This window comes from Actinocorallia longicatena (assembly GCF_039534125.1).
GTDB lineage: Bacteria > Actinomycetota > Actinomycetes > Streptosporangiales > Streptosporangiaceae > Actinocorallia > Actinocorallia longicatena.
The window spans coordinates 113,607-155,402 of record NZ_BAAAUV010000018.1; the positions used below are offsets into that span (position 1 = coordinate 113,607).

The following is a 41,796-nucleotide window of genomic DNA, read 5'->3' on the forward strand; positions in this document are numbered from 1 at the left end:
GATGAGCGACCTCACCGGGCTGAGCACCGCCACCGTGAGCACCCTGATCGCCGGTCTGCTGGCGGAGGGCGTCGTGGTCGAGGCGGGCGCCCTGGAGTCCGACGGCGGACGGCCGCGGATCCTCATCGAGATCAATCCCGGGCACGGCCATCTGATCGGCGTCGACGTCGGCGAGACCAGGATCCGCCTGGAGCTGTTCGACCTGCGCCTCACCGGGATCGCGAAGGCCGAGTACGCCGTCGTGCGCGGGGAGCACGACCCCGAGCGGGTCGCGGAGGACATCCTGCGGGGCGTGCGGACCCTCATCACCGATGCGGGGATCGACTCCTCCCGCGTCCTGGGCGTCGGGATCGGCGTCCCGGGAGTGGTGGCGGAGGGCGGCGTGGTCGACGCCCCGACCTACGGCTGGGCCAGGGCCCCGCTCGGCGAGCTGCTGCGCGCGAGGACCCCGCTTCCCCTGCACATCGACAACGGTGCCAAGACCCTGGGCCTGGCCGAGCTCCAGTTCGGCGCGGGCCAGGGCTCCGACCATGTGATCGTCGCCCTGCTGGGCACCGGGGTCGGGGTCGCGATCATCAACGACGGCACCCTCTACCGGGGCATCTCCAACAGCGCGGGGGAGTGGGGGCACACGATCGTCGAGCGGGACGGCCGCCGCTGCCGCTGCGGCCGTCGCGGCTGTCTCGAGGCCTATGTCGGGGCGGGGGCGATCCTGGAACGCTACGCCTCGCTGGCCCCCGGCGCCCTCCACCAGGGCGTCGACGAGGAGACGGCGCTGGCGGCCCTGATCGCGGACGCCGACGCGGGCTCGGCGCCCGCCGTCCAGGTGCTGGCCGAGACCGCCGACTGGCTGGCCATCGGCCTGGCCAACCTGATCAACCTGTTCAATCCCGAGCGGGTCCTGCTGGCCTGCTGGGCGGGACGCCTGCTGGGCACCGCGCTGCTCACGGAGATCCGGGCCGCGACTCGCCGCCGCACGATGGCCTCCCTGTACGACGACGCCACGATCTCGCTCGGCGCCCTCGGCCCCGACGCCGTCGCGCTCGGAGCCGCCACCCTGGTACTGGAGTCCTTCCTCGCCACGGCCTCGACCGCTCCGCGCGCCTGAAAAGCCGAAGGGCGGCCGGTGGTCCCGGCCGCCCCCAGGGTCTGTTTCAGACCCTGAACGTGATCAGGTCAGGCGGAGGTCGCCGTCAGGGTGATCTTGGTTCCGGCCAGCGCCTTGCTGACGGGGCAGTTGGCCTTGGCGGTCTCGGCCGCCTCGACGAAGCCCTCCGCGGACAGGCCGGGGACGTCGCCATGGACGGTGACGTGGATCCCGGTGATGCCCTCGCCGGGCTGGAAGGTGGCGTCGGCCTTGGTCTCCAGGCGCGCCGGCGGGGTGCCCGCGCCCGCGAGGGCATGGGCCAGGGCCATGGAGAAGCAGCTGGACAGGGCGGCGGCGATCAGCTCCTCGGGGCTGGTCTTGCCGTTGGCCTCCTCGGCCCGGGAGGCCCAGGAGACCGGGTACTCGCCGATGCCGGACGAATCGAGGGTGACGACGCCGCTACCCTTGATCAGCTCGCCTTCCCATACGGTGTGCGCGGTGCGTGTGGTGGCCATGCGGAACCCCCGTTGTCAGAGAGCGATGTGGTGATCTTCCGATCCCAATCTATCGCCCGTGCGGCGTGTGACGTACCTCACTGCTTGACGCGGAAGACTTTGACACGTCAGAGATGTTGTGCCTTTCGGAAATGCTGAGACCCCCCTATCTCTGGAAAGCCGAGGCAAGCCATGTCCCTCGTCATCGACGCCGCCACGCAGGACCTGCTCTTCCGCGAGGCGCGCACCGCGAACACCTTCACCGACGAGCCGGTGACCGACGAGCAGGTTCAGGCGATCTACGATCTCGTCAAGTACGCCCCCACCGCCATGAACTCCCAGCCGCTGCGCATCGTCCTCGTCCGCTCCGACGAGGCCCGCGAGCGCCTGGTGAACCAGATGGGCGACGGCAACAAGGCCAAGACGGGCTCCGCTCCGCTCGTGGCGATCGTCGCGGTGGACACCGACTTCCACGAGCACCTGCCGACCCAGTTCCCGCACTACCCCGGCGCCAAGGACGCGTTCGCCGAGGAGGACGCCCGCATCCCGACCGGCTCCTTCAACGCCTCCCTCCAGATCGGCTACCTCATCATCGGCATCCGGGCGGCGGGCCTCGCCGCGGGCCCGATGGCCGGTTACGACGCCGAGGGCATCAACAAGGAGTTCTTCGGCGACGGCAAGCACCGGGTCCTGGCCGTGATCAACATCGGCCGTCCGGGTGAGGGCGCCTGGTTCCCGCGCAACCCGCGCCTGGAGTACGACCAGGTCGTCACGACCGTCTGATTCCGCTCCAGCAGAAGGCCCCGCTCGACGGCGGGGCCTTCGCGTTCACTCGGCGAGCCTGATGAGGCGGCGCTCGGCGGCGACCGTCACGGCGGCGGTGCGGGTGTCGACGCCGAGCTTGCCGTAGATGTGGACGAGGTGGGTCTTCACGGTCGCCTCGCTGATGAACAGCCGCTTGGCCAGCTCGCGGTTCGACAGGCCGCTCGCCAGCAGCTGCAGGATCTCGATCTCACGGGGGCTCAGTGACGGCCCCGGGTCCCGGACGCGCCGCATCAGTTTCGTCGCGACCGCCGGGGACAGGGCGGTCTCCCCCCGGGCCGCCGAGCGGATCCCCTGGAACAGCTCGTCCGGCGGGCCCGCCTTGAGCAGGTAGCCGGTCGCCCCCGCCTCGACGGCGCGGGCGATGTCGGCGTCGCTGTCGTAGGTGGTGAGGACCAGCACGCGCGCCGGTTCCGGCAGCGCCAGGACCCTCCGCGTCGCCTCGACGCCGTCGATGCCGGGCCCGAATCTCAGATCCATCAGCACGACGTCGGGGCGCAGCAGTCCCGCCTGCCGGACGGCCTCCTCCCCGCCGGACGCCTCCGCGACCACCTCGAGATCGCCCTCGCCGGACAGCAGGGCCCGCAGCCCCGCCCGGACGACGAGATGGTCGTCGGCGATCAGTACGCGTATGTTCATCCGGTCCTCCCGACCGTCGCGGCGACCACGGTGCCCTGCCCCGGAGCGCTCTCCACCACCAGCGTCCCGCCGACGGCCTCGAGCCGGTCGCGCATGGACCGCAGCCCGTAGCCCCGCCCGGCGTCCGGCGCGACCTCGGCGAAGCCGCGGCCGTCGTCGGCGATGTCGAGGGTGACGGCGTCGTCGAGGAAGGACAGGGTGACCATGATCCGGCTCGCTCCGGCGTGCTCGCGAGCGTTGGACAGGGCCCCCTGGGCGACCCTGAGCAGGGCGCCCTGGGTCTCGGGATCCAGCGGGAACTCCGTGCCCTCGGTGCGCAGGCCGATCCCGGCCGGGTCACGGGCCACCAGGCTCCGCAGCCCCTCGGCCAGCGATCCGGAGTCCAGATCGAGGGGGGCGAGGCCGCGCACGAACCGCCGGGCCTCCTCCAGGCCGGCCGTCCCGACCCCCTCGGCCTGCTCGACATAGGCGCGGGCGGCGGCGGGATCGGCGTCCCAGGCGCGTCCGGCGGCCTGGAGCAGCATGCCCATGCTGGTGAAGCCCTGGGCGAGCGTGTCGTGGATCTCCCTGGCCAGCCGCTCGCGCTCCTCCAGCACCCCGGCGGCCCGCTGGGCGGTGGCCAGCTCGTCGCGGGTGCGGGTCAGCTCGTCGATCAGCCGCTGGAGCGCGAAGAAGATCATCGTGGTCATCCCGGCGACGGTCAGCGGCCCCAGGATCATGCTGGGATCGAACCCGTCCCGGCTCTCCAGCCGGTACCGCGCGGCGATCACCGTGGCGGTCAGCAGCACCACGACCGCGATCGTCCGCCGCGGCGAAAGCACGCGCATGCTCACGAAGCCGAGCGGGATCGCGCACCAGGCGAAGCTCGGGGCCAGCACCACCAGCACCAGCCAGCACGCCAGGACGGCCATCAGCCACGCGTCGCGGCGGCGGCCCAGCCGCTCCCAGAACACCACCCCCGCCGCGTAGATCACGGCCATCAGCCCGGCGAGGGCGAGCTGGCCCTCCTTGCCGGTCAGGCCGTGCCGCGCGCTCAGCCGCAGGCAGGAGGAGAGCACGAGGGCGAAGAAGCCCGCGTGCATGGCCCAGAGCAGCTGCCGCTCGGTCCGCGACGTGATCACGAGAACACCCCCCGTGATCACGGTAGCCGAAAGGGCCAGGCCGGGGGTCGACCGATCGGTTGATGCCGGGGTCCACCGGACGCCCGCCGGCGATCGACCTTCTCCACGATGGCCGCGCCGCCGCGGCGGACCAGAGTGGTGAGTGCGAGGTCAACGGGCCTCGCGACGGACCGAGAAAGATCGGGAGACCCACCATGAAGAAGATCATCGCCACCGCCGCCGCCGGTCTCGCCCTCACCGCGGGCGGTGCGGCCATGATGTCGACCTCCGCCTCCGCCGCGGTCGACCCCAAGATCGTCCAGCAGGGGAGCGCGCTGACGGCCGATGCCGCGATCAAGGTCGCGGACGCCGTGCAGAAGGCGGCCGTCAAGGAGAAGCAGCGGGTGAGCGTCGCGATCGTCGACCGGTCCGGCGCCGTGAAGATCATCGTCCGGGGCGACGGCTCGGGGCCGCAGACCGAGGAGTCGGCCAAGCGCAAGGCCTTCACCGCCGTCAGCTTCGGCAAGACGACCAAGGAGCTCGCCGGCGGCGTCGGCGGCCAGGGCGCGACCCTGCGCGACATCCCCGGCACCCTGTTCCTCGGCGGCGGCGTCCCGGTGGCTTCCGGGAACACCCCGATCGCGGGCATCGGCGTCGCGGGAGCACCCTCCGGCGACATCGATGACAAGCTCGCCCAGGAGGGCCTCAAGGCCATCGAGAAGGGCCTGAACTGAGCGATGGAACGATGAGGGTGACGCGCCGCGGGGCGCTGGCGATGATGCTGGCCCTCGCGGGATGCGCCGGGAAGAAGAAGGAGAAGACCATGGATCTGCTGGGCGCGGCCGCCGAGGGCGACGCCGCCGAGGTCCGGGCCGCCCTCCGGGACGGCGCCGACATCGAGCAGCGCGACGAGAAGCGCCGGACGGCCCTCCTGCTGGCCGTCACCGGTGACCATGTCGAGGCGGCCGGAGAGCTGGTCAGGGCGGGCGCCGACCCCGACGCCCTCGACGACCGGCACGACACCCCCTTCCTGGTGACCGGGGTCACGGGCAGCGTGGCGATGCTCCGCGTCCTGATGCCCGCCAAGCCGGACCTGACGATCCGCAACCGCTTCGGCGGGACGGCCCTGATCCCGGCCTGCGAGCGCGGCCACGTGGACTACGTCCGCGAGGTCATCGGGACGGGCATCGCGGTGGACCATGTCAACGATCTCGGCTGGACGGGCCTGCTGGAGGCCGTCATCCTCGGGGACGGCTCCGAGCCCTACATCAGGGTCGTGAAGATCCTGATCGAGGGCGGAGCCGACGTCGGCCTGGCCGACAAGGACGGCGTCACCCCCCTCGCCCACGCCGAGAGCAGGGGCTTCGGGGAGATCGCCGCCCTGCTGCGCGCGGTGCGATGATCCCGGCTGCGAGAATGGGCCCATGAGCGAACCGATTTCGGTGGGTCTGGTGGGGGCGGGGCACTGGGCGGACATCGTCCACGCCCCCTCCCTCGCGCAGGGCCCGGAGACCCGTCTGGCCGGAGTCTGGGCCCGCCGCGAGGAGGCGGCGAGGGAGATCACCGGAAGCCACGGGGGAGTGGCCTACTCCCGAATCGAAGACCTGTTCGACAACTGTGACGCGGTCGCGTTCAGCGTCCCCCCGGACGTCCAGGCGGAGCTCGCTCTGAAGGCGGTGCGAGCGGGCAAGCCCGTCCTGCTGGAGAAGCCCCTCGCGATGGACCTCGACGGCGCCCGCCGCCTGGCCGAGGCGATCGAGGAGGCCGGCGTCGTCTCCCAGATGGTCTTCACCCTGCGTTACTCCCAGGCGGCCAGGACCTTCCTGAAGTCCCTCCCCGCCCTGGACCCTTTCGGCGGTTACGCCCAGTTCGTCTCCCCGGTCCTGAACGGCGGCCCCTTCGCCACCCCCTGGCGCCTGGAGCGCGGCGCCCTCCTCGACCTGGGCCCCCACGTCATCGACATGCTCGACGCCTCCCTCGGCCGCATCACCGGCGTCCGAGCCCACGGCGACCCCCTGAAGTGGGTGGGCCTCCTCCTCGAACACGAGACCGGCGCCGTCAGCGAGGCCTCCCTGTCGATGGCCGGCCACGGCGACCTTCCACCGGCCCACATCGAGGTCCACGGCCATCAGGGTTCCACCCGCCTGACCTGGGACGACCTCACCGACGACACCTTCACCACCATCGTCACCGAGTTCGCCGCCAACGTCAGGGCCGGCACCCCCCACACCCTCGACGCCGCCCACGGTCTCCACATCCAGCGGATCCTCACCGACGCGGAACACCAGCTCACATGACCCGCCTCCTGATCGTCCACCACACGACCTCACCCGCGTTGCAGGAGCTCCTGGAGGCGGCCCGCTCCGGCGGATCGACCGAGGACGTCACGGGAGTGGAGACGATCACCCGCCCGGCCCTCTCGGCATCGGCCCCGGACGTCCTGGAAGCCGACGCCATCCTCCTGGGAACCCCGGCGAACATCGGCTACATGTCAGGCGCTCTGAAACACTTCTTCGACACGATCTACTACCCGTGCCTGGAAGCCAAGCCGCAGTTGCCCTACGGCCTGTACGTGCACGGCAACAACGACGTGGCCGGCGCCGTCCGAGCCGTCGAGTCCATCGCCAAGGGCCTGTCCTGGCGTCCCATCCGTCCACCGGTCACCGTGACAGGACCGATCACGAAATCGGCCCTGGAAGCCTGCTGGGAACTGGGCGCCCTGCTCGCGGCCGAGATCGGTGAGCTGGTGTGACCTTCTAGGCCGCGAGCGCGTCGATCATCTCGCGAGGGTGGTCAGCAGAGGTGGTTGCCGCCGACGTTGGCGTCGTAGAGGTTCTTGAGGGCGTCCCAGTTGGCCTTGTAGTCGGTGTAGATGGCGCCTGCGGTCTTGTCGCCTACCTTGATGAGGCGGAGGACGGTCTCGTCGGAGCCCATGCGGGAGCCGACGGTGAAGTTGGCGCTGCCGGTGAAGATGTACTTGCCGCTGGCGTAGCCGATGCCGTCGATCGTGTCGTTGATCGCGCCATCGATGATCATGTACTTGGAGTGGACACAGCGGCTGGCTCCGCGCTTGAAGTCGCGGACCGAGACGGGGCTCTGGGTGGAGGTGCCGGCCGCGCGCAGGGCGTCGACGCCGCCCTGCTCGTCGGCGTTGTAGCCGTTGGTGATGACCTCGACGGTGCAGCCCTCCTTCTGGGCCTTGCGGAGCTGGGTGATGACGTCGGCGTCGTCGATGCGCTGCACCGTGATCCGGATGCTCTTGCCCGCCACACAGTCGACCTTGTCGATCACGCTCGTGCGGTGGTCGCCCGAGGCGCGCGGATGGAAGTGGGCGTGGCCCGCGACATCTTTGATGATTTTGTAGTAGTCGGTGTCGTTGGCGTTGCTCGCGAGCTGGGCGAAGTAGCTCCAGTAGCCCGCCCACAGGCCCGCGCTGTCGGCGCCGGTGAGCACGACGGCGTCGTTGGCCGAGTCGTAGCCGCCCGCGTTCCAGGTGATGTTGGCGCTGGTCTGGACGAGCACGTCCTGTGTGCCGCGGGTGTACCCGAACAGGTAGAACTTGTTGTGCATGTCGGTCCAGCTCGCGGTGTGGTTGCACGCGTAGTTCTCGCAGGTGCGGGCCCAGGTGTCGGCATGGGCGTCGTTGTCGACCTTCGTCTTCAAATCGGTGTACGCCGTGGTCGACGACTGCGAGGCGTCGCCGAGGTACTGGATCTTCACCCCCCGGTCGACGGCCGTCTGCAGGGCGTCGGAGATGCGGTTCGAGATCGACCACTCGCGGAGGTCGTAGTTGGCGATCTTGATCCAGGAGTTGTTCACGGCGCCGTCGATCAGGTAGACGAGCTTGTCCTCGATCTTCTTCTCGCCGGGGAGGGTCAGGATGATCTCGGAGCCCTCTGCTGCGGCGGCCGGGCCGGCCACACCGAGGATCATCATCGGGACGCAGGCGAGCGCGGTCAGCAGCGCGCCGAACCGCCTGGCGAGACGCCGGGAGAGGGTGAACGACATGGATCTCCTTCAGAGGTTCGAGGGGAGGCCGTCGTGGAGCCGCACGAAGGCCCTCCGGGTGCGACCAGCAGACCATGATGATCGCCGTTCATCTTTCGTTCGCGTGCCGGGCCCTTGCGTTTCCGTGCCGGGATCGAACGCCGCCGCCTCCCGGACGTCGCTGGGGGAGACGCCGTACGCGTCGCGGAACACCGTGCTGAAGTGCGACGGGCTGCCGAAGCCCCAGCGCGCCGCGATGGCCTGGATGGAGCGGGCGCCGAGGGAGGGGTCGGCGAGGTCGAACCGGCACCGCTCCAGCCGTCGGGACCGGATGTGGGCCGCGACGCTCTGACCGGAACTGCCGAAGACCCGGTGGAGCTGGCGGACGGAGAGCTGATGGCGCTCCGCGACCGTCCGGGGGGACAGGCCGGGGTCGCCGAGGTGCTCCTCGATGAAGTCGTGGATCCGCAGGAGGAGGACCTGGTCCCTGCTCCGCTCCGGCTCGCGTTCGCCCAGCCACTGGGCGAGCGCCGCGCTCACCAGGCTGGTCGTCGCGGCCGCCAGGTGCGTTCGGTCGGCGGCGGAGTACTCCGCGGACTCCCGCACCAGCTCGGTGAGGTAGCGGCCGAGCACCCCCGGGACCCCTCCGGCCGCGGGGAACACCCGCACGCCCGGCCCCCGGGCGGACCGAACGTGCGGCGCGACCGCGGACCGGGGGAGGTGGACCGACAGCACCGTGGACCGCCCGTTCCTGCTCCGGAACGGCTGCGAGCTGTCGATGAGGAAGAACGCGCCAGGCCGGATCGGAGCGCTCTCGCGCGCGAGGTCGATCGTGCCGTCGCCGTCGAGGAACAGCCCGAGCATGTACTGCTCAGGGTCGTCGCTCCTGACCAGCTTCGGTGTCCTGCGGCAGTCGACCGGGGGCATCGTCATCACCTGGACCCGGACGTCACCGAGATCCAGCCCGCTGACCGACGCCAGGAAGTCGTCCGCGTCGGGGCTGCTCGCCCAGGACGCGAAGTAGCTCTGCGCGGTGAGCTCGTGCCAGAAGGGGAAGCGGTCCTCGGGCGGGAGGCCGGCGGTGTCGAAGTGCTTGGCTATCAAGAACGTCCCTTCACTCGTCTCTCCCTTCGGTTGCTACCACAACGAGGGGGGCGCGGGTGAAAGGTGCGGCGGGCCTACGATGGGGCGGTGGGCGAGGAGCTGACGGGGCTGAGCGAGGTCGAGATGGCGGTGATCGACGCGGCCATCGCCGAGGAACTCGTGGAGCTGCTCGATCTGAGCCCGGAGCTGCTCGAGCGGTACCGGGCGCAGATCGTCAGCCGGTGAAGGCCAGATCGGTCTCCAGCTCGCCCGCGTAGGACGTGTCGCAGTGACCCGGCGCGCAGAAGTAGACCAGCAGCGCCGCGGGGGACGAGCCGCGCTGGATCACCAGCGCCGTAAGGTCCAGCCGCGAGCTCTGCTGCGGGTCGGCGACCGAGCCCTGGAAGCGGGTCGCCTGATGGCCGCCCGCCGTGGTCGGGACGCCCGCGCCCAGGGTGACCGTGCCCGGCAGCAGGTACTGCAGGTTCTTGTCCGGCGCGGTGTTCAGGGTGTCGCTGACCCGGGCGAAGACGCCGACCGACGAGCCGCCGCCGAGCTTCGCCACCCCCGACCAGTCGGCCGAGACGGGCGTCTGGAACAGCGCCTCGAACTTCGGCGCCTCCGGTGAGGCCACCGCGAACACGTCCGAGTGGGTGCTGGCCTTCCACGCCTGCGGGTAGGGGAAGCTGAACGGCGCCGCCGCGCTGCCCGGATAACGGGCCGTGCCGCCGCCCTGGAAGAACAGCGCAGCCCCCGCGAGCAGCGCGACCGCCGCCGCGACGGCCGCACCGATCAGCCGCCACGGTTTGCGGCCCGCCGTGGTCCGCTGGATGATCGTCGAGCCTCGTGAGATCGGCGGGACGGTGTCGGCCGTCGGCCGGTACTGCTGCGGGACGTGCATCGGCGGGAACGAGCGCAGCCTCGGATCGGACACCGGCTCCCCGAGGGCCGCGCGCAGTTCCAGCACGAACTCCCGGCACGTGCCGTACCGGGCGGCCGGATGCTTGGCCAGGGCCCGCCCGAACACCCCGTCGACGGCCGGAGGCAGGTCGGGACGGTGCGAGGTCAGCGTCGGCGGCTCGTCCTGGACGTGCGCGTAGATGAGCGCGAGCTGGCTCTCCCGGTGGAAGGGCGCGGTCCCGGCCAGCATCTCGTAGGCGACGTTGGCCAGCGCGTACTGGTCGCAGCGGCCGTCGACCTGCTCGCCCCTGATCTGCTCGGGCGAGATGTAGCGGGGCGTCCCGACGAACTGCCCCTGGCTGGTCAGCCCGGACAGCGACGAGGCGCTCTTGGTGAGCCCGAAGTCCGTCAGATAGACGTGCTCGGGATGCTCGCCCGAATCCGATCCACCGCCCGAGATGAGGACGTTCGCCGGTTTCACGTCCCGGTGGACGAGGCCCGTCTCGTGGGCGGAGTCCAGCGCGGAGGCGATCTGGCCGAGCAGCGCGCAGGCGCGGTCCGGCGGCAGGATCCCCGACCGGGTCATGAGCTCACGCAGATCCAGCCCCGAGACGTACCGCATGGCGATGAACAGCAGCCCGTCGGCCTCGCCCGCTTCGAAGATCGGGATGATGTAGGGGTGGTCCATCCCCGCGACGGTCCGCGACTCCCGGACGAACCGCAGCCGGAACCGCTCGTCGTAGGCCAGGTGCGGTGCCAGGATCTTCAGCGCCACGACCCGGCCGAGCCGCTGGTCGCGCGCCATGTAGACCTCGGCCATGCCGCCGCGGCCGATGAGGTCGAGCACCTGGTAGGGCCCGATCATCCGGCCGGTGAGGGCGGCGGAGCGGTCCTCGGGGGGATTCATATGTCCGCCGGATGGCCGCAGTAGCCGCAGAAGCGATGGGCGGGGCCGCGCCGCATGCCGCACTGGGTGCAGTACTCGGGCCGGTCGCCCGCGCTCGGCTCGCGGGGGGCCGCCGCGAACTGCGGACGGCCCGCCGCCGAGGCGACCGGAGTCCAGATCGGCTCGGACCCGCTCGGCCCGCCGGGCGGGGTGCGGACCTGGCGTGGCCCGCTGTCCATGACGGTCAGGTTCGGCGGCACGCCGCCGCCGGGAGCGGGCTTGGGCCGCCGCAGGAACAGGAAGCCGGCACCGAGCGCGGCCACCAGCAGGACGGCGGGCCCGATCGTCCAGGCGGTGAAGTAGGAGGTGCCGTCCGAGGAACTCTCCGAGGGCCGCTTGGCCTCCTTGGACGTCCCCTTCCAGGCCTGGGCGTTGCGCAGGTGCTCGATCGCGACCGCGTGGTCGGGCCGCAGCTTCAGCACCTGCTGGAGCACCGGGATCGACAGGCCGTAGAACCGGTCGTGGTACTGGGCGAGCGCGGTCTCGAACACGACGTCGACGGGGCCGCGCCGGGCGGTGACGCCCGCGGCGGTCAGCGCCTTCTGGATGTCCTGCGCGGTCGTGATCTTGAGGTCGCCGGGGGCGCCGGAGATCAGGGCGACGACCTCGCTCCTGGTGTCGTCGACGATCGCTCCGCCCACGGCGCCGCTGCTCAGCAGCTTGCCGATCTTGTCGCGGTCCTCGCCGAGGACGGTCTGCGACCCCGCGGGGTCGAAGTGCATCGTGTCGGTCGTCGGCGGGTTGGTCGTCGCGGGGCGTCCGTTCTTGAACGCCATCAGGTCGCTGGCCTTGGTCTGCCCGAACGCCCCCGCCAGCGGGACGGTCGGCAGGTTGCCGTCGGTCTTGTTCAGCTTGACGATCGTCGGGGCGGACGGGCCGTCCCCGGCCCTGAGGACGCTCGCGGGCAGCCCGTCCGTGCTCGGCGGATCGGTGTTGGGAAAGACCCGGACGGTCGGCGTCACCGTGCTGATGCAGGTCGACTCGCTGCGCCGCGGCGGGTAGCAGGCCTGGAGACGGAAGTCGAGGTCGCCCGTGCCCGCGGTGTGCTTGGAGAAGTCCGCGGGGATGTCCTTCTTGAAGTACTCGGCGAAGATCTTGTTGGCCGCGTAGACGCCCGGGTCCTGGCCGCTCGTCACCGCCTGGGTGGCCGTCACGATGATCCCGTCGGGCGACACGGTGAACCCGCTGCCGCTGCCCAGGGGGACGTCGTAGGTGCGGGTGAGCTGCTTGAGCTGGGACCGGTCGTCGAACAGGGTGATCTCCACATGCGCGGACGTCTCGACCCGGACGGCCCCGGGGGTGACCCTGTCGATGGACCCGTTGGGATGCTCGTGGGCGCCGGCGGGGCTGCTGAGAGGCGGTGCCATGACGGCCACCAGCACCAGAACGGTGAGCACGGAACGGCGCATCTGCGACCCCCAGGAATCTCTCGTCTCCCCGAGCATCCGTCCGGAAAGTCACGAACGGATGAGTACGGTCTACCTAAAAGCACGGGGGTTACTGCAATGTCACCTGAATGGCGGTACCCCGGTCGACCGAGGTCCCCGGCTCGGGATCCTGGCCGGTCACACGGCCCCCACCGGTGAACTCCAGCCGCAGCCCGAGCTGCCGGGCGACGGTCTGCGCGGCCGGCGCCTGGACGCCGATCAGATAGGGGACGGTGACCTTGCCGGAGCCCCCGGCGCCGCCCGTCCCGGCGGAGACGTAGAGCAGGATCGGCGTCCCCTCACCGACCTGCGACCCGATCTTCGGAGACGTCCGGACGACCTGCCCGGCGGGCAGCGACGACGGCACCTGGATGACCCCGCCGACCGCGAGCTTGCGCGACGCGAGCTCGGACGTGGCCTTGTTGCTGGTGAACCCGGTGATCTGCGGGACGGTCCCCGCCGCCCCGGCCTCCAGCTTGCCGGCGCTCGACCCCCCGCCGACCAGCAGCGTCAGCCCGAGGACCAGTCCGACCCCGACCGTCATCACGGACCCGAGCAGCACCATCGCCCTGGTCGACATCTCCGGCGCGCGTGGCACCGGTTCGGTCTCGACGGGCATACGCGCCCTCCCCGCCCTGGCCCGCCCCACCGGCGGCCCCTCTGTTGCGTTTAGACGCCCTTTACCTTCCCTCTGTTCGCCGTCTTAGTACAGAGGGAGATGGTGCCAGGTGGTGACGGCCGTGGTGATGAGGGCGATGGTGGTGAGCGTGGTGAGCCCGGCGAGGAGGGACCAGCGGCCCGCCTGGTGGCCGATGGGGACGAGGCCCGGTTTGCGGCCCTTCGCCTCCCAGGGGGCGCGGAGGGGGAGGGCCGGGGGGACCTCGCGGAGGTCGGGCGGGAGGTCGGGGGCCATGACGGGGCCCCTGCCGGTGATGGCCAGGCCCGTGACCCAGCCGACCAGGGCGGCGACGTCGCGGATGGGGGTGTCGAAGCCGGAGGGGAAGACGCGGACCTCGGCGGCGAGTTGGTCGAGGGTGCGGAGGGTGTTGCCGAGGCCCAGGGCGTCCAGCCAGACGCGGGGGTCGGCCCTCAGGTCGCGGCCGATGGAGGTGCGGGCCAGAAGGTCGGCCTTGGTCACGACCACGGCGATGCGCTTCTGGCGGCCTCGGTCGGGGCGTGAGCGGAGCTCGTTCAGGACGCGCTGGAGGGTGTCGGAGGGGTCCTCGTCGGAGGTCGCCACCGGGACCGAGCGCTCGGCCTCGGTGAGGGTGCGGCGGACCTCGGGGAGGGCGAACGGGTCCAGGACGAAGATCAGGGCCTCGCTGTGGTCGAGGTAGCGCAGCGACTCGACCTGGGCGGCGCCCGTGAAGTGCTCGCCGGCCGGGTCGTACAGGTAGAGGATGCGGTGGCGGGCACCGGGGAGTTCCAGGTCGACCATGGTCGCCAGCGGCAGCTCCGGGCCCGTCTTCGCGAGCTGGCCGCCGCGGGCGAACTCCTCGACGGCGTTGGCGTAGGCCTGCTGGTGGCGCTGCTCCACGAAGGCGACGCGGCCCTCGATCTCGCGGGCCCTGGCGTGCATCGCGCGGATCGCCAGGAACATGAAGGTCGTCTTGCCCGCCGCGGGGCCGCCGATGAACGGGACCGGCTCCACCCGCACCCGGCCGATGCGGTCGGGAAGCCGTCCGCCGCAGTGCGGGCAGGACGCCGCCAGCCGGTACCGGCCCAGCGGGACGGTCGTCGGCAGCCGGGCCCCGCACTCGCAGACGTGCCGGAACGCCCCCGCCGTCGAAGGCCGCAGCCGGTCGTGCCTGCGGCCGCAGCGCGGACAGGAGTACACGGGCAGCCCGATCCGCTTGTAGCAGGTCGGATGCGGGCAGGTCTGCAGGATCCGCCCGTAGGCCATGAACGCCTGCTCGACCGCCGCCAGCAGCAGCACGCACGCCAGCCAGCCCGCGAGCCCGATCGTCGCGACCACCCCGTACAGCAGGGTCAGCCCGACCCCGAGCAGCGCGACGGGCAGCGCCGCCAGCACGATCCCGCCGCACAGCGCCACCCACACGGGGAACAGGAAGAACCCCCACACCCCCGACAGCAGCCGCTGGGTGATCTGCCGGACGGCCTGGTCGGCGAGCCCGTAGATGCGGGGGACGACGGTCCCGGCCAGTGCCTGCCAGTCCAGCCAGACCTGCCGCACCAGGTAGTTGCGGTAGACCCCGTCGGACGGGAGCACCGGCGACAGGCCGTCGGCGCGTGACGGCACGAGCGCCTTGGCCGCCGTCACCAGGTAGTACCCGAACGCCCCGATGGTGACGGCGGTCAGGGTGAGGGCGAACAGCGGCGGGAACACGAACACGAATCCGGCCCACATGACGAACGCCCATGCCACGGCGGCGAGGAACCACAGCACCTGGGTCATGGGTTCATCCCCGCAGTTCTCTGAGCGCGGCGCGAAGGCTCTGATCGTCCCTGAAGTAGGCCTCCAACTGCAACAGCGTCAGCTTCTTGGCGGTCTGGGTGCGCACCCACGCGTCCAGCGGCGTGCCGGGCGCGCGCAATGCCACCCCGACGAGCTCGAACCGGTCGCCCCGGCTGTCGGCCGTCTCGATCCAGCGGTGGATCAGCCGGTCGCGCAGGCCGCGGTCGAGGAGCTTCAGCAGGGAGGCGCGGAACACCGGCGACCGGCGCTTCAGCCGGTCGGCGACGCTCCGCACCGTGTGGGTGGCCAGCGCCCCCGACACCTGCCCGAGGGCCCGCGCCGCCTCCTTCGGATCCCGTTCGTCCGGGACGCCCTCGGCCGCGAGCAGCCCCGCCGCGGCCGTGTTCCCCGGGAGCCGCCGGGCCAGCGCGACGGTCGGCTCCCCGTGGACGCCGTGCCGGTCGGTCAGGGACCGCAGCAGATGCAGCGCGACCTCCGGGCACCGGTCCATCGGCGCGTCCTCGACGACGTCGGCGAGGACGTCGCAGGTGGCCGAATCGAGGAGGTCGCGGCGCAGGGCCGCCCCGCCGCGCTCCAGGCCGTCGCAGATCCCGGCCAGCAGCGGCGGGCGCCAGCCGTCGGCGACACCCCTCACCGCTTCCACCAGGTCACCGGGCTCCAGCGGGTCACGCTCCTCACCGGGACGCGGGTTGACCAGGTAGAAGGCCGTCCGCTGCGCCTGCGGCCCGAGCACCTGGACGCCGAGCTCCCGGGCGACCGAGGTCAGCCCGGCCAGTGCCCCGAGGGTCTCCGCCGAGGCGAGCTTGCGTTCCAGGGCGGGCGCCAGGTCGTCCGGCGCGGACACCGTGATCTCGCCCAGCCGCGGCCGCAGGTCGGGGATGTTGATGGCGAGCCGGGCGCAGTGGTAGGCGGCGAGCGCGACCTGGTCCTTGACGGGCGAGTGCCGGTGGACGGCCGCGGCGACGTCGAAGTCGAGGTCGCGGGGGTCGAGCCGGGACCACACCCAGCCGGGGACGTGGGGTTCGCCCAGCAGCCGCACCGCCGCGGCCCTTCTGGCGGGCGGCACCTCACCGCCCCGGCAGATCGCGAGGAGCACCGCGGCCGCCTCGTAGCCTCCCGCGTTCAGCTCCGCGAGCTCGGCGAGGGCGTCCAGGCCCTCGAGATCGCGTTCCCGCCAGCAGGCGGCGACGGCCCGCGCGAACGGCCCGCCCTCCCCGGTCCCGGGACGGGTCTCCCCGGACCTCCCCGGCGGCAGCACATGGCGGGGATGGTCGGTCCGCAGCGAGGCCCAGGTGTCGGGGGTGGTCCCGACCAGGCGGTGCGGCGAGGCGACCGGGTCGGCGCTGTAGGTCGTGAACGACAGCGCGGCGGCGGCCGTGACCGGCAGCGAGTAGGACAGGACGGCGATCCAGCGGGCGATCTCGCCTGCGTCGGGGGAGACCAGGATGATTCGCTCCTGGCCGGTGGTGAGCGCGTCGAGCAGGGTGGTCAGCAGTGGATAGGGGTCGGGTAGCGCGGCCAGCCAGTGGCCGAGCGAGTCGGGGTCGAAGGCGTCGCCGGGCAGGGGATCGTGCAGCGCCGGCAGGGACGCGGCGGGCGCCTCGTGCCAGAACGGCGCCTGCCAGAACTCGATCGGGCGGTACCCCTCCAGCTCGGCCGGATCGGCGAGGACCGCGTGGGCGAGGAAGTTGCCGAACCGGCCCGAGTAGTCCTTGCCCAGGTAGCGCGAGCGGACCAGCAGCGCGCGGCCGTTCACCACGTCGTAGCCGAGCGCGACGGGCAGGTCCGCGAGCTCGGCGTCGCTGGGGGAGGGCGGGGCGTCCGGCGGGGGCCGGTAGCCCAGATAGGGCGAGATGTCGGCCTCCGCGCCCGGCGGCGGATCCGGGCTGACGGCCGTGAACTGGAAACCGGACCGGGTCGCCGAGCGCGCGGAGGTGTAGTGGAACTGCCAGGCCATCAGGCGTCCAGCATGCCGAAGCGGTGCAGCAGCCACAGCAGCGGGTCCTCGACCCGGTACGGGCGGACGCCGCCGGGACCCACCTTGTCCTCGCGCGGCATCGCGCCGAGGGCCGAAAGGCCGAACAAGCCGTACTCCTCGTAGTGCTGGTCGAGATAGCGGTCGAGATCGCCCGCGCCCCAGTCGTGCAGCAGGGCCCTGACCTGGGCGTCGACCGACTCGCGGTCGTCGGCGTCGAGGGCTCCGGAACGGGTGCGGGAGCGGTGGAGGGCGGACTGGCGCGGCAGCGGAAGAGCGTCGATCTTGGTGAGGGCGACGGCGACCGGCACCCTGATCCGGCCGCCCTGACGCTGGGCGAGCGGCTCGGTGACCCGCGCCAGGACGTCCAGCGGCTCGCTCTCCTGGGCGCCGTCGGTGAGTTCGAGCGGGTCGGCCAGGAAGATGATCGCGTCGGCGGCCTCGAGGTACTTCAGGTGCAGATCGCGGACGTCGCGGCTGCGCAGATCCTCGCCCGCGGTGTCGAACAGGACGAGCGTGAGGGCCTCGGTGCGCGACCCGAACCGGCCCTTCACCCGTCGCGACAGCAGGTAGACCAGGGGTTCGCGCGGCGCGGTCGCGGCGCTCGGGGTGGTCGGCAGCAGCCGCTCCTGCTCGAACAGCGGCCGGGCGAAGTCCCGTTTGTACCGTTCGATGGTCCGGTCGTCGCAGGCCACGAGCGAGGTCTCCAGCTCGTTGCCGACCCGGTTGCGCAGCTCGTGCAGGAGCACCGCGATGTAGGTGCTCTTGCCCGCGTTCTTCGCCCCGACCAGCGCCACGATCCGGCCGGGGGTGTCGCAGTAGGCGGGTGCCAGCTCGTGGTGGCATTCGGGGCAGACCCGCCGTCCGCTCTCCCGCGAGCAGGCGGGGCACTGCGACCTCGCCCCGCGGCCGGTGAAGACCGGCGGCAGCACCGCGCCCGCCTGGGTGCCCAGGTAGCCGGCGAGCTCCTTGTCGAGCACGGGATCGCAGCCGACGCCCCGCCCGGCCCGGCCGAGGCAGCGGTAGGCGATCTGCTGGCGGGCGATGACCGCGAAGCAGTACGGGCAGGTGACGGCGTCTTTCTTGGCCCGAGCTCTCATCGCTCCTGCTTCAGTCTGCGGACGGGGGGATCGGCGAGCTCGGCCTCCGGCGAGGAGAAGCACCTCAGCCAGAAGGGGCCCTCCCGCTTGGGCATCGGGACCCGCAGCGTGGTCGGCGCGCTCAGGTCGAAATCCTGCCAGGACACCAGGATCTCACCGTCACCGGGACGCTGCGGCATCACCTTGCCGTCCCGGACGACGAGGTCGAGCCGGGTCAGCCTGACCGGCTTCTCCGGCGTGAGCGTGATCACCAGCGCGCGCTTCCACAGCGGTCCCGCCGTCTCGACGTCGTAGCGGACCACGGGACGGGCGGCGACCGTCGCGGTGACCGCGGGCCCGGTCAGGATCGCCCCGTCGTGGTCGGAGGTGCCGCACACGCCGACCCTGACCGGGTCGGACTCCGGCACCGGAAGATGCACCCCGCCCTCGGCGGCGTAGGAGGCGCGCGAGACGCTGATGCGCTTCGCGGCCCCGTCGGCGATCTCGTAGGTGACCGCGACGGCGGCGGCGTCACCGGGCCAGACGAAGCCGAGATGCACCTCGGCCCCGCGCCGCTGGGCGACCAGGCCGCTCGGCGCGGGCAGGTCCACGTGCCGCCGCGACGCCCCGATCGCCACCGACTCGCCCGCGACGGTCACCAGGAGCAGCACCCCGCTCGCGCCCGGCCGCACGACCAGGCCCTGGGCGTGCGGGGTCGCGTCGATCCGCTGCCCGGCGAGATCGGCCAGCGGGAGGACGGCCCCCTGCGGCCAGGGCGGGTCGCGGTCGAGCAGGAACGCCTCGACGACGCCGTGGTCGGGGGTGGGGAAGCGCAGCAGGATCCGGTCCCGGGCGTAGGGCTCGACCGTGAAGTCCGTGACGGGCTCGGGCAGCGCGTGCGGGGTGACCGTCACCCGGACACCCGGGGTCTCCACCTCACCGGCCCCGTCGGGGTAGACGGCGCAGACCCGGTAGTGGTGGGCGGTCCCGTTGTCCACGCCGCGGTCGGTGAAGCCCTCGCGGCCGGCCTCGACGGGAGCACCGTCCCGGTACACGACGATCCGGGCGGCCTCGGCCGGGCACTCCCACAGCCCGGTCACCGTGCCGTCGCCGGCCGCCAGCCCGACCCGGCCGGGTTCGGGACGCAGCACGACCGGCCCGGCGGCGACGGGGGAGGAGGTCGCCTCGCCGCGCCGGGCGTAGACCGCGTAGTACAGCGGGACGTTCACCGGCGGCGCGGGGTCGGCTCCGGCCGGGACGAGCGAGCCGTCGGCCGAGTCGAACGGAGCCCGGCCCGCCCGGCGCACGACCTCGTGGACGATGTCCCCGGCCCGCGAGGGCGACGCGGTGTGCACGACGCGGACACCGGTGCCGTCCACGGAGACCCGGACGTCCGAGGGCGGCAGCGGCGGAAGCCTCCGCTGGTGCTCGGCGGCCCCCGGCAGGTCGGACGCCAGCCGCAGGGCGTCCTCGAGACGGAGCCAGGCCTCGTCGAGGTCGCCCCGGCCGGTCAGGTCGAGGGCCTCGTCGAGCAGCCGCGACGCCGACGCCACGCGCTGCCGCGCCTCCTCGATCTGGGCGGCCGCGTCGGGATCGGTGATGGAGTCGCCGAGCAGGGCGGCGGCGTGCGCCTGGCCGGAGTCCAGGAGCTCCCGCAGCCGGGCGGAGGGCCCCGAGCCGCCGGTGCCCTCGCGGCCGATCGCGAACACCAGCCGCCGGGCGTCGTGCGGATCGAGGCCGAGGCCGCGCACGGCCAGGTCCATCAGCGCGCTGTCGGAGGCGCGCTGGGCCCGACGGTCGCGCAGCCGGGAGACGAGGTCGTAGCCGAGCAGGTCGTGCAGGAATCCCTCGCGCAGCGCGGTCCGCAGCGCGACCAGGACGGTCTCGGCGTGCGTGGCGCTGGTGTCGCGGGGCCGGCGCGCCCACTCCCCGGCGACGCGCTGCAAGGCCTGGAAGGCCCCCATGTCGTCGATCCGGTGACCGCCCGCCGAGACCCCGCCGAAGATCCGGATGCCGCCGGCCCGCTCGCCGATGAGGAAGGCCAGCAGATGCCGCGACCCGAGCACCTGGAGCGACTCCTGGGCCTTGGCGTAGCCGGGGTAGGGCGGCCCGGACGGCAGGACGTCGGGCTCGTGCACCTCGACGCCGTCGATCCGCAGGAGCTGTCCGAGCTCGGAGCGGGAGATCCCGCCGTCACGGGCGATCGCCTCGCACTCGGCGGGGGCGAGCAGCCGCAGCGGCCCGGCGGCGTCGAGCAGGCGCTTGCGGACCTCGGCGCGGCGGGCGGCGTTGCGTTCGTCGCCGCCCCGCAGCCGCTGCCGCAGCGGCCCGAGGTCGCCGTGCTCGGCCGCGGTGAAGATCGGCGTGAGCGTGCGGTGCTCGGCCTCGAGCCGGTCGATCAGCTTGCGGTACTTCAGCTGGCCGCGCGACCGCCGCCAGCTCTGCCGCACCTGCTTGACCTGCGCGGTGACGCTCTCGGCCGACATCGGCTCGGCCAGCCGGTACCGCACGCGCAGGTCTTCGGGCGGCTGGTCACCGGCCGCCCTGGCCGGTTCCAGCACCTCCCGTTTGTAGTCGTCATCGAACGACACGCGCCTAGCTCACCTGCACGCGCGACAGGTTGCGGCGCGAGGTCTCGACGTCGTCCTCGGACATCCCGCCGACGTCCACCTGGAGGTCGAGCCGCTCGCCCGTCTCCTTCTCCACGGCCGTGACGTGCAGCAGCCCGGACGAGTCGAGCGTGAAGGTGACGGAGATCGGCCAGCCGGCGCGCTTGCCCGAGGGGACCCGCACCGACCCCGTCGCGATCTCGTTGTTGTCGGACGGCTCCGCCGACGGCACCGCCCCCGCCTGCTCCATGACCCGCACGTCGGCGCTGGTCTGCTCGTCGTGGACGGTGAAGAAGTCCTCCGACCGTGACGCCGGAAGCTCGTCGTTGGCCAGCACCAGGTGCACGACCTCCTCGGCCTGGCTGTCCCGGTTGAGCACCACGATCCCGAAGGCCCGCGACGCCACCGTCTTGATCTTCCGGGCGGCGATCTGCTTCTGCTGCTCGGCCGAGAGCCCCGCCCGGTTGGCCATCTCCTCGGCCTGGTCCTGGGCGCCCTCCATGAGCAGCCGCCGGAACGTCTCCTCGAAGGCGTACAGGGCGGCGCCCTTGGCGACGGCCAGGTCGGGGTCCTGGAGTCTGGGGGTGAGGCCGAGCTCGGTCTGGAGCCGGGCCGCCACCGCGGGCATCTTGGTGGAGCCGCCGACGAGCACCAGGTCGTCGTAGTCCTCGACGCCCTTCTCGCGGGCGATCGCCAGGGTCCGCCCGGTGATCTCTATCGTCCGGTCGAGGAGGTCCTTGGTGATCTCCTCCAGGGTGTCGCGGGTGATCTCGACGCTGGCCACGCGGCCGCCGTGCATGACCCGGACCACGTGCTGCGTGCGCGAGGTGAGGGCCTTCTTGGCCTCCTCGGCGTCGCGGCGGAGCTGCTGCTCGGTCTGCTTGTCGTCGAGCGGGTCGCCGGCGTCGGGGTGCTCGGTCGTGAACCGCTCGGCCAGATGCTCCACCAGCCGCGAGTCCCAGTCGGCGCCGCCCAGCTCGTGGTCGCCGTCGGTGCAGATGACCTCGATGTGGCCGCCGCGCAGCGCGATGACGGTCGTGTCGAAGGTGCCGCCGCCCAGGTCGTAGACCAGGATCGTGCGGTCGCGCTCGGGGTTGAGCACCCCGTAGGTGACGGCCGCGGCGATCGGCTCGGAGATGATGTCGATGACGTTCAGCCCGGCGATCCGGCCCGCCTTGCGGGTGGCGTCGCGCTCGGCCGCGCCGAAGTACGCCGGAACGGTGATGACCACGTCCCTGGCGACCTCGCCCGTCACCGTCTGGGCATCGGTGGCGAGCTTCAGCAGGATGAACGCCGACAGCTCCTCGGGGTTGTACTCGAACCCGTGGATCGCGCGGGGGACGTCCCTGCCCATGTCCCGCTTGATCAGGCTGACGACGTTGTCGGGGTACAGCACCGCGGTGTCCTTGGCCTGCGCGCCGACGATCACGTTGTCCCCGGACTCGAAGTACACCACCGAGGGCGTCGTGTCGGTCCCCTCGAGGTTCCGCAGGACGGTGGGCCGCCCGACGTCGTCGATGCTGGCGATGCACGAGTAGGTGGTGCCGAGGTCGATCCCGTATACAGCCATGCCCTCAGTCTTCCTGATACTTACCGACACGGACTTGTGCTCTGCGCACGATCTGCTCGCCTCTGGCGAACCCGTCCGCGCAGACCTCGACGACGGTTCCGTCGAGGCCCTTGTCGGTGACGGGCACGGGGCCGAGCGGGCGGTGCCGATCGCGGTCGTAGGGGTCCCCGACCGCGACCTCGTACTTCTCCATCCCGGTCCGCTCGATGGCCTCGACGAGCTCGGCGCCGATCAGGTCCAGCACCTGCGGGACGCCCTCGGCGTCCGGCGGGTTCCGCTGGGCCTGACGGACCCGGTCGAGAAGCCGGTAGAGCGCGTTCCTGACGGGATCGTGCATCTGCTGGAGCTCACCGCGCCGCAGGAGCTGGTTCTCCTCGTGCAGACGGTCGATGATCTCTTCGCGGTGCTTGGCGCGCTCCTGTTCCCTTTCCAGGGTGGCGGACAACCCGGAAAGGGCGGCGTAGACCTCTGAGAGGGACACCTCAGGCCGGCCTTCTTCGGGGGGACCAGGTTCACTTGACACGTGCAGCAACCCTAACGGCCGGTCAACCGCCACGATAGGTCTTGCCGTTCTTTCACCACCGGGTAACAGACCCGAAACGTGCAACCTGCACGATAGAGGGACGAACAACAGGACGAAAATCGTCAACAGGAGGTGGCCTCATGCTGTTGCGCATTCGCGTCCGGCTGCCGGACCGTCCGGGGTCACTGGGCAGGGTCGCCCGCACGCTCGGTGCCGCCGGCGCCGATGTCATCCAGCTCGCGGTGCTGGAGAACGAATCGGGACGGGCCCTGGACGACTTCACCGTCTCCTGGCCGTCGGGGGTGTCGGCCGACCGGCTGATCGCCGGGCTCGACGCCGTACCGGGCGTCACGGTCGAGGGCCTGTGGCCGACGGTCGAGCCGCAGGGCGCCCACCCGGACGCCGCCCTCATCGGCCAGCTCGCGACGGCCCCCGGCGAGGGCCTGGCCGTCCTCGTCGACGCGCTTCCCGCGATCCTGTCCGCTGAGTGGGCAGGCCTGCTCCACCTGACGCCCGGCAAGCTCGTCCACACCAGCCCGGCGGGGGAGGGGGTCGAGCCGCCCGCCGTGGGCCCGGTCCGGCTGCGGGCCTTCGAGGCCCCGGACGGCACCCAGTGCGCGCTGGCCCCGCTGAAGGGCGTCGATCTGGCGATCCTGGTGGCGCGGTCCAACGCGCCCGAGTTCCACGCCTCGGAGATGACCCGGCTCGAGCAGCTGGTCTTCGCGGCCTCGGCGGTCCTCGGAGATCGTCTCACCCTCCTGGTCTGACGGGACCCGTCCGTACCGGCCACGACGCCGCTCCGCATCGCGCGGGGCGGCGTTTCCCTTGCCCGTGCTGTCCATAATATGAGACGCCATTCCCAAATTATGAGATGCTGGGTTAAGGTTGTGATCATGACGAACGCTGAGAAGTACACCCATGGGCACCACGACTCGGTCCTGCGCTCGCACCGCTGGCGGACCGTGGAGAACTCGGCGGCCTACGCCGCCCGCTTCTTCGTGCCGGGACGCCAGGTGCTGGACGTCGGCTGCGGGCCCGGCACGATCAGCGCCGACATCGCCGCGCGGGTGGCGGGGGCGGACGAGAACGGGCGGCCGGGTCGGGTCGTGGCGATCGACCTGGCCGAGGGCGTCCTGGAGGAGGCCCGCGCGCACGCAGCGGAGCAGGGGGTGGACAACATCACCTTCGAGGCCCGTGACGTCTACGACCTGCCCTATCCCGACGGCGCGTTCTGCGTGGTCCACGCCCACCAGACGCTGCAGCACGTCGCCGACCCCGTCCGGGCGCTGAAGGAGATGCGCCGGGTCTGCGCGCCGGGCGGCGTCGTGGTCGCCAGGGACGCCGACTACGCCGGGTTCACCTGGTACCCGCTGCTGCCCGAGCTGGACGAGTGGATGGACCTGTACCAGACCTGCGCCCGCGCCAACGGGGGCGAGCCCGACGCCGGCCGCCGCCTGCTGTCCTGGGCCAGGGCCGCGGGCTTCACCGACGTCACCCCCACCGCGTCGGTCTGGTGCCACGCCACCGAGGACGAGCGCCGCTACTGGGGCGAGATGTGGCGCGACCGGGTCGTGGAGTCGCAGATGGCCGAGCAGGCCGTCCGGGACGGCCACGCCACCGAGGACGATCTGCGCAGGCTGTCGGCGGCCTGGCAGCGCTGGAGCGACGACGGCGACGCCTGGTTCGCCATCCTGCACGGCGAGATCGTCTGCCGGGCGTGATCTTCCCCGGGCCGGTCGCGTGTAGTCCTTAGATGGGTGGGAACCACCCGAAGTTCACCAGAGTCTCAGGGGTGTGATCGAGATGAGACTGCAAGTCCGAGGGGTGTCCCGCAGTTACGGGGAGGTGCGCGCGCTCGACGGCCTCGACCTCGATGTCGGCGCGGGTGAGATCCACGGTTTCGTGGGCGGCAACGGGGCGGGCAAGACGACCGCGATGCGGATCGTCCTCGGGGTGCTGTCGGCCGACGCCGGTGAGGTCCGCTGGGGCGGCGTCCCCATCACCACCGAGGTCCAGCGCACCATCGGCTACATGCCGGAGGAGCGGGGCCTGTATCCCAAGATGAAGGTGGCCGAGCAGCTCGTCTACCTGGCGCGGATGCGGGGGCTGCCCCGCGACCGCGCGGTCGCCTCGGTCGGCAAGTGGCTGGAGCGGCTCGGTGTCGAGGCCCGTGCCGGCGACGAGGTGCAGAAGCTCAGCCTGGGCAACCAGCAGCGGGTGCAGCTCGCGGCGGCCCTCGTGCACGATCCGGCGATCCTGGTGCTCGACGAGCCGTTCTCCGGCCTCGACCCCGTCGCCGTCGACGTGATGAGCGAGGTCCTGCGCGACAAGGCCGCCGAGGGCGTCCCGGTGCTGTTCTCCAGCCACCAGCTCGACCTCGTCGAGCGGCTGTGCGACCGGGTGGCGATCATCAAGGACGGCACCGTCGTGGCGGCGGGCCCGGTCGACGACCTGCGCAGCGGCGGCGACGCCCGGCTCGTGGTCAGGGTGGACGGGGCCCCGGACGACTGGGCCTCGGGCGTCCCCGGCGTCCTCCACCAGGACGGCGAGGCCCTGACGCTCGCCCCGGAGGCCGACGACCAGGAGGTGCTGCGCGCCGCGCTCGCGGCCGGCCCGGTCCGCGAGTTCGCGTGGCGAAGGCCGAGCCTCACCGAGCTCTACCGGCACGTCGTCAGCGTGGAGGACGCGGAGAACGCGGAGAACGCGGAGAAGGCGGAAAACGCTGAGAACGCTGAGGAGGCGGCATGAGCGGCGGCATGCGGACGGTCCGGCTGATCGCGGGGCGGGAACTGTCCACTCGGGTGAAGTCCAAGGGCTACGTGATCATGACGCTGGCGCTCGTCGTGCTGATCGGCGGCATCTCGGTGCTGTTCAAGCTCGTCGGCGGCGACGACCCGTCGAAGATCGGCGTGCTCGACGGAGCGCTCTCCCAGCCGATCGCCGCCACGGCGCAGAGCCTCGGCGAGAAGATCGAGACCGTGACCGTCGGGTCTCAGGCCGAGGGGGAGAAGAAGGTCCGCGACGAGGACCTCGACGCGCTCGTCCTGTCCGGCCCGGTCCGGGTCGTCGTGAAGAAGGACCTCGGCGACGGGCTCAGGAACACGCTCACCGTGATGGTCCGGCAGGACGCGCTCAACGCCGAGCTGGCCAGGGCCGGAGCCGATCCGGCGGCCGTCGGGCGGGCGGTGGCCTCCACCTCGGTGGGCGTCACCTCGCTGGAGGGCGCCGACGACCTGAAGGACCAGCGCGTCGTGCTGGCGATGGTCGCGGCGTTCCTGCTCTACGGCGTGCTGTTCAGCGCGGGGATGATGGTCGCGCAGGGCGTCGTGGAGGAGAAGTCCAGCCGGATCGTCGAGATCCTGCTCAGCGCGGTGCGGCCCTGGCAGCTGATGGTCGGCAAGGTGGCGGGGATCGGCGCGGTCGGTTTCATCCAGATGCTCGCCGCGACCACGGCGGGGGTCGTGGCCGCCCTGGCGACCGGCGTGCTGGACATCCCCGGGGGCGAACTCGTCGGGACGGGCCTGTGGGGCCTGGTCTGGTTCGTCGTCGGGTTCGCGATGTTCGCGCTGCTGTTCGCCGCCACCGGCGCACTGGTCTCACGCCAGGAGGACCTCGGCGGCGTCATCATGCCGGTCTACATGCTGCTGCTGATCCCCTACATGCTCTCCTTCAGCCTCATCCCGGCCGACCCGGACGGGACCGCCGCGAAGATCCTCTCGCTGGTCCCGTTCTTCGCACCGGTGCTCATGCCGGTGCGCTCGGCCATGGGCGCCCCCGTCTGGTGGCAGTTCGCGGGTCTCGGCCTCACCCTGGTGACCATCGCCGCCCTGGTCTGGCTGGCGGGCCGCATGTACGAGAACTCCGTCCTGCGCATGGGCTCCCGCATCAAGCTCACCGACGCCCTGAGGAGCGCGAAGTGAGCGCTCCCGGAGGCCGGGCGGCCGTGGTGACGGGCGGTTCGCGGGGCATCGGCCGCGCGATCGTCGAGCGGCTCGCCCGCGACGGAGCGGACGTCGTGTTCAGCTACGCCGGGAACAAGGGCGCGGCCGCCGAGGTGGCCGAGGCCACCGGGGCCTTCGCCGTCCAGGCCGATCTCACCGACCCCGGGGCCGCCGAACGCCTGCTGGAGACCGCGCTGGAGCGGCAGGGCGCCCTCGACGTCCTGGTGGCCAGCGCCGCGGTCGGCTTCGAGCCCGCCGCGATCGCCGACACCTCGCTGGAGGAGTTCGACCGGGTCATGGCGGGCAACGCCAGGTCGGCCTTCGCCGCGCTCCGCTTCGCCGCCCGCACCATGCGCGACGGCGGGCGGATCGTGCTCCTGTCGACGGTCAACACCGTCAGGCCCGGCCCCGGCATCGCCCCCTACGCCGCCAGCAAGGGCGCGATCGAGCAGCTCGCCGCGATCGCCGCGCTGGAACTCGGCGAGCGCGGCATCACCGTCAACTGCGTCTCGCCGGGCGCGACCGACACCGATCTGCTGCGCTCCACGAACCCGCCCGAGGCACTGGAACAGATCTCGCGGATCACCGCGCTCCGGCGCCTCGGCACCCCCTCCGACATCGCGGACGTCGTGGCGCTGCTGGTGAGCCCGGACGGCCGCTGGATCACCGGCCAGAACATCCGCGCGACCGGCGGCCTGGTCTAGGCCGTGTCTTACGGATCTTCGGTCCTGGACAAGATCCGTAAGACACGGCCTAGCCGGGCTTGCGGTTGGCCAGGGCCGTGGTGGTGGCGAAGGCGACCGGGCCGGTGCGGTCGTGGAGGGTGCAGGAGCCCGCGGCGATGCCGTCGGCCGAGATGTGGCCGCCGGCCTCGATGCCGATGTACTCGCCCTCGGGCAGGCGGCCCAGGGTGATCGTGTAGTCGGCGTTGATGTAGTTCAGGCCGGTCGTGCTCCAGTGCGCGGTCGGGCTGGCCAGGTCGGCGGCGAGCGCCAGGCGCACCAGCGGGCTGAGCGGCTCGTCGCCGATCAGGGGGTGGGTCTCGCGCAGCCAGGCGCGGCGCCGGTGCGGAAGATCCCAGTCGTCGCCGGCGCCGATCCGCCACAGGTCGAAGGTGGGGACGCTGCCGCCGCTGCGCCGGGTGGGCGGGCCGCAGTCCTCGGGCTGTGGGACGTTCCAACGCTCCGCCGGCCAGACCTCGCCGGGCGGGTGGCCGCCGTGCTTGAGCAGGACCAGGCTGGCGCGGGCGATCAGCCCGTCGGGCCCGGTGACGGCGGCGTCGACGACCCGGATGCGGCGGCCGTCCCTGATCCGGTCGGTGGTGACCTTGAGCGGGGCGAGCCTGGCGTTGCGGAAGAGATCGACGGTCAGCCGGGACGGCCGCAGCCCCTCCAGTGAGTGGCCGCGTTCGATGGCCTCGGCCATGAGCCCGCCGAGCAGCCGTCCGTGCAGCATGTCGGGGGCCCAGGGGCCGTGCGCCATCTCGGTGGGGACCAGGGCGTCGCCGTCCCGGAGGAAGAACGTCATCCGCACATCATGCCGACGGACGGGTGCAGAGCGACTCGGGGGTCCCCGGATGGAGGAAACCGTCCTTGGTCTCGCAGGTCGCGCCGTGGACGACCCCCTTCCACTGGCCGGTCCACACCTCGACCTTCGCGCCCTTGCCGCCGCCCTTGGTCACGAACATCTCGCCCTGGCGTTCCTCGATGACCTCGCCGGTGCTCAGCGGGTAGACGAACTCGAAGTCGATCTTCAGCAGGATGCCCTGGTAGGGCTTGCCGTCGCTGCCGGTGACGGTGTCGGCCTTCGGCTCCGCGCGTCCCCTGACCCGGATGGGCTCGGACTTCTGCGAGGTGCCGGGGACGAACGCGGTGACCTCGTCGCGGGTGGTGGTCGCCGCCGCGTCCGACGACAGGCCCTTGCGGAACTGGTCGCGCTGGTGCGCCGACAGCAGCCGCGCGTAGGGCTCGGTCTCGCCCTCGTACAGCACGCCGGGGTCGAGATGGGCGACCGTCAGGAGCTTCTTGGCCAGCTCGTAGCCCTGGGCCACCTCCTCGGCCGTCAGCCCCGTGACGGCCTCGGAATCCGGCATCTTGATGCCTTCGGGGCCCTCCGCGTAGGGGCCGAGCGCGGCGAGCGCGGTCGGGGTGGTGAGGGGGAGCAGCCGGTGGGCGGGCGGCGGTTCCTTCGCATCGTCCGCCGGGACCAGGCTGACCAGCCCGAGCCCCTGGGCGATGAGCACGAAGGCGGCGGCCACGGCGACGGCCACTCCGATGACGCGGGGGAGAGTCCTCATATGTTCCGAACCTAGATCGCGACGGGACGGGACAGAGATGGTTGTACCCCGACAGAGGCGTCCGAAAAGGACTCGGGGAAAGGACAAGGCCCCCGGTTGGCGACCGCGCCGCCGCGCCCCCGGGGGCCATTGGTGAACGACCGTAGGGGGTCGAGGCGTGCGGACGGTTTCCTCTTGGTGAACTGCGCGTTACACCGCTGGATCCCGTTGCGAGCACTACTGTTAGGGTGTTGCCCAAGCGCTTGTTAGGGAGCGTTCGCTAGGGAGGCTGGAACGTGGAGCTCGCCGTCACCGAGGAACAGGCGGAGCTGCGCGCCGCCCTGCGCCGCTTCTTCACCGACAAGGCGCCCAGCGCCACGGTCAGGAAGCTGATGGAGACGGAGGCGGGCTACGACACCGCGGTGTGGGCGCAGATGGGCGAGCAGCTCGGGCTCCAGGGACTCGCGATCCCCGAGGAGCACGGGGGAGCGGGCTTCGGCTTCGCCGAGCTGGCCGTCGTGTTCGAGGAGATGGGCAGGACCCTGTTCCCCTCGCCGTTCCTCGCCTCGGCCGTGCTCGCGCCGCAGGCCCTGCTGGCCTCCACCGACGCGTCCGCCTGCGCTGACCTGCTGCCGGGGATCGCGGACGGGTCGACCGTCGCGACCGTCGCGTTCTGCGAGCGGGACGGCCGCTGGGACGGCTCCGACATCCAGGCGGCCGCGCGTCCCTCGGGGGAGGACTGGATCCTCGACGGGGTGAAGCACTACGTCCTGGACGGCCATGTCGCCGATCTCGTCCTCGTCTTCGCGCGCACCGAACTCGGCCTCTCGCTGTTCGCCGTCGACGGCACGGCGCCCGGCGTCGCCCGCACCCCGCTCCCGACCCTCGACCAGACCCGCAGGCTGGCCCGCGTCACCCTCGAAGGGGCCCCCGGCCGCCTCGTCGGCTCCGAGGGGACCGGCCTGGCGGTCCTGCGCCGGGTGGTCGACCTTGCCTCCGTCGTCCTGGCCGCCGAGGCGCTGGGCGGGGCCCAGCGCTGCCTCGACCTCTCGGTGGAGTACGCGAAGGTGCGCCGGCAGTTCGGCAGGCCCATCGGCTCGTTCCAGGCGATCAAGCACAAGTGCGCGGACCTGCTGACCCTCGTCGAGTCCTCCCGCTCCGCCGCCATGTACGCCGCGCGCGTCGCCGACCAGGAGCCCGAGGCCCTCGCGAGCGCCGCCTCCCTGGCCAAGTCCTACTGCGCCGACGCCTTCTTCACCGCGGCGGGCGAGGCCATCCAGATCCACGGCGGCATCGGCTTCACCTGGGAGCACGACGCGCACCTGTTCTTCAAGCGCGCCAAGTCCTCCCAGCTCCTGTTCGGCACCCCCGCCCTGCACCGGGACCGTCTGGCGGCGTCCCTGGGAATCTAGGGTTTCAGCGGCCGAGTGCGGTGTCGACGGCCTCGGCCACCGGGCCGCGGTGGACCGGGCCGTGGCCGGGCAGCAGGATGTCCGCGGGCAGGGGGCGGAGCAGGCCGAGGGCGGTGCCTGCCGCCTCGCGGTCGTGGTCGAAGAACGGGGTGATCCGCTGGGGCCCGTCGATCCGTGACGTCCAGTGGCCCGTGACGAGGGCGTCGCCGGTGATCAGCACGCCCGTGTCCGGCAGGTGGTAGCAGGTGTGGCCCGAGGTGTGTCCCGGCGTGACGACGGGGACCGGGCGGCCGGGCAGGTCGAGCGGGCCGGTCCCGGTGATCGCCTCGGCGGCGGGCACGGACACCTTCTTCAGCGCGCCCGCCCGGATGATGTGCAGCGCCCACGGCAGCACCCCGGGCCGCCACAGGTTCGCCGCGACGTCCCGGGGCGTCGCCTGCTCCAGGAACTCGCGGCGGGCGTGCCGCGCCTCGCGCTCGGAGGTGAGCACCCGGGCCCCGGGGGCGGACGCCAGCAGGGCGGGCAGCCCGCCGATGTGGTCGACGTGCGCGTGGGTGACCAGGACGGCCAGGAGCTGCTCCGGCCGCCGCCCGATCCGGTCCAGCGACGCGGCGACCAGCGGGGCGTCGGCCGGATAGCCCGCGTCCACGAGGGTCACGGAGTCCCCCTCGGTCAGCAGCGTCCAGTTGACGCCCTTGGTCTCGGCGAAGTGGACGCCGTCGGCGACCTGGGTGATCCGCAGCATCTCCGCAACCTAGCCCATGGTCCGGGTGACGGCGGAGGTCCGCAGGTCGAGGGAGGTCACGCGGTTGCCGCCGGGGCCCGACCAGCCGCGGGTGCCGTGGGCGCGGTAGCGGATCTCCCAGCGCGTCTCGCGGAGCGTCACGAAGGCGCTGTAGGACTGGACCTGGGCCGACCGGTCGCGGACCAGGGTGCTCTCGCCCTGCCGGACGACGTCCGGGCTGAGCATCGAGGAGATGTCGCACAGCACGGGCAGGGACCGGCCGCCGAGCCGGACGAACTGCGCCGCGGACGGGTCGTCGAGGGCCTTGTGCATGTGGCCGCAGAGGTAGCCGGTGATCGCGGGGTGGTCGCCGGCGAAGGCGTCCAGCTTCGCGGCGGGCTGGAGCGCGTTGCGGGCCGAGACGCCCAGCTCGCGCGGCGGGAAGTGGTTGACCAGCACGACCGGGCCGGGGGCGGCGCCGACGACGCCGTCCAGCCAGGTCCAGGTGGCGTCGGGGATCGTCCAGATCCCCTGGTCGCCGGTGAAGTCGTCGGCGGCGAAGGCGACGAACCGGTAGCCCTTGACGTCGAGGAAGGTGTTGGCCGGGCGGCCGTAGACCTTCTCCCAGGTCTCGCGGGTGTGCACCGGCCGGTCCCTGACGTCGTGGTTGCCCATCGCCCACAGGTCCGGCGCGCCGCGTGCCGCCGCCGGCAGCCAGCCGAGGGCGTAGCGGTCCTCCGCGGCCCTGCCCCGGTCGGTGATGTCGCCGGTGTGGATGAGGGCGTCGGGGACCGGCACCAGGTTGTCGCGCAGATCGGCGGCCATGTGGTCGCCCTCGGCGTACGACCAGGGCCGGTACCCGAAATGGGTGTCGCTGACATGGTGGACCAGCACCCCGTCGGACGGCGGCAGCGGCCACGGGCGCCGGGCGGTCACAGCGGCCGGTACCGCACGGTGTAGAGCGCGGGCAGGCGCAGCGCCGCGGGACGGCCCACCGGCGTCCAGTTGACGGTCAGCAGCTGGCCCTTGGCCAGGTCGGCGTCGGACCAGGCCGCGGCGTCCCAGGTCCACGGCACGCGGGCGGTGATCGGCCCGTTGGCGTCGGCCCCGGTCGGCCGGGTCGTCCTCGCGGCGATGTCGGGGAACCCTTCGGGGCCCGTGCCCTTCTCCAGGACGCCCTTCCAGTACACGGTGTCGGAGGCGGCCAGGGAGAAGTACTCGAAGCTGACCGCCACGGACAGCACGCGCAGCGGGAACGGGGCGGCCATCAGCGTGAACCGGGTCCCCTCCGCCACGGAGGGGCCGCCGTCCCAGGTCTGGATCCCGACCGAGAAGAGCAGGTCCTCCAGGGTCGGGATCTGCTCGCGGAGCACGGCGATCTGCGCCGCGAGCTCCTCGACGGTGGCCATCAGCCGTAGCGCTTCATCTCGTGGAAGAAGCCCGGGACGGTCTGCAGGTCCCCCGCGTCGGTGACCTCGTCGTAGACGTACTTGGCGACGGCCAGGTCGAGGACGCCCAGCCCGAACGGCGAGAAGATCACCGGACGGTCGGAGGGGGGAGTGGTCCGGCCCTCCAGCACGTCGTACAGGGTGCCGTCGACGAAGTCGCGGTTCCCGGTCTTCTGCTCGGCCAGGTGCGGGCTCGTGCCGGCCTTCAGGCAGTGGTCGACGTCGTCGACGACGTTGTAGGCCGACAGGATGATCTCGGGGGACAGGTCGCGCAGCGAGATGTGCAGGACCAGCGGGTTGTGGGCGAGCAGCCCGGGGTCGAGGATGTGCGGCTCGCCCGCGACGGTCGCCAGGACGATCAGGTCGGAGGAGGTGAACAGTTCCTCCGCGCTCTCGGCGATGGTGACCGGCCCGGTCTCGGTCCGCTCCAGGTAGCCCTTGAAGCCCTCGGCGTGCTCGGCCGACAGGTCGAAGATGCTCGAGGACTCGAACACCAGCCCGTTGCCGACCAGGTAGGTGTGCAGGTAGCGGGCGATGAGGCCGACGCCGACGAACCCGACCCTGCGGGGGGCGACGCCGCGCTTCTCCGCCAGCGTGACGGCCGCCAGCGCCGCCGAGGCCGCCGTCCGCGCCGCGCTGATGATCGAGCTCTCCAGGCAGGCGAACGGGTAGCCCGTCTCGGTGTCGTTGAGGATCAGCACGGCGCTGGCGCGCGGGATGCCCGCGGCGACGTTCTCGGGGAACGAGGAGATCCACTTGATGCCGTGCACGTTGACCTCGCCCTTCACCGACGCGGGCAGCGCGATGATCCGGGACGAGGGACGGTCGGGGAAGCGCAGGAAGTAGGAGTCGGGGTTGACCGTCCGCGCCTCACCGTGCAGCCGGTAGGCCGCCTCGACCATCGCGGTGACCTGCTTCTCGCGTCCGTGCAGGGCACCGGCGACCTGCTCTCCCGAGACGACGGCGAACGAGGGGGGCTGGGTCATGGGTGAGGCTCCAGGGTGGATGGGACGAGTGAGGATCCGGTCGTGGGGATCTAGCGGTCGAGATGGCTGAAGTGCTCGTTCAGCCACCCCTCCTCGTAGATCGAGTCGAGGTAGCGCTCGCCGAGGTCGGGTGAGATCGCGACCGCGACGGGCTCCGCCCCGGGGTACTTCTCGTTCAGCCAGCGGACGGCGCCGCTGACGACCGTGCCGGTCGAGCCGCCGAACAGGAAGCCCCGCGAGGCCAGGCTATGACATGTCCGGATCGTGTCGGGTTCGGGGACGTGGACGACGTCGTCGATGTAGGACTCGTCGACCAGTTCGGGACGGGTGCTCGTGCCCAGGCCGGGGACCATACGGCGCTCGGGGATCCCGCCGAAGGTCACGGAGCCGACCGCGTCGATCGCGACGATCGTCACCGGCTTGTCGTGTTCCTTGAAATAGCGCGCGCAGCCCATCAGGGTTCCCGTGGTGCCCGCGCCGACGAACAGGACGTCGAGGTCGGGGAAGGCGCGGGCGATGGCCGGCGCGGTGTGCCGGTAGTGCGCGCGCCAGTTGTTCGGATTGGCGTACTGGTTGAGCCACACGTACTTCTCGCTGGAGCCGACGAGGTCGCGCACGTAACGGATCCGGCTTTCGAGGAATCCGCCGTTCGCGTCCTGCTGGCTGATGACGCGGACCTCCGCGCCCAGCGACCGCATGACCCGCTGCGAGGCCGTGTTGCACCGCGGATCGGTGATGCAGAGGAACCGGTAGCCCTTGCTGGCGGCGATCGTGGCCAGGGCGATGCCCAGGTTGCCCGACGACGACTCGACCAGCACCGATCCCTCGGTGATCACCCCGCTGCGCTCCGCGGCGGCCACCATCTCTGCGGCGGCCTTGAGCTTCACCGAGCCGGCGAAGTTGAACCCCTCGCACTTCAAGTACAGCGGGGATCCGACGATCGACCGGAGGTCGACGTACAGATCCTCGACATTGAACTCTTGTGGGGAGCTGATAATAGGCACGTTGCCGACACCTTCTGCATGACAACAACCAAATTTATTGAATACCGGTCAGAGAGTCGGTCGAAAACGATTCCGCGCGCCAGAGCAGTCTGCTCTCAGGATTCATGGCCGCGCACCTTCAGCCTATGAATTCTTCAAGTATTCACCCCGTGGCTGAAAGCTGAGACCTTTGCCCGTTGGTCTCCGCCGGCGTTCCGAAACCCTCGTGTCGCGTTTCCTCTCTTTGTGGCGTGACCCTGATCACCGTGGCGGTGATTACCGTACAGTAGGGCAAGTTGGGCTGCAAGCCCCGTTATCCTCTTAAGAACCCATAAGGGCGAATGACTCCGGACTAGGAGCGGTTTCGTGACGATCTTGGATGGTCTGCTCGGCGTGGAAGAGCTGCCGAGGCTGACGATCTCTCCCGCGGAGATCGAGCGGGCGCGGGGCCTGGCCATGAGCCGGGACCACCAGGTCGACCTCACCGAGGCCGTCATCACCAGGGTCGAGCGCATCGCCGCAGCTCAGGACCGTCCCGCGGTGCGGGACGAGGCGCGGGCGCTCACCTATGCGCAACTGGCGGAGGAATCACGCCGGATCGCGACCCTCCTGGAGGGCGCCGGGGTGCGGCCGGGCGACGTCGTCGCCGTCGGCGGTGTACGGAGCGTGAGCGTCATCGCCGCGTTCCTCGCGCTGGAACTGCTCGGCGCGCTGTACGTGCCGGCCGACACGATCTGGCCCGCCAACCGCGTCGCCGACGTGCTGGAGCAGGCCGGGGTGCGGGTGCTGTTCAACACCGACCCCGGCGAGATCACCCCGGTGCTGGCCGAGGGCGCGGCCAAGGCCGGTGTCTCGATCGTCAGGTCCGCGCAGGTCGCGAGCTGTGAGCCGTGGGCGGGACCGGCCCGGCTGGACTCGCTCGACCAGCCCCGGTACGTGCTGTTCACCTCGGGTTCGACCGGCAAGCCCAAGGGCGCGGTCGTCGAGCACCAGGGCATGGTCAACCACCTCTACGCCAAGATCGTCGACCTCGGCATGACGGAGGACGACGTCGTCGCCCAGACCGCGCCGCTCGGCTTCGACATCTCCATCTGGCAGATGATCTGCCCGCTGATCAACGGCGGCCAGGTCCATGTCATCAGCGACGAGACCTCCTATGACTCGGTGGCGTTCGCCCAGGTCATCGACGCCCAGGCCATCACTATCGTCGAGCTCGTGCCCACGATGGTCCGGCTGCTCCTGGACGATCTCGCCGCCCAGGAGGGCAACCAGATCGCTGGCCTGCGCTGGATGCTCGCCACCGGCGAGGAACTCCCCGGCGAGGTCGCCCGCCGCTGGCTGACCGAGATGCCCCAGGCCGGGCTCGTCAACGCCTACGGCCCGACCGAGTGCTCCGACGACGTCACCCACCACACCGTCACGCTGAGTGATCTGGAGCTGCTGCGGCTGCCGATCGGCACCCCGGTCGTCAACACCCGGCTCTACGTGCTCCGCAAGGAGGACGACCGCTGGTTCGCCTGCGACAGGGGAGAGACCGGAGAGCTGTTCGTGGGTGGCACCGGCGTCGGCCGCGGCTACCTGTCCAACCATGACAAGACCCGTGACGCCTTCTTCGCCGACCCCTTCGAGGAGACCCTGACCAGGCGTTTGTACCGGACGGGCGACGCGGTCAAGGTGCTGCCGTCCGGTCCGCTGCAGTACCTCGGCCGGGTCGACCGGCAGGTGAAGATCTCCGGTGTCCGGATGGAACTGGGCGAGATCGAGGCCGTGCTGCAGCGTCATCCGAGCGTCGGCGCTGTGGCCGTAGTGGTTCACGAGATCGGTTTGTAACGAGAGTGATAGTTTCGGGCCCTTGCCCGAATCGTTAGGCTTCCGCTGGCCGGTTCAGGGCCCTCGACGGCTTGTCATCTGTAGCGTAACGGACACGTGATCATCGGTGTCTGACGGGCGTTTCTTGTCACAGGAGTGAGCAATCGTGCCCGTTAAGTTCCACTTATGGGGGGATTGCGAAGCATGTTGCCCCCTGGTTAACTGAGCCCCCACTACCAATCAGTAAGGTCGCCGGAGGGCTGCCGATTGGGGCGCGGCGTCGTCAAACGGGCGGCGAAATTGATGACGGCCGCGTGCGGGAAACGTAATGCGGGGAAAGGGGCATTGGTCGAAGTCTGTTCTTTTCGCGACTGAACTCCTGCATCCAGAACTTCCACTCCCCGAACCGCGAAAGCGATTCCCCCAAATGCCTTCTTCCGAGATTTTCATGGACGCGGTTTCGACGGACACGGTTTCGAATGACTCGGTGCTACCTCTCTCCGCCGCGCAGCAGAGCGTGTGGTTCGCGCAGCAGTTCAGTCCGCAGACTCCCCTCTATGTCGCCCAGTACCTCGAGATCAAAGGACCGTTCGACACCGAACTGTTCAACCGTGTCGCGGAAGCGGGCGGCTCGGAGGCCGAGGTTCTCAATTTCCGGCTCGTCGAGCTGGAAGGCGTCCCCCACCAGCGCATCGGCTACGGCGAGATCCCCCCGCACGAGACGATCGACTTCTCCGCCGAGCCCGACCCGGTCAAGGCCGCCAGGGCCTGGATCGACGACGACCTGACCAGCCCGATCGACCTGTTCCGCGACCGGCTCTACATCAGCGTCTTCCTGCGGCTCGGCCCCGAGCTGCACTGGTGGTACGTGCGCTGCCACCACATCGTCATGGACGGATTCACCGGGGCCAAGACCTACGAGCGCGCCGCCGAGATCTACAACGAGCTCGCCGCCGGCGGCCCGTACGTCCCCAAGAAGCACGGCGACTACCGGGCCCTGCTCGCCGAGCAGCACGAATACCGTCAGTCGGCCCGCTACCAGGCCGAACGTGAGTACTGGTTGGAACGGTTCGCCGACCGTCCCGAGGTCGTCGCGCTGACCGACCGCGACGCCGCCGACCCCGCGATCCACTTCCATCAGGCCGGCACCGCGCTCGGCGACGAGGAGACCGCCGCCTACGCCGCGGCCGCCCGGCGGTTCCGGGTCGGCAGTCCGGTCCTGGCGATCGCCGCGACGGCGCTGTACTGCGCGAAGATGACCGGCACCGACGATGTGATCATCGGTCTCGCGGTCTCGGGCCGCACCTCGCACCTGGCGAAGGAGACCCCCGCGCACCAGGCGTCGATCCTGCCGCTGCGCCTGGCGGTGCGCCCGGAGATGACCGTCGAGGAACTCGCGCGCTCGGTCTCCCGCACCACCGCCCGGCTGCTGCGCAACCAGCGGTACCGGCGCGAGGACCTGATCCGCGACCTGCGCCTCATCGGCCGCCGCATCCACGGCCCCGTCGTCAACGTCCTCGCCTTCGACTACGGCGACATCGCCTTCGGCGCCGCGCGCGGCACCCAGAACATCGTCACCACGAGCCCGGTCGAGGACCTGGCGATCAACATCTACGACAGCGCGGACGGCAGGGGCTCCCGGTTCGAGTTCGTCGCCCATCCCGAGCTCTACACCGAGGCCGAGACCGCGGCGCATCACGAGCGCTATGTCCGCCTCCTGCGGGCCGTCGTGGCCGCCGAGACGACCGACACTCTCGACACCCTGCTCATGCTCGCCGACGACGCTCCGGTCCTCACCGCCACGGTGACCGCGGACCTCGCGGAGCAGGCACCCGCTGACGCGCGTGCTCTGGTCGTCGACGCGATGAACCACCCCCTTCCGATCGGCGGCCGAGGCCGCCTCGCGTTCCTGCCCGGTCCTTCCAGCGCCCGCTCCGGCGAACGCTTCACAGCTCCCACGACGTCCAGCGCCACGGCCGCCGAAAGTGTCACACCGGACGGACTGCACGTCACGAACCGTCCCGCCCGCTGGACCCACGACGGCACGCTGGAGCTGCTCCCGCTGCCCAGGGCGGCGGAGCCGGGCGGCAAGCGCCTCGTCGCCTACGTGGTCCCCGCGCCCGGGTCGGAGATCAGCGCGGAGGAGCTGCGGGCGTTCGTCTCCGAGCACCTGCCGAACGCGATGATCCCGTCGGCGTTCGTCGTCCTGGACGAGCTGCCGCTGACCGCCAACGGCAAGGTCGACACCAAGCACCTGCCCGCTCCCGACTTCGGGACGGCGCCCGCGGTGGCCTACCGGGCGCCGCGCACCCCGCAGGAGGAGGTCCTGGCCGCGGTCTTCGCCGAGCTGCTGGGCACCGAGCGGATCGGGATCGACGACGACTTCTTCGAGCTGGGCGGCAACTCCCTCACCGCGATGCGCGTGATCGCCAAGGCGCGGGCGGCGCTGGGCGTCGAGCTCGCGGTGCGGACCCTGTTCGAGACGCCGACCGTCGCGGGGCTGTCCGCCCTGCTGGAAGGAGCAGCTCCGGCCCGTCCGGCGCTGGTGGCCGCCGAGCGGCCCGCCCGGCTTCCGCTGTCCTACGCCCAGCAGCGGCTGTGGTTCCTCAACCGGTTCGAGGGTCCTTCGGCGACCTACAACCTGCCGATCGCGCTGCGGCTGACGGGACCGCTGGACGCCGCCGCGCTCCAGGCGGCCCTCGCGGACGTGGTGGGACGGCACGAGTCGCTGCGGACGATCTTCCCGGACTCCGGCGGGACGCCCCGCCAGCAGATCCTCGACACCGCCGTCGCCGCCCCGCGCGTCCAGGTCACGGACGTGAGCGAGGCGTCCCTGCCGATCGCGCTGGCCCAGGCCGCCGGGTACGGTTTCGACATCGCGGTCGAGCCCCCGCTGCGCGCCCACCTGTTCCGGCTCGCGCCCGATCTGCATGTCGCCGTGCTGGTCCTGCACCATGTGGCGGGTGACGGCTGGTCGATGGCGCCCCTGGCCGGCGACATCTTCACCGCCTACGCCGCCCGGCTCGGCGGGACGGCCCCCGCCTGGGTGCCGCTGCGCGTCCAGTACGCCGACTACACGCTCTGGCAGCAGGAACTGTTCGGCGCGGAGGACGATGAGGAGAGCCTGCTCCACCGCCAGATCGCCTACTGGCGCGCGGCGCTGGCCGGGCTGCCCGAGCAGCTCGACCTGCCCGCCGACCGGCCGCGTCCCGACCAGGCGTCCTACCGGGGCGGCACGGTCCGCCGGACCCTGGACGCCGCGGTCCACGCCCGGGTCCTGGAGGCCGCCCGGGAGACCGGCGCCTCACCGTTCATGGTGGTCCAGGCCGTCTACGCCGCGCTGCTGGCCAAGCTGTCGGGTGCGACGGACATCCCGGTCGGCTCGCCGATCGCGGGCCGCACCGACGAGGCACTGGACGACCTGGTCGGCATGTTCGTGAACATGCTGGTCCTGCGCACCGACACCTCCGGAGACCCGACCTTCCGCGAGCTCGTCGCCCGCGTCAGGGACACCGACCTGGCCGCCTACGCCCATCAGGACCTGCCGTTCGAACGCCTCGTCGACGTCCTCAACCCCGAGCGCCACATGGGCCGCCACCCGCTGTTCCAGAACGCGCTGACCTTCCAGAACAACCCCGAGGCCCGCCTCGACCACGAAGGTTTCACCGCCGAGGTCGAGCAGCTCACCGCCGGCGTCTCCCGCTTCGACCAGCTCCTCATCCTCACCGAGCGGTTCTCCGCCGACGGCGCCCCCGCGGGCCTGGAATGCGAACTGGAGTACGCGCTCGACCTGTACGACCCGGCCACGGCGGCCGGGTTCCTCGACCGCTTCGACCGGGTGCTCGAGGGAATGCTCGCCGACCTGGACGCCCCGCTCAGCGCGACCGGCCTCCTCACGGAAGACGAGCGGGCGACCATCCTCGGGGAGTGGGCCTCCGCCGCCCCGGGGGCCGCCTCCGCGCTGCCCGCGACGATCGTCGCGGCCTTCGAGGAGCGGGCGGCCCTCGGCCCGCACGCCCCCGCCGTCACCTTCGAGGGGACCACCCTCACCTACGGCGAGCTCAACGCGCGGGCCAACCGCCTGGCCCGGCACCTGCTGACCGCGGGCGTCGGCCCCGAGCAGTTCGTGGCGCTGCGGCTGCCGCGCTCGGAGCGGCTCGTCGAGGCGATCCTCGCCGTGCTGAAGACCGGCGCGGCCTATGTGCCGATCGATCCGGACTACCCGGCCGACCGCATCGCCTACACCCTCGACGACGCCCGCCCCGTGCTGACCGTCGACGAGGAGTTCCTGGCCGCCGACCTGGACGCCTACGACCCCGCCGACCTCGGCGTGGCGATCGACCCGGAGCACCCGGCCTATGTGATCTACACCTCGGGGTCGACCGGACGTCCCAAGGGCGTGGTGATCCCGCACTCCAACGTCATCCGGCTGATGACCTCGACGGAGCACTGGTTCTCCTTCGGCCCGGACGACGTGTGGACGCTGTTCCATTCCTACGCCTTCGACTTCTCGGTGTGGGAGCTGTGGGGTCCTCTGCTGTACGGCGGCCGTCTCGTGGTGGTCCCCTACGGGGTCTCGCGTTCGCCTGTGGAGTTCCTGAAGCTGCTCGAGGCCGAGGGGGTGACGGTGCTGAACCAGACGCCGTCGGCGTTCTACCAGCTCATGGCCGCCGACGCCGCCGCCCCCGCCGTCCTCTCCCTCCGCTTCGTGATCTTCGGAGGCGAGGCGCTCGAGCTGAAGCGCCTCACCGCCTTCGCCGCCCGCCGCCCCGGGACCGTCCTCGTGAACATGTACGGGATCACCGAGACGACGGTTCACGTCTCCCACATAGCGCTGGACGAGGTGGCCTGCCAGACCGCGTCCGGCTCGGTGATCGGCGCGGCCCTCCCCGATCTGCGGACCTATGTGCTCGACGAGCGTCTCCAGCCGGTTCCGGCGGGTGTGACCGGCGAGCTGTACGTCGCGGGAGCGGGGCTGGCCCGCGGCTACCACGCCCGGCACGGCCTGACGGCCGAGCGGTTCGTCGCGGACCCGTTCGGCGCCCCGGGCACGCGCATGTACCGCTCCGGTGACCTCGCCCGGTGGACGCGCGACGGTGAACTGGAGTATCTGGGCCGCTCGGACTTCCAGGTGAAGATCCGGGGTTTCCGGATCGAGCTGGGGGAGATCGAGGCGGTCCTGTCGCGGAGCGCCTCCGTGCGGGACGTCGCGGTGATCGACCGGGAGGACCGTCCCGGCGACAGGCGCCTGGTCGCCTACGTCGTGCCCGCGGGGGAGGGTCTGGACGCCCAGGCCGTCCGGGCGCTGGCCGCGGCGGAGCTGCCCGCGCACATGGTGCCCTCGGCGGTCGTCCTCCTCGACGCCCTCCCGCTGACGGGTAACGGCAAGCTCGACCGCCGTGCCCTGCCCGCCCCGCAGATCACGGTCGGGGCCTCCGGCCGTGCCCCGGCGAGCGAGCGCGAGGAACTCCTCGCCGACCTGTTCACCGAGGTCCTCGCGCTGCCCGCCCGCGCCGGAGCCGACGACGGGTTCTTCGACC

36 protein-coding genes (1 of these 36 cut by a window edge) are annotated in these 41,796 nt (G+C 71.6%); 15 read left to right on the plus strand and 21 right to left on the minus strand.

Features of this window, described 5'->3' with window-relative positions:
* A protein-coding gene (locus ABD785_RS28985; protein ID WP_344834597.1) for an ROK family protein crosses the window boundary here: on the plus strand, nucleotides 1–1,108 show its 3' portion. The gene continues 101 nt to the left of window position 1, outside the view; the window shows 1,108 of its 1,209 coding nt (coding positions 102–1,209); the start codon falls outside the window, past its left edge; it ends in the stop codon at nucleotides 1,106–1,108.
* A gap of 68 nt (nucleotides 1,109–1,176) precedes the next feature.
* Here ABD785_RS28985 and ABD785_RS28990 read toward each other — a convergent pair whose 3' ends face one another.
* Nucleotides 1,177–1,602: an OsmC family peroxiredoxin gene (locus tag ABD785_RS28990; RefSeq protein WP_344834600.1), complete on the minus strand. Its 426-nt coding sequence runs from the start codon at nucleotides 1,600–1,602 to the stop codon at nucleotides 1,177–1,179.
* Between the two features lie 171 nt (nucleotides 1,603–1,773).
* On the opposite strand from ABD785_RS28990, the gene ABD785_RS28995 reads away from it, so the two are divergent.
* A complete protein-coding gene (locus ABD785_RS28995) occupies nucleotides 1,774–2,364 on the plus strand; it encodes a malonic semialdehyde reductase (protein WP_344834603.1) in 591 nt (196 codons plus the stop codon).
* Between the two features lie 45 nt (nucleotides 2,365–2,409).
* On the opposite strand, the gene ABD785_RS29000 is transcribed toward ABD785_RS28995, so the two are convergent.
* The gene (locus ABD785_RS29000) at nucleotides 2,410–3,042 is read right to left on the minus strand and encodes a response regulator (protein WP_344834604.1); all 633 of its coding nucleotides are present in this window, start codon (nucleotides 3,040–3,042) and stop codon (nucleotides 2,410–2,412) included.
* On the minus strand, nucleotides 3,039–4,163 hold the full coding sequence (locus ABD785_RS29005) for a sensor histidine kinase (RefSeq protein ID WP_344834606.1): 1,125 nt from the start codon (nucleotides 4,161–4,163) through the stop codon (nucleotides 3,039–3,041). Before ABD785_RS29005 ends, ABD785_RS29000 begins: the two co-directional genes overlap by 4 nt.
* 194 nt (nucleotides 4,164–4,357) lie before the next feature.
* On the opposite strand from ABD785_RS29005, the gene ABD785_RS29010 reads away from it, so the two are divergent.
* From ABD785_RS29010 to ABD785_RS29025, 4 genes are read left to right on the plus strand one after another with little or no spacing between them, the layout of a single operon-like run.
* Nucleotides 4,358–4,876, plus strand: coding sequence for a GlcG/HbpS family heme-binding protein (locus ABD785_RS29010; RefSeq protein WP_344834608.1), 519 nt, complete (start codon nucleotides 4,358–4,360; stop codon nucleotides 4,874–4,876).
* A gap of 11 nt (nucleotides 4,877–4,887) precedes the next feature.
* Nucleotides 4,888–5,544: an ankyrin repeat domain-containing protein gene (locus ABD785_RS29015; RefSeq protein WP_344834610.1), complete on the plus strand. Its 657-nt coding sequence runs from the start codon at nucleotides 4,888–4,890 to the stop codon at nucleotides 5,542–5,544.
* A gap of 22 nt (nucleotides 5,545–5,566) precedes the next feature.
* On the plus strand, nucleotides 5,567–6,439 hold the full coding sequence (locus ABD785_RS29020) for a Gfo/Idh/MocA family protein (RefSeq protein ID WP_344834612.1): 873 nt from the start codon (nucleotides 5,567–5,569) through the stop codon (nucleotides 6,437–6,439).
* Nucleotides 6,436–6,894: a flavodoxin family protein gene (locus tag ABD785_RS29025; RefSeq protein ID WP_344834615.1), complete on the plus strand. Its 459-nt coding sequence runs from the start codon at nucleotides 6,436–6,438 to the stop codon at nucleotides 6,892–6,894. The genes ABD785_RS29020 and ABD785_RS29025 overlap by 4 nt, the downstream gene beginning before the upstream one ends.
* Before the next feature lie 41 nt (nucleotides 6,895–6,935).
* Here the strand turns inward: ABD785_RS29025 and ABD785_RS29030 are convergent, their stop codons facing one another.
* Together ABD785_RS29030 and ABD785_RS29035 are read right to left on the minus strand one after the other, a co-directional pair.
* The gene (locus ABD785_RS29030) at nucleotides 6,936–8,150 is read right to left on the minus strand and encodes a phospholipase D-like domain-containing protein (protein WP_344834618.1); all 1,215 of its coding nucleotides are present in this window, start codon (nucleotides 8,148–8,150) and stop codon (nucleotides 6,936–6,938) included.
* Nucleotides 8,151–8,159: 9 nt separating this feature from the next.
* Nucleotides 8,160–9,233, minus strand: coding sequence for a helix-turn-helix domain-containing protein (locus ABD785_RS29035; protein ID WP_344834621.1), 1,074 nt, complete (start codon nucleotides 9,231–9,233; stop codon nucleotides 8,160–8,162).
* Nucleotides 9,234–9,320: 87 nt separating this feature from the next.
* Here ABD785_RS29035 and ABD785_RS29040 point away from each other — a divergent pair, with 87 nt between their 5' ends.
* Nucleotides 9,321–9,458 carry a hypothetical protein gene (locus ABD785_RS29040; protein WP_344834623.1) on the plus strand — a complete coding sequence of 46 codons (138 nt, stop codon included), beginning with the start codon at nucleotides 9,321–9,323 and terminating at the stop codon, nucleotides 9,456–9,458.
* On the opposite strand, the gene ABD785_RS29045 is transcribed toward ABD785_RS29040, so the two are convergent.
* The 9 genes from ABD785_RS29045 to ABD785_RS29085 all read right to left on the minus strand — a co-directional run bounded on the left by ABD785_RS29045 (nucleotide 9,448) and on the right by ABD785_RS29085 (nucleotide 22,636).
* Complete coding sequence (locus tag ABD785_RS29045; protein ID WP_344834626.1) at nucleotides 9,448–11,019, minus strand: serine/threonine-protein kinase; 1,572 nt, start codon at nucleotides 11,017–11,019, stop codon at nucleotides 9,448–9,450. The two genes, ABD785_RS29040 and ABD785_RS29045, sit on opposite strands and share 11 nt — an antisense overlap.
* Nucleotides 11,016–12,467, minus strand: a complete 1,452-nt coding sequence (locus ABD785_RS29050) for a hypothetical protein (protein ID WP_344834629.1) — start codon at nucleotides 12,465–12,467, stop codon at nucleotides 11,016–11,018. The genes ABD785_RS29045 and ABD785_RS29050 overlap by 4 nt, the downstream gene beginning before the upstream one ends.
* An 88-nt stretch (nucleotides 12,468–12,555) precedes the next feature.
* Nucleotides 12,556–13,104: a PASTA domain-containing protein gene (locus tag ABD785_RS29055; protein WP_344834632.1), complete on the minus strand. Its 549-nt coding sequence runs from the start codon at nucleotides 13,102–13,104 to the stop codon at nucleotides 12,556–12,558.
* 84 nt (nucleotides 13,105–13,188) lie between these two features.
* Nucleotides 13,189–14,901: a TRAFAC clade GTPase domain-containing protein gene (locus ABD785_RS29060; protein ID WP_344834634.1), complete on the minus strand. Its 1,713-nt coding sequence runs from the start codon at nucleotides 14,899–14,901 to the stop codon at nucleotides 13,189–13,191.
* A gap of 4 nt (nucleotides 14,902–14,905) precedes the next feature.
* Nucleotides 14,906–16,879 (minus strand): GAP1-N2 domain-containing protein, encoded by a 1,974-nt coding sequence (locus tag ABD785_RS29065; protein WP_344834636.1) that lies wholly within the window; start codon nucleotides 16,877–16,879, stop codon nucleotides 14,906–14,908.
* Complete coding sequence (locus tag ABD785_RS29070) at nucleotides 16,879–17,997, minus strand: TRAFAC clade GTPase domain-containing protein (RefSeq protein WP_344834639.1); 1,119 nt, start codon at nucleotides 17,995–17,997, stop codon at nucleotides 16,879–16,881. Before ABD785_RS29070 ends, ABD785_RS29065 begins: the two co-directional genes overlap by 1 nt.
* Nucleotides 17,994–20,567, minus strand: a complete 2,574-nt coding sequence (locus ABD785_RS29075; RefSeq protein WP_344834641.1) for a SaeA-related protein — start codon at nucleotides 20,565–20,567, stop codon at nucleotides 17,994–17,996. The genes ABD785_RS29070 and ABD785_RS29075 overlap by 4 nt, the downstream gene beginning before the upstream one ends.
* A 4-nt stretch (nucleotides 20,568–20,571) precedes the next feature.
* On the minus strand, nucleotides 20,572–22,155 hold the full coding sequence (locus ABD785_RS29080; protein ID WP_344834643.1) for an Hsp70 family protein: 1,584 nt from the start codon (nucleotides 22,153–22,155) through the stop codon (nucleotides 20,572–20,574).
* A gap of 4 nt (nucleotides 22,156–22,159) precedes the next feature.
* Nucleotides 22,160–22,636, minus strand: coding sequence for a nucleotide exchange factor GrpE (locus ABD785_RS29085; protein WP_344834646.1), 477 nt, complete (start codon nucleotides 22,634–22,636; stop codon nucleotides 22,160–22,162).
* A 182-nt stretch (nucleotides 22,637–22,818) separates the two neighbouring features.
* On the opposite strand from ABD785_RS29085, the gene ABD785_RS29090 reads away from it, so the two are divergent.
* From ABD785_RS29090 to ABD785_RS29110, 5 genes are all read left to right on the plus strand, one after another.
* Nucleotides 22,819–23,445 carry an ACT domain-containing protein gene (locus tag ABD785_RS29090; protein WP_344834649.1) on the plus strand — a complete coding sequence of 209 codons (627 nt, stop codon included), beginning with the start codon at nucleotides 22,819–22,821 and terminating at the stop codon, nucleotides 23,443–23,445.
* A gap of 126 nt (nucleotides 23,446–23,571) precedes the next feature.
* Nucleotides 23,572–24,399: a methyltransferase domain-containing protein gene (locus tag ABD785_RS29095; protein WP_344834652.1), complete on the plus strand. Its 828-nt coding sequence runs from the start codon at nucleotides 23,572–23,574 to the stop codon at nucleotides 24,397–24,399.
* An 82-nt stretch (nucleotides 24,400–24,481) separates the two neighbouring features.
* Nucleotides 24,482–25,426, plus strand: a complete 945-nt coding sequence (locus ABD785_RS29100; RefSeq protein WP_344834655.1) for an ABC transporter ATP-binding protein — start codon at nucleotides 24,482–24,484, stop codon at nucleotides 25,424–25,426.
* Nucleotides 25,423–26,598, plus strand: a complete 1,176-nt coding sequence (locus ABD785_RS29105) for an ABC transporter permease (protein WP_344834658.1) — start codon at nucleotides 25,423–25,425, stop codon at nucleotides 26,596–26,598. The genes ABD785_RS29100 and ABD785_RS29105 overlap by 4 nt, the downstream gene beginning before the upstream one ends.
* Nucleotides 26,595–27,323 (plus strand): SDR family oxidoreductase, encoded by a 729-nt coding sequence (locus tag ABD785_RS29110; protein ID WP_344834659.1) that lies wholly within the window; start codon nucleotides 26,595–26,597, stop codon nucleotides 27,321–27,323. The genes ABD785_RS29105 and ABD785_RS29110 overlap by 4 nt, the downstream gene beginning before the upstream one ends.
* Nucleotides 27,324–27,372: 49 nt before the next feature.
* Here the strand turns inward: ABD785_RS29110 and ABD785_RS29115 are convergent, their stop codons facing one another.
* Nucleotides 27,373–28,146 (minus strand): acyl-CoA thioesterase domain-containing protein, encoded by a 774-nt coding sequence (locus ABD785_RS29115; protein ID WP_344834660.1) that lies wholly within the window; start codon nucleotides 28,144–28,146, stop codon nucleotides 27,373–27,375.
* A 7-nt stretch (nucleotides 28,147–28,153) separates the two neighbouring features.
* Nucleotides 28,154–28,915, minus strand: a complete 762-nt coding sequence (locus ABD785_RS29120; RefSeq protein WP_344834661.1) for a hypothetical protein — start codon at nucleotides 28,913–28,915, stop codon at nucleotides 28,154–28,156.
* A 275-nt stretch (nucleotides 28,916–29,190) separates the two neighbouring features.
* Between ABD785_RS29120 and ABD785_RS29125 the strand changes: the two genes are divergently transcribed.
* A complete protein-coding gene (locus ABD785_RS29125) occupies nucleotides 29,191–30,306 on the plus strand; it encodes an acyl-CoA dehydrogenase family protein (RefSeq protein ID WP_344834663.1) in 1,116 nt (371 codons plus the stop codon).
* A 4-nt stretch (nucleotides 30,307–30,310) separates the two neighbouring features.
* Here the strand turns inward: ABD785_RS29125 and ABD785_RS29130 are convergent, their stop codons facing one another.
* The 5 genes from ABD785_RS29130 to sbnA are packed head-to-tail and all read right to left on the minus strand — an operon-like array spanning nucleotide 30,311 to nucleotide 34,468.
* Nucleotides 30,311–31,051 carry an MBL fold metallo-hydrolase gene (locus tag ABD785_RS29130; protein ID WP_344834667.1) on the minus strand — a complete coding sequence of 247 codons (741 nt, stop codon included), beginning with the start codon at nucleotides 31,049–31,051 and terminating at the stop codon, nucleotides 30,311–30,313.
* 9 nt (nucleotides 31,052–31,060) lie between these two features.
* Complete coding sequence (locus ABD785_RS29135; RefSeq protein WP_344834669.1) at nucleotides 31,061–31,966, minus strand: metallophosphoesterase family protein; 906 nt, start codon at nucleotides 31,964–31,966, stop codon at nucleotides 31,061–31,063.
* On the minus strand, nucleotides 31,963–32,439 hold the full coding sequence (locus ABD785_RS29140; protein ID WP_344834671.1) for a hypothetical protein: 477 nt from the start codon (nucleotides 32,437–32,439) through the stop codon (nucleotides 31,963–31,965). The genes ABD785_RS29135 and ABD785_RS29140 overlap by 4 nt, the downstream gene beginning before the upstream one ends.
* Nucleotides 32,439–33,464 (minus strand): 2,3-diaminopropionate biosynthesis protein SbnB, encoded by a 1,026-nt coding sequence (gene sbnB / locus ABD785_RS29145; protein WP_344834673.1) that lies wholly within the window; start codon nucleotides 33,462–33,464, stop codon nucleotides 32,439–32,441. Before sbnB ends, ABD785_RS29140 begins: the two co-directional genes overlap by 1 nt.
* A gap of 50 nt (nucleotides 33,465–33,514) precedes the next feature.
* On the minus strand, nucleotides 33,515–34,468 hold the full coding sequence (gene sbnA / locus ABD785_RS29150; protein ID WP_344834674.1) for a 2,3-diaminopropionate biosynthesis protein SbnA: 954 nt from the start codon (nucleotides 34,466–34,468) through the stop codon (nucleotides 33,515–33,517).
* A gap of 345 nt (nucleotides 34,469–34,813) precedes the next feature.
* Between sbnA and ABD785_RS29155 the strand changes: the two genes are divergently transcribed.
* Together ABD785_RS29155 and ABD785_RS29160 are read left to right on the plus strand one after the other, a co-directional pair.
* Nucleotides 34,814–36,277 carry an amino acid adenylation domain-containing protein gene (locus ABD785_RS29155; RefSeq protein ID WP_344834676.1) on the plus strand — a complete coding sequence of 488 codons (1,464 nt, stop codon included), beginning with the start codon at nucleotides 34,814–34,816 and terminating at the stop codon, nucleotides 36,275–36,277.
* 466 nt (nucleotides 36,278–36,743) lie between these two features.
* Nucleotides 36,744–41,796, plus strand: a 5,053-nt coding sequence (locus tag ABD785_RS29160; protein WP_344834678.1) for an amino acid adenylation domain-containing protein, incomplete at its 3' end; no start/stop codon positions are given.

Coding starts and splice junctions, on each gene's coding strand:
- ABD785_RS29070 (WP_344834639.1), bottom strand. CDS start 17,997: ATGAGAGCTCGGGCCAAGAAAGACGCCGTCACCTGCCCGTACTGCTTC.
- ABD785_RS29120 (WP_344834661.1), bottom strand. CDS start 28,915: ATGAGGACTCTCCCCCGCGTCATCGGAGTGGCCGTCGCCGTGGCCGCC.
- ABD785_RS29140 (WP_344834671.1), bottom strand. CDS start 32,439: ATGGCCACCGTCGAGGAGCTCGCGGCGCAGATCGCCGTGCTCCGCGAG.
- ABD785_RS29065 (WP_344834636.1), bottom strand. CDS start 16,879: ATGGCCTGGCAGTTCCACTACACCTCCGCGCGCTCGGCGACCCGGTCC.
- ABD785_RS29080 (WP_344834643.1), bottom strand. CDS start 22,155: ATGGCTGTATACGGGATCGACCTCGGCACCACCTACTCGTGCATCGCC.
- ABD785_RS29060 (WP_344834634.1), bottom strand. CDS start 14,901: ATGACCCAGGTGCTGTGGTTCCTCGCCGCCGTGGCATGGGCGTTCGTC.
- ABD785_RS29130 (WP_344834667.1), bottom strand. CDS start 31,051: ATGCTGCGGATCACCCAGGTCGCCGACGGCGTCCACTTCGCCGAGACC.
- ABD785_RS29105 (WP_344834658.1), top strand. CDS start 25,423: ATGAGCGGCGGCATGCGGACGGTCCGGCTGATCGCGGGGCGGGAACTG.
- ABD785_RS29025 (WP_344834615.1), top strand. CDS start 6,436: ATGACCCGCCTCCTGATCGTCCACCACACGACCTCACCCGCGTTGCAG.
- ABD785_RS29020 (WP_344834612.1), top strand. CDS start 5,567: ATGAGCGAACCGATTTCGGTGGGTCTGGTGGGGGCGGGGCACTGGGCG.
- ABD785_RS29030 (WP_344834618.1), bottom strand. CDS start 8,150: ATGTCGTTCACCCTCTCCCGGCGTCTCGCCAGGCGGTTCGGCGCGCTG.
- ABD785_RS28990 (WP_344834600.1), bottom strand. CDS start 1,602: ATGGCCACCACACGCACCGCGCACACCGTATGGGAAGGCGAGCTGATC.
- ABD785_RS29115 (WP_344834660.1), bottom strand. CDS start 28,146: ATGACGTTCTTCCTCCGGGACGGCGACGCCCTGGTCCCCACCGAGATG.
- ABD785_RS29095 (WP_344834652.1), top strand. CDS start 23,572: ATGACGAACGCTGAGAAGTACACCCATGGGCACCACGACTCGGTCCTG.
- ABD785_RS29055 (WP_344834632.1), bottom strand. CDS start 13,104: ATGCCCGTCGAGACCGAACCGGTGCCACGCGCGCCGGAGATGTCGACC.
- ABD785_RS29100 (WP_344834655.1), top strand. CDS start 24,482: ATGAGACTGCAAGTCCGAGGGGTGTCCCGCAGTTACGGGGAGGTGCGC.
- ABD785_RS29045 (WP_344834626.1), bottom strand. CDS start 11,019: ATGAATCCCCCCGAGGACCGCTCCGCCGCCCTCACCGGCCGGATGATC.
- ABD785_RS29050 (WP_344834629.1), bottom strand. CDS start 12,467: ATGCGCCGTTCCGTGCTCACCGTTCTGGTGCTGGTGGCCGTCATGGCA.
- ABD785_RS29015 (WP_344834610.1), top strand. CDS start 4,888: ATGAGGGTGACGCGCCGCGGGGCGCTGGCGATGATGCTGGCCCTCGCG.
- ABD785_RS29000 (WP_344834604.1), bottom strand. CDS start 3,042: ATGAACATACGCGTACTGATCGCCGACGACCATCTCGTCGTCCGGGCG.
- ABD785_RS28995 (WP_344834603.1), top strand. CDS start 1,774: ATGTCCCTCGTCATCGACGCCGCCACGCAGGACCTGCTCTTCCGCGAG.
- ABD785_RS29090 (WP_344834649.1), top strand. CDS start 22,819: ATGCTGTTGCGCATTCGCGTCCGGCTGCCGGACCGTCCGGGGTCACTG.
- ABD785_RS29010 (WP_344834608.1), top strand. CDS start 4,358: ATGAAGAAGATCATCGCCACCGCCGCCGCCGGTCTCGCCCTCACCGCG.
- sbnB (WP_344834673.1), bottom strand. CDS start 33,464: ATGACCCAGCCCCCCTCGTTCGCCGTCGTCTCGGGAGAGCAGGTCGCC.